Origin of the sequence: Micrococcus sp. CH7, from assembly GCF_001595485.1 — a bacterium.
Taxonomy (GTDB): domain Bacteria; phylum Actinomycetota; class Actinomycetes; order Actinomycetales; family Micrococcaceae; genus Micrococcus; species Micrococcus luteus.
Genome location: NZ_LOSQ01000046.1, coordinates 55,003 through 110,436, shown reverse-complemented (window position 1 = coordinate 110,436; position 55,434 = coordinate 55,003). Strand labels below are relative to the sequence as shown.

The 55,434-nt window shown below is 74.0% G+C and carries 51 protein-coding genes, 1 tRNA gene and 1 riboswitch (2 of these 53 cut by a window edge); of the genes, 32 read left to right on the top strand and 20 right to left on the bottom strand.

Features of this window, described 5'->3' with window-relative positions; genetic code table 11:
• From AUV08_RS11425 to AUV08_RS11405, 5 genes are all read left to right on the top strand, one after another.
• A protein-coding gene (locus AUV08_RS11425; protein ID WP_041102847.1) for a DNA-formamidopyrimidine glycosylase family protein crosses the window boundary here: on the top strand, positions 1 to 402 show its final stretch. The gene continues 540 nt to the left of window position 1, outside the view; 402 of the gene's 942 nt are visible here — the last part of the coding sequence; the start codon falls outside the window, past its left edge; the stop codon is at positions 400 to 402.
• Between the two features lie 76 nt (positions 403 to 478).
• On the top strand, positions 479 to 1,729 hold the full coding sequence (locus tag AUV08_RS11420) for a glucose-1-phosphate adenylyltransferase family protein (protein ID WP_061873253.1): 1,251 nt from the start codon (positions 479 to 481) through the stop codon (positions 1,727 to 1,729).
• Positions 1,730 to 1,775: 46 nt separating this feature from the next.
• Entirely contained in the window at positions 1,776 to 2,822 is a 1,047-nt protein-coding gene (locus tag AUV08_RS11415) for a pseudouridine synthase (protein WP_061867525.1), read from the top strand.
• The gene (locus AUV08_RS11410) at positions 2,819 to 3,424 is read left to right on the top strand and encodes a DedA family protein (RefSeq protein ID WP_060775810.1); all 606 of its coding nucleotides are present in this window, start codon (positions 2,819 to 2,821) and stop codon (positions 3,422 to 3,424) included. Before AUV08_RS11415 ends, AUV08_RS11410 begins: the two co-directional genes overlap by 4 nt.
• Before the next feature lie 2 nt (positions 3,425 to 3,426).
• Positions 3,427 to 5,622, top strand: coding sequence for a hypothetical protein (locus tag AUV08_RS11405; RefSeq protein ID WP_061873252.1), 2,196 nt, complete (start codon positions 3,427 to 3,429; stop codon positions 5,620 to 5,622).
• A 12-nt stretch (positions 5,623 to 5,634) separates the two neighbouring features.
• Here AUV08_RS11405 and AUV08_RS11400 read toward each other — a convergent pair whose 3' ends face one another.
• Positions 5,635 to 5,958 carry a hypothetical protein gene (locus AUV08_RS11400; RefSeq protein WP_036339857.1) on the bottom strand — a complete coding sequence of 108 codons (324 nt, stop codon included), beginning with the start codon at positions 5,956 to 5,958 and terminating at the stop codon, positions 5,635 to 5,637.
• A 125-nt stretch (positions 5,959 to 6,083) separates the two neighbouring features.
• On the opposite strand from AUV08_RS11400, the gene AUV08_RS11395 reads away from it, so the two are divergent.
• The 8 genes from AUV08_RS11395 (at position 6,084) to AUV08_RS11360 (ending at position 13,832) form a co-directional block, all read left to right on the top strand.
• Positions 6,084 to 7,211, top strand: a complete 1,128-nt coding sequence (locus AUV08_RS11395; RefSeq protein WP_036339859.1) for an NADH:flavin oxidoreductase/NADH oxidase — start codon at positions 6,084 to 6,086, stop codon at positions 7,209 to 7,211.
• A gap of 56 nt (positions 7,212 to 7,267) precedes the next feature.
• A complete protein-coding gene (locus AUV08_RS11390; RefSeq protein WP_036316089.1) occupies positions 7,268 to 7,807 on the top strand; it encodes an NUDIX hydrolase family protein in 540 nt (179 codons plus the stop codon).
• Positions 7,808 to 7,809: 2 nt separating this feature from the next.
• Positions 7,810 to 8,709 (top strand): DUF6707 family protein, encoded by a 900-nt coding sequence (locus tag AUV08_RS11385; RefSeq protein ID WP_231862097.1) that lies wholly within the window; start codon positions 7,810 to 7,812, stop codon positions 8,707 to 8,709.
• A 117-nt stretch (positions 8,710 to 8,826) separates the two neighbouring features.
• Positions 8,827 to 9,399, top strand: coding sequence for a GNAT family N-acetyltransferase (locus AUV08_RS11380; protein ID WP_061867528.1), 573 nt, complete (start codon positions 8,827 to 8,829; stop codon positions 9,397 to 9,399).
• A 74-nt stretch (positions 9,400 to 9,473) separates the two neighbouring features.
• Positions 9,474 to 10,265 carry a glutamine amidotransferase gene (locus AUV08_RS11375; protein WP_061867529.1) on the top strand — a complete coding sequence of 264 codons (792 nt, stop codon included), beginning with the start codon at positions 9,474 to 9,476 and terminating at the stop codon, positions 10,263 to 10,265.
• Positions 10,266 to 10,295: 30 nt separating this feature from the next.
• Entirely contained in the window at positions 10,296 to 11,255 is a 960-nt protein-coding gene (locus AUV08_RS11370; RefSeq protein WP_061867530.1) for an ornithine cyclodeaminase family protein, read from the top strand.
• A gap of 41 nt (positions 11,256 to 11,296) precedes the next feature.
• Positions 11,297 to 12,640 (top strand): tRNA guanosine(34) transglycosylase Tgt, encoded by a 1,344-nt coding sequence (tgt, locus tag AUV08_RS11365; RefSeq protein WP_061867531.1) that lies wholly within the window; start codon positions 11,297 to 11,299, stop codon positions 12,638 to 12,640.
• Between the two features lie 250 nt (positions 12,641 to 12,890).
• Positions 12,891 to 13,832, top strand: coding sequence for an endonuclease domain-containing protein (locus AUV08_RS11360; protein ID WP_061867532.1), 942 nt, complete (start codon positions 12,891 to 12,893; stop codon positions 13,830 to 13,832).
• Between the two features lie 100 nt (positions 13,833 to 13,932).
• Here AUV08_RS11360 and AUV08_RS11355 read toward each other — a convergent pair whose 3' ends face one another.
• On the bottom strand, positions 13,933 to 15,147 hold the full coding sequence (locus AUV08_RS11355) for an acyl-CoA dehydrogenase family protein (RefSeq protein ID WP_036316105.1): 1,215 nt from the start codon (positions 15,145 to 15,147) through the stop codon (positions 13,933 to 13,935).
• A gap of 126 nt (positions 15,148 to 15,273) precedes the next feature.
• On the opposite strand from AUV08_RS11355, the gene AUV08_RS11350 reads away from it, so the two are divergent.
• The gene (locus AUV08_RS11350; RefSeq protein ID WP_036341145.1) at positions 15,274 to 15,879 is read left to right on the top strand and encodes a TetR/AcrR family transcriptional regulator; all 606 of its coding nucleotides are present in this window, start codon (positions 15,274 to 15,276) and stop codon (positions 15,877 to 15,879) included.
• Between the two features lie 10 nt (positions 15,880 to 15,889).
• On the opposite strand, the gene AUV08_RS11345 is transcribed toward AUV08_RS11350, so the two are convergent.
• The 3 genes from AUV08_RS11345 to AUV08_RS11335 all read right to left on the bottom strand — a co-directional run bounded on the left by AUV08_RS11345 (position 15,890) and on the right by AUV08_RS11335 (position 17,409).
• Complete coding sequence (locus tag AUV08_RS11345) at positions 15,890 to 16,525, bottom strand: GNAT family N-acetyltransferase (RefSeq protein WP_061867533.1); 636 nt, start codon at positions 16,523 to 16,525, stop codon at positions 15,890 to 15,892.
• 99 nt (positions 16,526 to 16,624) lie between these two features.
• Positions 16,625 to 16,948 carry a putative quinol monooxygenase gene (locus AUV08_RS11340; protein ID WP_010079505.1) on the bottom strand — a complete coding sequence of 108 codons (324 nt, stop codon included), beginning with the start codon at positions 16,946 to 16,948 and terminating at the stop codon, positions 16,625 to 16,627.
• Positions 16,945 to 17,409 (bottom strand): DUF4126 domain-containing protein, encoded by a 465-nt coding sequence (locus AUV08_RS11335; protein ID WP_044659066.1) that lies wholly within the window; start codon positions 17,407 to 17,409, stop codon positions 16,945 to 16,947. The genes AUV08_RS11340 and AUV08_RS11335 overlap by 4 nt, the downstream gene beginning before the upstream one ends.
• Before the next feature lie 131 nt (positions 17,410 to 17,540).
• Between AUV08_RS11335 and AUV08_RS11330 the strand changes: the two genes are divergently transcribed.
• The 3 genes from AUV08_RS11330 (at position 17,541) to AUV08_RS11320 (ending at position 20,074) form a co-directional block, all read left to right on the top strand.
• Positions 17,541 to 18,386, top strand: coding sequence for a hydroxymethylpyrimidine/phosphomethylpyrimidine kinase (locus AUV08_RS11330; RefSeq protein ID WP_061867534.1), 846 nt, complete (start codon positions 17,541 to 17,543; stop codon positions 18,384 to 18,386).
• A gap of 56 nt (positions 18,387 to 18,442) precedes the next feature.
• Positions 18,443 to 19,498, top strand: a complete 1,056-nt coding sequence (locus AUV08_RS11325) for a hypothetical protein (RefSeq protein ID WP_036316111.1) — start codon at positions 18,443 to 18,445, stop codon at positions 19,496 to 19,498.
• Between the two features lie 90 nt (positions 19,499 to 19,588).
• Positions 19,589 to 20,074 (top strand): hypothetical protein, encoded by a 486-nt coding sequence (locus AUV08_RS11320; RefSeq protein WP_002856696.1) that lies wholly within the window; start codon positions 19,589 to 19,591, stop codon positions 20,072 to 20,074.
• A 250-nt stretch (positions 20,075 to 20,324) separates the two neighbouring features.
• Here the strand turns inward: AUV08_RS11320 and AUV08_RS11315 are convergent, their stop codons facing one another.
• Together AUV08_RS11315 and AUV08_RS12105 are read right to left on the bottom strand one after the other, a co-directional pair.
• Positions 20,325 to 21,584, bottom strand: coding sequence for a sensor histidine kinase (locus AUV08_RS11315; RefSeq protein WP_044659069.1), 1,260 nt, complete (start codon positions 21,582 to 21,584; stop codon positions 20,325 to 20,327).
• A gap of 21 nt (positions 21,585 to 21,605) precedes the next feature.
• Positions 21,606 to 21,779, bottom strand: coding sequence for a hypothetical protein (locus AUV08_RS12105; RefSeq protein WP_002856694.1), 174 nt, complete (start codon positions 21,777 to 21,779; stop codon positions 21,606 to 21,608).
• Between the two features lie 151 nt (positions 21,780 to 21,930).
• Between AUV08_RS12105 and AUV08_RS11310 the strand changes: the two genes are divergently transcribed.
• Positions 21,931 to 22,614 (top strand): response regulator transcription factor, encoded by a 684-nt coding sequence (locus AUV08_RS11310; protein ID WP_061867535.1) that lies wholly within the window; start codon positions 21,931 to 21,933, stop codon positions 22,612 to 22,614.
• 11 nt (positions 22,615 to 22,625) lie between these two features.
• Here AUV08_RS11310 and AUV08_RS11305 read toward each other — a convergent pair whose 3' ends face one another.
• The 3 genes from AUV08_RS11305 to gcvP all read right to left on the bottom strand — a co-directional run bounded on the left by AUV08_RS11305 (position 22,626) and on the right by gcvP (position 27,693).
• Entirely contained in the window at positions 22,626 to 23,459 is an 834-nt protein-coding gene (locus AUV08_RS11305) for a thermonuclease family protein (RefSeq protein WP_002856692.1), read from the bottom strand.
• Between the two features lie 117 nt (positions 23,460 to 23,576).
• Positions 23,577 to 24,743, bottom strand: a complete 1,167-nt coding sequence (gcvT, locus tag AUV08_RS11300; protein ID WP_044659070.1) for a glycine cleavage system aminomethyltransferase GcvT — start codon at positions 24,741 to 24,743, stop codon at positions 23,577 to 23,579.
• A 13-nt stretch (positions 24,744 to 24,756) separates the two neighbouring features.
• Positions 24,757 to 27,693: an aminomethyl-transferring glycine dehydrogenase gene (gene gcvP, locus AUV08_RS11295; RefSeq protein WP_061867536.1), complete on the bottom strand. Its 2,937-nt coding sequence runs from the start codon at positions 27,691 to 27,693 to the stop codon at positions 24,757 to 24,759.
• A gap of 162 nt (positions 27,694 to 27,855) precedes the next feature.
• Positions 27,856 to 27,972: riboswitch (glycine riboswitch) on the bottom strand.
• A 201-nt stretch (positions 27,973 to 28,173) separates the two neighbouring features.
• On the opposite strand from gcvP, the gene AUV08_RS11290 reads away from it, so the two are divergent.
• Both AUV08_RS11290 and AUV08_RS11285 read left to right on the top strand, forming a co-directional pair.
• Positions 28,174 to 28,545 carry an ectoine synthase gene (locus AUV08_RS11290; RefSeq protein WP_020624813.1) on the top strand — a complete coding sequence of 124 codons (372 nt, stop codon included), beginning with the start codon at positions 28,174 to 28,176 and terminating at the stop codon, positions 28,543 to 28,545.
• A gap of 83 nt (positions 28,546 to 28,628) precedes the next feature.
• A complete protein-coding gene (locus AUV08_RS11285) occupies positions 28,629 to 29,369 on the top strand; it encodes a YoaK family protein (RefSeq protein ID WP_061867537.1) in 741 nt (246 codons plus the stop codon).
• Here AUV08_RS11285 and AUV08_RS11280 read toward each other — a convergent pair.
• Positions 29,344 to 30,552 (bottom strand): acyl-CoA dehydrogenase family protein, encoded by a 1,209-nt coding sequence (locus AUV08_RS11280; protein WP_061867538.1) that lies wholly within the window; start codon positions 30,550 to 30,552, stop codon positions 29,344 to 29,346. The genes AUV08_RS11285 and AUV08_RS11280 overlap by 26 nt on opposite strands.
• A gap of 150 nt (positions 30,553 to 30,702) precedes the next feature.
• Between AUV08_RS11280 and AUV08_RS11275 the strand changes: the two genes are divergently transcribed.
• Both AUV08_RS11275 and AUV08_RS11270 read left to right on the top strand, forming a co-directional pair.
• Positions 30,703 to 32,484, top strand: a complete 1,782-nt coding sequence (locus tag AUV08_RS11275) for an AMP-binding protein (RefSeq protein ID WP_061867539.1) — start codon at positions 30,703 to 30,705, stop codon at positions 32,482 to 32,484.
• A gap of 78 nt (positions 32,485 to 32,562) precedes the next feature.
• Positions 32,563 to 33,120, top strand: a complete 558-nt coding sequence (locus AUV08_RS11270; protein ID WP_044658711.1) for a MarR family winged helix-turn-helix transcriptional regulator — start codon at positions 32,563 to 32,565, stop codon at positions 33,118 to 33,120.
• A 29-nt stretch (positions 33,121 to 33,149) separates the two neighbouring features.
• On the opposite strand, the gene AUV08_RS11265 is transcribed toward AUV08_RS11270, so the two are convergent.
• Complete coding sequence (locus tag AUV08_RS11265; protein ID WP_061867540.1) at positions 33,150 to 33,923, bottom strand: SDR family NAD(P)-dependent oxidoreductase; 774 nt, start codon at positions 33,921 to 33,923, stop codon at positions 33,150 to 33,152.
• Between the two features lie 180 nt (positions 33,924 to 34,103).
• Here AUV08_RS11265 and AUV08_RS11260 point away from each other — a divergent pair, with 180 nt between their 5' ends.
• Genes AUV08_RS11260 through AUV08_RS11245 form a run of 4 tightly spaced genes read left to right on the top strand, consistent with a single transcriptional unit; the run spans position 34,104 to position 38,560 of the window.
• Positions 34,104 to 35,630: a CoA-acylating methylmalonate-semialdehyde dehydrogenase gene (locus tag AUV08_RS11260; RefSeq protein WP_061867541.1), complete on the top strand. Its 1,527-nt coding sequence runs from the start codon at positions 34,104 to 34,106 to the stop codon at positions 35,628 to 35,630.
• Between the two features lie 34 nt (positions 35,631 to 35,664).
• Positions 35,665 to 36,582: a 3-hydroxyisobutyrate dehydrogenase gene (mmsB, locus tag AUV08_RS11255; protein ID WP_061867542.1), complete on the top strand. Its 918-nt coding sequence runs from the start codon at positions 35,665 to 35,667 to the stop codon at positions 36,580 to 36,582.
• On the top strand, positions 36,579 to 37,376 hold the full coding sequence (locus AUV08_RS11250; protein ID WP_061867543.1) for an enoyl-CoA hydratase: 798 nt from the start codon (positions 36,579 to 36,581) through the stop codon (positions 37,374 to 37,376). The genes mmsB and AUV08_RS11250 overlap by 4 nt, the downstream gene beginning before the upstream one ends.
• Positions 37,373 to 38,560 (top strand): enoyl-CoA hydratase/isomerase family protein, encoded by a 1,188-nt coding sequence (locus AUV08_RS11245; RefSeq protein WP_061867544.1) that lies wholly within the window; start codon positions 37,373 to 37,375, stop codon positions 38,558 to 38,560. The genes AUV08_RS11250 and AUV08_RS11245 overlap by 4 nt, the downstream gene beginning before the upstream one ends.
• A gap of 88 nt (positions 38,561 to 38,648) precedes the next feature.
• Here the strand turns inward: AUV08_RS11245 and AUV08_RS11240 are convergent, their stop codons facing one another.
• On the bottom strand, positions 38,649 to 39,782 hold the full coding sequence (locus AUV08_RS11240) for an acyl-CoA dehydrogenase family protein (RefSeq protein ID WP_061873251.1): 1,134 nt from the start codon (positions 39,780 to 39,782) through the stop codon (positions 38,649 to 38,651).
• Between the two features lie 165 nt (positions 39,783 to 39,947).
• Between AUV08_RS11240 and AUV08_RS11235 the strand changes: the two genes are divergently transcribed.
• Complete coding sequence (locus AUV08_RS11235; RefSeq protein ID WP_061873266.1) at positions 39,948 to 40,892, top strand: PaaI family thioesterase; 945 nt, start codon at positions 39,948 to 39,950, stop codon at positions 40,890 to 40,892.
• Between the two features lie 133 nt (positions 40,893 to 41,025).
• On the opposite strand, the gene AUV08_RS11230 is transcribed toward AUV08_RS11235, so the two are convergent.
• Genes AUV08_RS11230 through AUV08_RS11220 form a run of 3 tightly spaced genes read right to left on the bottom strand, consistent with a single transcriptional unit; the run spans position 41,026 to position 44,598 of the window.
• Complete coding sequence (locus tag AUV08_RS11230; RefSeq protein WP_231862098.1) at positions 41,026 to 42,729, bottom strand: cytochrome b/b6 domain-containing protein; 1,704 nt, start codon at positions 42,727 to 42,729, stop codon at positions 41,026 to 41,028.
• Between the two features lie 52 nt (positions 42,730 to 42,781).
• On the bottom strand, positions 42,782 to 43,819 hold the full coding sequence (locus AUV08_RS11225) for an electron transfer flavoprotein subunit alpha/FixB family protein (protein ID WP_061873250.1): 1,038 nt from the start codon (positions 43,817 to 43,819) through the stop codon (positions 42,782 to 42,784).
• On the bottom strand, positions 43,816 to 44,598 hold the full coding sequence (locus tag AUV08_RS11220) for an electron transfer flavoprotein subunit beta/FixA family protein (protein WP_061867548.1): 783 nt from the start codon (positions 44,596 to 44,598) through the stop codon (positions 43,816 to 43,818). The genes AUV08_RS11225 and AUV08_RS11220 overlap by 4 nt, the downstream gene beginning before the upstream one ends.
• Positions 44,599 to 44,777: 179 nt before the next feature.
• Here AUV08_RS11220 and AUV08_RS11215 point away from each other — a divergent pair, with 179 nt between their 5' ends.
• The 3 genes from AUV08_RS11215 (at position 44,778) to AUV08_RS11205 (ending at position 48,500) form a co-directional block, all read left to right on the top strand.
• On the top strand, positions 44,778 to 45,692 hold the full coding sequence (locus AUV08_RS11215) for an NUDIX hydrolase (protein ID WP_061867549.1): 915 nt from the start codon (positions 44,778 to 44,780) through the stop codon (positions 45,690 to 45,692).
• Between the two features lie 184 nt (positions 45,693 to 45,876).
• The gene (locus AUV08_RS11210) at positions 45,877 to 47,295 is read left to right on the top strand and encodes an L-serine ammonia-lyase (protein ID WP_061867550.1); all 1,419 of its coding nucleotides are present in this window, start codon (positions 45,877 to 45,879) and stop codon (positions 47,293 to 47,295) included.
• A 107-nt stretch (positions 47,296 to 47,402) separates the two neighbouring features.
• On the top strand, positions 47,403 to 48,500 hold the full coding sequence (locus tag AUV08_RS11205; protein WP_227717929.1) for a YihY/virulence factor BrkB family protein: 1,098 nt from the start codon (positions 47,403 to 47,405) through the stop codon (positions 48,498 to 48,500).
• A gap of 93 nt (positions 48,501 to 48,593) precedes the next feature.
• Here AUV08_RS11205 and AUV08_RS11200 read toward each other — a convergent pair whose 3' ends face one another.
• Together AUV08_RS11200 and AUV08_RS11195 are read right to left on the bottom strand one after the other, a co-directional pair.
• Positions 48,594 to 49,574: a thermonuclease family protein gene (locus AUV08_RS11200; protein WP_061867551.1), complete on the bottom strand. Its 981-nt coding sequence runs from the start codon at positions 49,572 to 49,574 to the stop codon at positions 48,594 to 48,596.
• 150 nt (positions 49,575 to 49,724) lie between these two features.
• Positions 49,725 to 50,657, bottom strand: coding sequence for a TspO/MBR family protein (locus tag AUV08_RS11195; protein ID WP_041102773.1), 933 nt, complete (start codon positions 50,655 to 50,657; stop codon positions 49,725 to 49,727).
• A gap of 114 nt (positions 50,658 to 50,771) precedes the next feature.
• Between AUV08_RS11195 and AUV08_RS11190 the strand changes: the two genes are divergently transcribed.
• Positions 50,772 to 51,668: a haloacid dehalogenase gene (locus AUV08_RS11190; RefSeq protein WP_049146689.1), complete on the top strand. Its 897-nt coding sequence runs from the start codon at positions 50,772 to 50,774 to the stop codon at positions 51,666 to 51,668.
• A gap of 130 nt (positions 51,669 to 51,798) precedes the next feature.
• Entirely contained in the window at positions 51,799 to 53,514 is a 1,716-nt protein-coding gene (gene poxB / locus AUV08_RS11185) for a ubiquinone-dependent pyruvate dehydrogenase (RefSeq protein WP_049146688.1), read from the top strand.
• 87 nt (positions 53,515 to 53,601) lie between these two features.
• Here the strand turns inward: poxB and AUV08_RS11180 are convergent, their stop codons facing one another.
• Together AUV08_RS11180 and AUV08_RS11175 are read right to left on the bottom strand one after the other, a co-directional pair.
• A complete protein-coding gene (locus AUV08_RS11180; RefSeq protein WP_061867552.1) occupies positions 53,602 to 55,164 on the bottom strand; it encodes a sodium:alanine symporter family protein in 1,563 nt (520 codons plus the stop codon).
• Between the two features lie 217 nt (positions 55,165 to 55,381).
• Positions 55,382 to 55,434, bottom strand: a tRNA-Ser gene (locus AUV08_RS11175); it runs 33 nt beyond the window's last position.

Here is a 55,434-nt window from a genome sequence, read left to right as displayed (position 1 = left end):
ATCTACCGCTGCGAGACCCTCCTGCTGGCCGGCATCGACCCGCACCGGCCGATCGGCGAGGTCGAGGACGTCGCCGGACTCGTGCTGCTCGCCCGGGACCTGCTGCGCGCCAACGTCCCGCCCGCCGCCCCCGCCGCGGGCGCCCGGCGCCGGACCACGGGCGTGCGTCCGAACCCGGCGCGACCCTTCGGGGTCGAGGTGCTGGTCCCGGCCGGTCCGTCACCCGACACGGCACCCGGCCGGACGCCCGGCGCGCGTGGCGGGGGGACGCCGTCGTACTGGGTCTACGGGCACGACCGCACCCCGTGCCTGCGCTGCCGCGGCCCCGTCCGCCAGGAGGACTACGGCTCCCCCGAGGACGACGCGCGGCGGCTGTGGTGGTGTCCGCACTGCCAGCGCTGACCCGGACGCGCCCGAACGGTGGCCGCGTGTCCTCCCCGCTCCCTACGCTGAACCCGCCCCGACCCGAGGAGGAGCCATGGCCGACCCGTTCCCCAAGGACCCGGAGGGCGCCGTCGTCGCGCTCGTGCTGGCCGGCGGCACCGGCGGCCGCCTCATGCCGCTCACCGCGGCCCGCGCCAAGCCGATGGTGCCGCTGGCGGGCCAGTACCGGCTGATCGACGTCGTCCTGTCCAACCTGGCCCACTCGCGCCTGCGGGACGTGTGGGTCGTGGAGCAGTACCGCCCCTTCACGCTCAACCAGCACCTGGCCGGCGGCCGGCCGTGGGATCTCGACGGCACCCGCCACGGCCTGCGGCTCCTGCCTCCCGCGCAGGGCCGCGCCGAGGAGGGCTTCGCCCGCGGCAACGGCCACGCGATCGCCCAGCAGCTGCCGCTGCTGGAGCAGTTCGGCGCCGAGACCGTCGTGGTGCTCTCCGCGGACCACCTGTACCAGCTGGACCTGCGCCCCGTGCTGGCCGAGCACGCCCGCTCCGGCGCCGAGCTCACCGTGGTCACCACCGAGACGGACGAGGACCCCGCGCGCTTCGGCGTCGTGCAGGTGGACGACGACGGCGCCGTGACCGACTACGCCTACAAGCCGGAGGACCCGGCGGGCACACTCGTGGCCACCGAGGTGTTCGTGTTCGACGTCGCCGCGCTCTCCGAGGTGGTCGGCGACCTCGTGGCGGGCGAGGACGAGGCGGCCACCAAGGACGAGGGCGAGACCAATGAGGACGGCGACCCCGTGGGCTCCTCCCTCGGCGACTACGGGGAGAGCATCATCCCGGCGTTCGTGGCGCGGGGACGCGTGCGGGAGCACCGCCTCGTCGGGTACTGGCGGGACATCGGCACCCTGGACGCGTACGTCCGCGCCCACCGGGAGATCCTCGACGGCACCGGCCTGGACCTCGCCGCCGAGGGCTGGCCGCTGATCACCAACCCCCACCAGGCGCCGCCGGCGTGGGTGGCCCCGGACGCCCGCGTCTCCGGCTCGCTGCTCAGCCCGGGGTGCCGGATCGAGGGCGAGGTCTCGGACAGCGTGGTCGGCCCCGGGGTGGTCGTGGCGGCCGGCGCCACGGTGCGCGGCAGCCTCCTGCTCGGCGACTGCGAGGTCCCCGCGGGCGCGGTGCTGGACACCGTGGTGGTCGACGTCGGCGGGGCGGTCCCGGCGCACGAGGTGACGGGGCGCGCCGCGCCGGCCGAGGAGGTCGTGGTGCTCACCCCGCAGGACCGCGGCCCGGCCGAGGACGAGACCACCGGCTCCGGCCGGCCCGGCCGGTCGGACTGAGCGGCGCCGGTCGGACGCAGCCGCGCCGGGCTGGGAGGATGGACCCGTGGCCGTCCCCTCTCCCCTCCCCCCGCGCAACGGCGTCAACGCCACGCGCCTGCGCCTGCCCGCCGCCGGCTGGCCCACCGCGCAGGACTACGTGCTCCACCGGTTCGGTCACGTGGACCCGGACGGCATCCGCGCGCGCTTCGCCCGCGGCGAGGTCGTGGCGGCGGACGGCACCGCACTGACGCCGGCGACGCCGCTCGGCGTGCACGACGACCTCTGGTACTACCGGGACGTCCCCGACGAGGCCCCGCTGCCCGTGACGCACACGCTCCTGCACCGCGACGAGCACCTCGTGGTCATCCACAAGCCGCACTTCCTGCCCACCACCCCGGGCGGCCGCTTCGTCCAGGAGACCGCGCTGGTGCGGCTGCGCAACGAGCTCGGCCTCGATGACCTCGTGCCCCTGCACCGGCTCGACCGGGCGACGGCCGGCGTCGTGATGTTCTCCGCGAACCCGGCCACCCGCGGCGCCTACCACCTGCTCTTCGAGCGGCGGGCCGTGGCCAAGACCTACGAGGCCGTGGTGCTCCTGCCGGAGGCCCCCGACGACGGCGCCCGTCGCCCCGGCGCCCCGGCGGACCCCGTCCTGGGGCGGTTCCCGCTGACCGTGCGCAGCCGGATCCGCAAGGACAAGGGGATCCTGCGCTCCGTGGTGGAGGAGATCCCGCCGGCCGCCTCGGGACGCCGGGCGGGCGCGCCGGTGCGGACCCGGCGGTCGAACCGGCCCCACGCCGGGGCGAACGCCGAGTCCCGGGTGGAGCTGCTGGGCGTCGGCGTCTCCGCCGGGACGCTGGCGGGGCGGCGCGTGGCGCACCTGCGGCTCACCCCGCGCACGGGGCGCACCCACCAGCTGCGCATCCACCTGGCCGCCCTGGGCCTGGGCATCGCGTTCGACCCGTTCTACCCGGACCTGCTCGACCTCGCCCCGGACGACGTCGCACGGCCCCTGCAGCTGCTCTCCCGGTCGCTGCGCTTCACGGACCCGGTGACGGGCGAGGAGCGGGAGTTCACCTCCCCCGCCCAGCTGCAGGAGCGACCGCGGTGACGGGCGGGGACCCGGCCGCCCTGATGGACGCGCTCGGAGCGTGGTTCCACCCGCTCACCGCGCTCCTCGTGGCCCTGGACGCCCCGATCCCGCCCGTCCCGTCGGAGGTGGTGGTCATCGGCTCGGGGGCGCTCGCGGCCGAGGGCCGGGTCTCTCCCGTGGCCGCGGTGCTGGCGGCGTGGCTGGGCTGCTGGGCCGGGGACGTCGGCCTCTACGCGCTGTTCCGCCACGGCCTCGCCGACCGCCTGGACCGCTGGGCGTGGTGGCGGCGGATCCACCGGGGGATCCGGAGCCTGCTGGTGCGGGTGGGCCCGGCGGGCAGCCTGGCGGGGCTGTCCGTGCTGCGGTTCGTCTCGGGCGGGCGGACGGCGTCGATGGCGGCGGCCGGGATCGGCGGGATCCGCTGGCCCGTGTTCCTGTGGCTGTCCGGGGCAGGCTCGCTCGCGTGGTCCGGGTCCATGGTGGGGCTCGGCTGGATCACCGGCCGGGCCACCGGCCTGCCGTGGTGGGCGTCCGCGGTGGTCGGCATGGTGTTCGGTACCCTTGCAGGGTTGATGATCGCGGGGATCATGGCCCACCGTCGCCGGGGCCGGAAGGGGTGAGCATGCAGGACGCGTCCTCCGAGTCCCGCGCCGCCCTCGAGCGCCTCCGGGGCGCCTCGGCGCCCCGTCCCGACGACGACGCGACGCGTGCCCCCGCCGCGCGCCCCCGCCGCGCCCTGGCCGCGCCCGGGGAGATCTCCCGCCGCGATCTGCGCCGTCACGAGCGCGCCCTGCGCTCGGGCCGACCCGAGACCGCCGCCGAGCGCCGCGTGCGCGAGGACCGCCGCGCGGACGTGCACCGCGCCATGGACCGCCTGCGCACTCCGGGCGCTCCCGCCGAACAGCGCCCACGCCGGGACCTCAGCGAGATCCTGGACCGCCTCGGCAGCCCGGACCTCGCCCGTTTCACCGACCCACTCGTCGGCACGGTCGAACGCATCCTCCCCGCCCCGGGCCGGGACCCGGAGAAGGCCGCGGAGGCCGCACGCCGCCGCACTGCGGCCGAGGAGCGCCGGCAGGCCCGCCTCGACGAGGAGGCCCGCCGGGCCCAGGCCGCGCGGGTGGCCCGCCGCCGCCGCGAGGAGGAGAAGCAGCGCCGTCGGCGTGAAGCCGAGCGGCGCCGTCGGGTGGCGGCCGAGGAGAAGGCACGTGCCGCCGCCGAGGCGGAGGCCCGCCGCCGGGAGCGGGAGGAACGGCGCCGCCGGGAGGCGGAGGTCGCCGCCGAGCGCGCCCGCGTGCAGGCGGAGCGGCGGGCCCGCGAGGAGGCCGCGCTCGCCGAGCGGGAGCGGCTGCGGCTCGAGGCGGAGGCGGAGGCGGAGCGCCGTCGGCAGGCGGCCGAGGCCGAACGCCGTCGCCTCGAGGCCGAACGCGTCGAGGCCGAGCGGCGCCGTCGGGCCGAGGAGGCCGAGCGGCGCCGTCGCGAGGCGGAGGAGGCCGCCCGCCGCGAGGCCGAGCGACGTCGTCGCCAGGCCGCACGCGTCCGCGCCCACACCGTGCTGCACGCCGAACGCGCCCTCGCCCAGGCCCGGCTCCTCGAGGACCGCGCCCGGGAGGCCGAGCGCCGCGCGGCGGAGGACGCCGCCCGCCGCCGCCGCGAGCACGAGGAGCGGGAGTCCCGCGCGCTCGCCCGGGCCGCGCGCGAGCTCGAGGGCCCCGAGGTCTTCCCGGCCGCCGCCGACCGGCCGCTGCTGTCCGACCCGGAGGAGCGGCTCACCGATGAGGAGCTGTTCGCCCGAGCCCGGGTGGCCCTGCCCGAGTGGCGGCGGCGGCAGCGACTCTCCACGAAGGCGCAGGCCGTCCGGGCCGAGGCCATCGCCCACTCCCCGGCGGGGCCGGTCACGGGCGCCCTGCCCCTGATCCCCGGCTACACCCCCGCTCCGCCCGAGGAGCCGGCCGGCTCACCGACCGCTGCGGACCGACGCGGCCAGGCGCTGCTGACCGTCGTGTGGGCGCTGTTCGTGCTCTCCGGCGCGTGGGGCCTCGGTCTGGCCGGCCGCGTCCCGGGGCTCGCCGCGCTCGACGCCGGCGCCTACCCGCTCACCGCCGACGGCCGACACGGCCCCGACGCGAGCGTGTTCGGGCTGTCCCCGCTGCACCCGGCGATCTGGCCGGTGCTGTGGCTGCTGACCGGGATGTACGTGCTCCGGCAGTGGGGGCCGGGCCAGGGCGCGTCGCCGCGGCACCGCCGCATCCGAGGCGCGGTCGCGGGGACCCTGCTGGCGCTGGCGCTGTGGTTCCCCCTGGCCGTCCTGGCCCCCGGGGGCTTCGACGTCGTCCCGTGGCTGCTCGCCCTGGTCCTCATGCTCCGTGTGGTCCGGCGGCTCGGCGCCCGCCCGGCGGCCCGCCGCGTCGCACGGGTGGCCGAGGACGGCGCGCTCGGCGTGCTGGTGGGCACCCTCCTCGCCGGCGCACCCACCGCGGTGGGCGCCGCCCTCCACGCCTGGGGTGTGCACGTCGACTGGTTCCCGACCGAGCTGCTCGCCCTGCTGGTGCTGGTGGCCCTGCTGCTGGCGGCCCTGCGCCTCGTGCTCGGGGGGCGCGGCCGCATGGGTGTGGCCCTGGGCATGGCCTGGACCCTGCTCTGCCTCGCCCTGCCCCGCCTGCTGCCCAGCCCGCTCGGGGCGCAGCAGAGCGTGTGGGTGGGTCTCGCGGCCGCCTTCGGGGCGCTGCTGCTGGTCACCGCCGCGGCCGTGCGCCGCTCCTGGGCCCGCCAGATCGAGCGCGACGCCGCCCGCCGGCCGCACCCGGCCGGCGCCTGAGCCCGGCCCCGTTCAGCGCCCGAGCCCAGCGGGCACCGGGACCCACCGGCCGCCGTCGCGCCGGAGCACGTCCAGCCGGCCCGTCACGGCGACGCCGGACACCGCCTCCGCCATCCGCCGCGCCACCTCGGCGGCCTCGGCGTCCTCGCCGGCCCGGTGCGAGCCGGGCACCGTGAAGCGCAGCACGATCCGCGGGACGCGCGCGACGACCTCGATGTCCTTGGCCGCGAGCACGTGCGTGGCCTGGACGGCGGCCTCGGCCAGGTCCATGACCTCTTCGGGTCGGTGGCCGGGCAGGAGGTCGCCGATCTGCAGGCGGGCGCGGTAGGAGGGCATGGGCCCAGGGTAGGGGTGGACGCAGCAGCGGTGACGACTTCTCTCGTCGCGCGGGCCGGCCCGCCCTTCCGCCCGCGGCGGACGCGAGCCCTCCCGTGTCCGGACCCGCTCGTAGGGTGGGGTGCATGACTCAGACCGCCACCCCGCAGACCGACGCCCCCGCCGTGCCCGCGATCTTCGAACCGATCGAGATCAACGGCGTGCGCGTGCGCAACCGCCTGATCCTGCCGCCGATGTGCCAGTACTCGTGCGAGGCGCGCGACGGCGTCCCCCACGGCTGGCACTTCCAGCACCTGGGCGCCCGCGCGGCCGGCGGCTTCGGGATCGTGGTGGCCGAGGCCACCGCCGTCACCCCCGAGGGACGCATCTCCGCGTGGGACACCGGCCTGTGGAACGACGAGCAGCGGGACGCGTGGGCGCCGATCGCCGAGTTCATCGCCTCCCAGGGCGCCCTGCCCGCCATCCAGCTCGGCCACGCCGGCGCCAAGGCCTCGACCGTCCCCATGCACCCGGGCGCGCCCGCCGGGCAGCCGATCCTCGAGGGCCCCGACTCCTGGGAGACCCTCTCCCCCTCCGGCGTGGCCACCAACTCCATGGAGATCCGCACCCACGCGATGCGGGTGGACGAGATCCGGGAGACCGTCCAGGCCTTCGCCGACGCCGCCGAGCGCGCCGACCGTGCCGGCTTCGGCGCCGTGCAGCTGCACGCCGCCCACGGCTACCTCATCCACCAGTTCCTCTCGCCGCTGACCAACACCCGGACCGACGAGTACGGCGGGGACTTCGAGGGCCGCACCCGCTTCCTCAAGGAGGTCGTGGCGGCCGTGCGCGAGGTGTGGCCCGCGGACAAGGTCCTCGGCATCCGCATCTCCGGCTCGGACTGGGTCGAGGGCGGCTGGAGCATCGAGGAGACCGTCCGCCTGGCGCAGGAGCTGCAGGGGCAGGTGCACTGGTTCGACCTGTCCTCCGCGGGCATCGGGGACACCTACGAGGGCCCTCAGGGCCCGGGCTATCAGGTGCCGCTGGCCACCGCCGTGAAGGAGGGCACCGAGGGGATCGTGGTGTCCGCCGTCGGCTCGCTGACCGGCGCCGAGGAGGTCGCGGCCGTGGTGGACGAGGACCGCGCCGACGCCGTCTGTGTGGGTCGCGCCGCCCTGGCGAACCCGAACTGGCCGACCGCGGCCGCCCTCGCCCTCGACGTCCCCTCGGAGCAGGTGCCGATGGCCCGGCAGTACTTCCGCGCCAAGTGGTGAGCGGAACACGCGGGACCCGGTGTGCCCCCGGCGCGGAACTCCGGTAGAACAGAACCATGAGCGTGCGCACCCCCGACCCGAATCCGGGCTGGCTGTCCGACGAGGACCTCTACGAGGCCCGGCGTCGGCTGCCCATGGTGTATGTGGAGGCCATCCCGGTGCGGCTGGACTCCCTCGGCTACGTCACCGAGATCGGCCTGCTCTACGTGGCGGACGAGACCGGCACGTTCCAGCGGACGTTCGTCTCCGGCCGCGTCCAGTACCGGGAGACCATCCGCGCCGCGCTGATGCGCCACCTGGAGAAGGACCTCGGCCCGCTCGCGTTCCCGCAGCTGCCGCCGTCGGTGGTCCCCTGCACCGTCGCCGAGTACTTCCCGGCGCCGTCCGAGACCGGGCTGACGGACGACCGCCAGCACGCCGTGGCCCTGGTGTATGTGGTGCCGGTGACGGGTGAGTGCCAGCCGCGCCAGAACGCGCTCGAGCTGACCTGGCTCACCCCCGAGGAGGCCCTCGGCGAGGACATCCAGGCCGAGTTCATCGGTGGCCGCGGGGACCTGGTGCGCCAGGCCCTCGCCCACGTGGGATGGGGGCGCTGAGCATGGCACCGGTCGTCGGCGGCTACCTCCGCCATCTGAAGTCCCAGGACGTGCAGCCCGGGGACAGCTTCCTGACCCGCCGCGGCGAGCCCGCCCCGCCCGTGGCCTCGACCCGGGTGATGCGGGACGACTTCGGCACCCCCGCGCTCGTGATCGCCACCCTCGAGGGCGGCCGGGAGGTCAAGATCGCCCACGGCTCCGTGATCCGGGTCCGCACGGACCGCCCGGAGGAGCGCAGGGCCGTCCCGGACACCACCTTCTCCCCCGTGGACGCGGGGTCCCCCGAGGAGCGGATCGTCGCCGTCGGCAAGCGCCACCTCGAGGACACCGAGCTGACCGCCACCGCGGCCCGGCTCTCGCACGGGTTGAACCTGCGCTCCGGCTCCCAGCTGGAGGACGTGTTCGGCATGGCCGAGCGGCTCTACCTGCTGCACGAGGACACCGAGGGCACGCTCGCCACCCTGGGCCTGCTGACGAACCTGCCGTGGGACGGGGCCGTGGGGCGGTGGAAGTCCATCCAGGCCGCGCTGTCCCTGGCGTCGCTGATCCTGCGCGAGGAGGGCGAGCACATCGCCGCCGCCAACCTCGGTCGGCGCCTGCTCGAGGCGGACGAGGTCCCCTCCGAGCCAGGCCGGGCGGCCCGGGTGCTCGAAGTGCGCCAGCGTCAGCTCAACGAGCCGCCGCTCTACGACCGGGAGATCTCCCGCGCCCTGCAGGCCCGCGACGCCGAGGCCGAGTATCAGTGGCGCCGGGCCCGGTTCGGCCAGCTGCTCTACCTGCGTGCCCGCGGCGGCTCGGAGACGCTCACGGACGCCGACCTGGATTCCCGGATCGCCCGGGAGCTCGGCACGCTGCGCACCCTCGCCGACGAGCTCGAGGCGAAGGCCGCCACGCGCCGGTGAGGCCCAGCCGCGGGACGGGCGTCGAGAGCCGGCCCCGTCCCCGGTGACACGCCCTCCGGGGTCCGGCTCGTGTGGCGCACCTCACTCTCCAGCCCCTGCCGGGGTTATGCTCCCGGCATGACCGGCTCCGCACCCGTCCAGCTCCGCCTCCTCCGCGCCACGGACGCGCCCGCCGTCCTGGCGGCCTTCCACGCGGGCACCGTCGGCATGGCCGATCCCGCAGAGGTCACCGACGAGGCCTCCGCCCGCGCCTACGTCGACGGACTGGTCCAGGCGGAGGGGACGGACGCCGTCGCCGTGGTGGAGCGCGGGACGGACACGCTGATCGGCCTGGTCGCCGTCGTGCGCGACGAGGCGCACGGCACCGGCGCGCTCACCGCCTGGCTGCATCAGGGCTGGCGCGGGGACGCGATCATGTCGCGTGCGGCGACCACCGTGACGGACGCCGAGCTGGCCGAGGGCGGCCTCGAGCGGATCGAACTGGCCCACCGGGCGGACAGCCCGACGGCGGGGGCCGTCGCCCGGGCCGCCGGGCTCCGTCACGAAGGCACGCAGCGCGGCCGCCTCCGCGCGGGCGGGCGGCGGCTCGACGTGCACCTCTACGGCCGGCTGGCCGCGGACCCGCTGCCCGAGGAACGCGTCCGTCCCCTGCCGTGGGCCTCCGACGCCCGCCCCTGGGCCGACCGCTGACCGCGGCCCGCCCCCGACGACGCCCCACGACGCCGTCACGCCCTCCCGGCCCGATGCCCCGCTAGTCTGCCGAGATGACCACCCCGACCGGCGCCGTCCCGAGCCCGCACCCTCGGCCGTTCCTCCTCGTCCAGACACGCCCCGAGGACGACGCCGCGGCCGCCGAGGTCGAGGCCGTCGAGCGGCTCGGCGGCTACTCGGAGGGCCGGCTGCGCGTGCTGCGCCTGGACCGCGCGGTGCAGCAGCCGGCCGCGGCCGACGGCCTGGACTGGGAGGCGGAGCTCGCGGACGTCGCCGCCGTGATCCTGCCCGGCAGCCCGTTCACGGGCACCGATCCCGAGGAGACCAAGTCCCCCGTGCAGCGCGCCGTGGAGGCGGAGCTGGGGCGGATGCTCGACGTCGTCCGGCGCCGAGACCTGCCGTTCCTCGGCTGCTGCTACGGCGTCGGCACACTGGGCCGGCACGCCGGCGGCGTCGTGGACAACGCCCATGGCGAGTCGGCCGCGCCCGTCGAGGTCACGCTCACCGACGAGGGCGTCGCCGATCCGCTGCTGGCCGGGGTGCCGCGCACGTTCGCGGCGTACGTGGGCCACAAGGAGGCGATGAGCGCGCTGCCGCCCGGCGCGGTGCTGCTCGCCGCGGGCGCCGACTGTCCCGTGCAGATGTTCCGGCTCGGCACCCGCCAGTACGCCACCCAGTTCCACCCGGAGCTGGACCAGGCCGGGATCCTCGAGCGCCTCGAGATCTACCGCGACCACGGGTACTTCGCCCCGGGCGAGTACGAGCCCACGGTGGCGGGGCTGGCCGCCGTCGACCCCGAGCACCCGCGCCGGATCCTGGCGAACTTCCGCACGCTGTTCGGCTGAGCCGCCCGGCCCACCCCGTAGCGTGGCCGCATGGACACGCACCGCGCCACCGCTTCCCTGCCCTGGATCGACGGCCCCGCCGTGCGCGCCGCCCTGAGCCCGCGCGCCGCCGTCGACGCGCTGGAGGCGGCCCTCGCCGCCGGCCTGGACCCGGAGGCCGACGCCCCCCGCACCCGCGTGTCCACCGCCGCCGGGCAGCTGCTGCAGATGCCCTCGACGCGCGGGACCGAGGTCGGCACCAAGCTGCTCACCCTCACGCCGGACAACCCCGAGCGCGGACTGCCCGTCATCCAGGGCGTCTACGTGCTGTTCGGCGCCCCGGGCACCCCCGGCCAGGCGCCGCGGGCCGTGCTGGACGGCGTCGAGCTGACGGGCCTGCGCACCTCCGCGGTGTCCGCGCTCGGGGTGCGGCTGCTCGCGGACGCCTCGCCCCGGCACCTGGTCGTGGTCGGCACGGGCGTGCAGGCGTGGGAGCACGCGCTCACCTTCCAGGACGTGTTCGGGCTGGAACGGGTGTCCGTGGTGGGCCGCGACGCCGACCGGGCCGCCGCCCTGGCCGCGCGCATCGAAGCGGAGCTGGGCGTGACCGCGAGCGCCGCGGGCCCGGAGGCCGTGGCGGAGGCGGACGTCGTGGTGACGTGCACGGCCGCGACGGCCCCGCTGTTCGACGGGACGCTCGTGCCGGAGCACGCGACGGTCGTGGCGATGGGCTCGCACACCACGGACGCCCGCGAGACCGACGACGCCCTGGCCCGCCGCGCGACCGTGGCGGTGGAGTCGCGGGACTCGGCCGCCCGCGAGGCCGGGGACGTGACCCTCGCGGTGGCCTCCGGGGCCCTGGCCGGGATCGAGGACACGGTGACGCTGGCCGAGCTCGTGGCCGGGACCGCGCGTCGGCGGGAGGGTGAGCCCGCCCTGTTCGTCACCACCGGCATGCCCTGGCAGGACCTGGTGGTGGCGAGCGCGGTGGCGCGGGTGGTGCTGGGCTGAGCCGGGGCGGCCTGCGGCGCCCGCGCACTACCCTGGGTCCCATGCCTGAGACCCCCGCCGCCCCGACGCCGCAGCCCGCCTCCGGTGCCCCCGCGCATCCCTCGCAGTTCGGCTTCGAGGTGACGCACCGGCTGGAGACCGGCGGTGCGGACGGCGCCCCGCTCGGGCGCACCGGCGTGATCACCACGCCGCACGGGCGGATCCAGACGCCGGCGTTCATCCCCGTCGCGACGCAGGCCTCGGTGAAGGCCGTGCTGCCCGAGTCCATGGCGGAGCTCGGCGCGCAGGCGCTGCTGGCCAACGCGTACCACCTGTACCTGCAGCCCGGTGACGACCTCCTGGACGAGGCCGGCGGCCTCGGCGCGTTCATGAACTGGCCCGGGCCGACCTTCACGGACTCGGGCGGCTTCCAGGTGATGAGCCTCGGCTCGGGCTTCAAGAAGGTCATCGACATGAAGGGCCCCGGCGCGCCTGAGGGGCAGGGCGCCGACGACGCCGTCGCCCCCGGCAAGGAGCGCCTGGCCAACGTCGACGACGACGGCGTCTGGTTCAAGTCCCACCTCACCGGGGAACGACACCGGTTCACCCCCGAGGTGTCCGTGGGCATCCAGCACAACCTCGGCGCGGACATCATGTTCGCCTTCGACGAGCTGACCACCCTGCACAACTCCCGCGGCTACCAGGAGGAGGCGCTCGAGCGCACCCGCCGCTGGGCCCAGCGCTGCCTCGACGAGCACGCCCGCCTCACCGGGGTCCGCGCGGCGCGGCCGTACCAGGCGCTGTTCGGCGTGATCCAGGGGGCCCAGTACGAGGACCTGCGCCGCAAGGCCTGCCGCGACCTCGCGGGGATGCGGGCCGAGTTCCCGGCCGCGGGGGAGCTCGACGGCGTGACCTCCGGCTTCGACGGCTATGGCGTCGGCGGGGCCCTGGAGAAGGAGAACCTCGGGACCATCGTGGGCTGGTGCGCGCAGGAGCTGCCCGAGGACAAGCCGCGCCACCTGCTGGGCATCTCCGAGCCCGACGACCTGTTCACCGCCGTCGAGAACGGCGCCGACACCTTCGACTGCGTCTCCCCCACCCGTGTGGCCCGCACCGGCGCGTTCTACACCCGCGACGGGCGCTACAACCTGCCCGGGGCGAAGTACCGCCGAGACTTCGGCCCGCTGGACCCCGAGTGCGACTGCTACACGTGCGCCCACTACTCCCGCGCGTACCTGCGGCACCTGTTCAAGGCGAAGGAGATGGTGGCGCACACGCTCCTCTCCATCCACAACGAGCGGTTCACGGTCTCGCTCGTGGACCGGATCCGTGCAGCCATGCAGGACGGCACGCTCGCGGAGCTCAAGGCCGAGACCCTCGGCCGGTACTACGCCCCGAAGGGCTGAGCGGTGCTGGGTGCGCCGGCACGCTGCGACGGGCGCGAGCCAGCCCGCTGCGGCGGGCGCGAGCCAGACGTTTCTGCTGTTCTGAGGGGGCTGTCACGACCGATTCGTCTGGCTCAGCGCCGCTCGGACGCGTGGGGGACGTGAGCCAGACGATTCAGCGGCTCCTGCACAGGGCCGCCGACCCGGCTCGCCCTCCACGGCCCTCGCCGTCGCGGCACCGGGTCCGCCCATGGAAGGAGAGGGTGGCAGCATGGTCGCCCCTCCTCCGCACGACGACGCCGCCCTCAGCCCCGTCTTCCCGGTCGCCGCGGGGCTGCAGGCCGGCCTGACGGCCTCGCAGCTGCGCGGCCCCCGGTTCGACGCCCCGCACCACGGGCTGCGGCACACCGCCGGGGGTCAGCCCTCACTGGCCGACGTCGTCCGCGCCCTCCAGCGGACGAACCCCGGCACCGCGGCCACCCACGCCACCGCCGCTCGCCTCTGGGAGATGTGGCTGCCGCGGCAGTGGGAGCGCGGCCCCATCCATCTGGCGCGCACGCGGGCCGAGGGCGGGGCGCCGCGCCGCAGCGGCGTCGTCGGGCATGAGCTGCACCCGCAGGACCCCGTGCTGGTGCGTGCCGGGGTGCGGATCACGACGCCGGCCGCCACCTGGGCGGCGCTGGCGCAGCTGGGTCTGCCGTTGGCCGACGTCGTCGCCGCCGGGGACAGCCTGCTGCAACGGGCGGACGGCCCGGCCGGCCGGCGTCGCCCCGGCGAGCATCCGCGGTGCACCGTGCGTGATCTGGAGGCGGAGGTGCTGCGGGTGCGCGGGAGGCGAGGGACGCGGACCCTGCGAGCGGCCCTGCCGCTGCTCAGGGACGGCGCGGATTCGAGGGCCGAGACGCTCCTCCGACTGGCGCTGGCCGACGCGGGTGTGCCGGAGCCGGAGGTGAATCCGCTGCTGATGCTGAGCGACGGGTCCACCGTCCGGCCAGACCTGGTGTGGCGGGAGGCCCGTGTCTGCGTGCAGTACGAGGGCGATCATCACCGGACGGACCCGCAGCAGTGGCGCCGTGACATCGAGCGCGACCGCCGGATGCAGGCCGAGGGGTGGATCGTGCTGCGCGCGACCGCCAGCGTCTTCACCCAGCGGGGCCTCGACGCCCTGCTGCGCGACCTCGCCGCCCACCTGCGGCTCCCTCTGCGTGCGTGAGCCAGATGAATCGGCCGCCGAGCCAGACGAATCGGCGGCAGGGGGGCGTGCGCACCAGCAGAAATCTCTGGCTCACGCCGCCGCCCCCGCTCGCGTCATCTCACACGAACGCACCGACCCCCGTGATCTCGCGACCGATGATCAGCCCCTGCACGGTCTCGGTGCCCTCGTAGGTGTGGATCGCCTCGATGTCCGCGAAGTGGCGGGCCACCTCGTTCTGGATGAGGATGCCGTTGCCACCGAGCAGGTCGCGCGCGTTCGCGGCGATGGACCGCGCGGCGCGCGTCGCCGAGTACTTGGCCATGGACGCCATCGGCCCGGTGAGCCGGCCCTCGTCCTCGAGCCGGGTCGCGCGCAGCACGAGCAGCTGCACCTGGGTGAGCTGGGAGAGCATCTCGGCCAGACGGGTCTGCACGCTCTGGGCGGCGGCCAGCGGCCGGCCGAACTGGACGCGCTGCCCCGCGTACTGCACCGCCGCCTCGTAGCAGCCCACGGCCTTCCCGAGGGCGGACCACGCCACGCCCACGCGCGTGGCGAAGAGGACGCGGGAGGTGTCCTTGAAGGAGCGGGCCTCGGGCAGGACGTCGGCGTCGGGCACGAACACGCCGTCGAGGGTGATGTGGGCCTGGTCGATGGCCCGCAGCGCGACCTTGCCCTTGATGACCTCGGCCGTGTAGCCCTCGGACTCCTGGCGCACGATGAACCCGCGGACCTTCTCGTCCTCGGCGCTGCGCGCCCACACCACGGTCACCCCGCCGGCGGCCCCGTTGCCGATCCACTTCTTGTGCCCGTGCAGCCGCCAGCCGCCGTCGACGCGCTCGGCGCGGGTCTCCAGCGAGACCGAGTCGGAGCCGTGGGTCGGCTCCGTGAGGGCGAAGGCGCCGTAGAGCTCGCCGCGCGCCATGGCCGGCAGGTGCTCGGCACGCTGCTCCTCGCTGCCGCACAGCTGGATCGAGCGCATGGCCAGACCGCCCTGCACGCCCGTCATCGTGGCGATCGAGCCGTCCAGGCGCGAGAGCTCCATCATGGCCAGGCCCGCGGCCACGCGGGAGATCTCGGGCAGCCCGTCCACGGGGACGCCGTCGCGCAGCAGGTCGGCCTGCCCCAGGCGGGCCACGAGGTCCAGCGGGTACTCGTGACGGTCCCACGCCTCCCGGATCCGGGGCAGCACGTCCGGCTCGAGGGCGAAGGCGCGGGCTCGACGCCACACGTCCTTCTCGGCGTCGGAGACGTCCGCGAGCGCCAAGTAGAAGTCGGTGTCCAGCGGCGTGGCGACGTCGTACTCGGGCTCGACGGTGGGCAGGGTCTCGGTCATGGTGGCCTCCCGGGCGGGGTCGGAGAGATGGGTGTGTCCGCCATCACCCTACACCAACTGACACGCCATCTCACAGAATCAGACGCAGTCTCACCTCCTCTCCGCGCCCGTGGCACCATGGCCCGCATGACGACGCCCGCCGAGGACACCCTCACCGCCCTGATCCACCTGCTGGACCGCGAGGGCTACGACGCCGTCACGGCCGACCAGCTCGCCCGCCAGGCCGGCATGAGCCGGGCCAGCTTCTTCCGCCACCTCGGCGGGAAGGAGGAGGTGGTCTTCGCCGACCACGCGGCGCTGCTCGCCCGCCTGGACGACTTCCTGCGCGGCACCTCCCTCGGCGTGCGGGAGGCCCTGGAGGAGGCGGTCCTCCAGGTCTTCCGGCATCACACCGCCGATCCGGACCGGGCCCGGGCGCGCTCCCGCCTGCTGCGCGGCTCCCAGGCGCTGCGCACGCGCGAGCTGCTCACCTCGCACCGCTACACGGAGCTGTTCTCCGGCTGGCTCGCCACGGCCCTGCCGGACACGCCCGCGCGCGGCGGGGTCGCCGTCGGGCTGGCGGCGGCCGTGGTGGCCGTCCACAACCGCGCCCTGCGGGCGTGGCTCCACGCCCCGGCCGACGACGCCGAGGCCGGCCTGCGCGCGGACCTCGCGGAGGTCATCGCGCGGCTCACGGCCGAGCCGGCCGAGGCCGAACGAACGCTCGCCGCCGTGCGCCGACTCGTGGGCTGACGCCCCGCCCTCAGCGGCCGGCGACCTGCGCGTTCTCCGCCCCGAACGCGGGCGGGTAGCGGAACTCGCCGGCCGGCACCTCCGCGCCGTCCTGGAGCGTGAGGATCTGCAGCGCCTCGGGTTGACGCGCGAAGGCCGCGTGCACGCCGTGCTCGGAGGCCTGGTGGAAGCCGAACTTCGCGTAGTACTCGGGCCAGCCGTAGACCACCACGACCTCCTCGCCGTCGGCCTGCGCCTTCTGCAGCAGGGCGTTGACGAGCGCGGTGCCGGCGCCCTCGCCCTGGTGCTCGGGCAGGACGCCGTGCGGGGCGAGGGCGAGCACCTCGGCGTCGTCGATGTGGGCCCGGACCAGGGTGCCGTAGCCCATCGGGTCCGACTGCAGGTCCGTGCCGGGGATCGCGGCGGTCATGGCCACGAGGGAGTACTGGGGCAGCCAGCCCTCCGCGCCGTCGGCGAGCGCCTCGACGAGGTCGGCCTCGGCCGTGGACGCGAAGGCGAGTTCGGCGATCTGGCGGACGGCGCGGCGGTCCGCCGGATCGTCGTGATCGGCCTCGCGGGTGGACCAGCGGTGACCGAGATCCTGGCCGGCGGGGACGTGGGCGGCGCGGTAGCCGGGGGTCTGGGTGCTGTTCTGCTCGGCGCTCATGCGCTCACCGTAGCCAGGGTGTGACCCCGGATACAGGGACGGCGCCCTGCGTCACGCTCGTGACGCGGGCGCCGTCGCCTCCTCCGGCCGGGGGCGGGCTCAGTCGATCTGCAGCTCGCCCATCGGGCCGAAGCCCTCCGCACCGACCTGCTCGGAGATGATCTGGGGCGTGCTCGCCAGCAGCGGGCGCATCGCGTCCAGGCCCTCCTGGAAGTGCGGGGACGCGACGTGGGCCTGCGCACCCTCGTCCGTGAACCCCTCGAGCAGGAAGTACTCGTTCGGGCCGCCTTCCACCGGGCGGTACCACTCGAAGAACAGGTTGCCGGGCTCGGAGCGCACGTCCGCGGTGTACTTCGCGACGGCGTCCATCCACTCGTCGGCACGCTCGGGCTGGACGGTGAACTTCAGGTTGATGAGGATCATGCCGTCCATTCTGGTCCACCCGGCACGGCCGCGGCACGGCCTCGCGTCCGCCGCGCGCGGAACCGCCGGGCCAGCAGCCACAGGCCCACGACGACGGCGACCACCAGCACGGCGACCAGCACCGGCAGGAACAGCGCGGCCGCGACGAGGCCGGCCGCCGAGACGTCCTCGGCCGCCGAGAGCACGGGCGCGGCGGCCCCCACCGTGACCGTGTCGGCTCCCACGACCGTCTGGACGACGTCGTTGACCGCGTCCACCCCGGGGATCTTGTCCGCGACGAGCTCGAGCGCGAGCAGGGCGCCGAGGATCCAGAGGGAGGCGTCGGCGGAGAGCCACGTCCACCCCGCGGGCAGGTCGACGAGCCCCGTGAACCGGTCCAGCAGACCCAGGGCGAGCAGGGGGATGTAGGCGTTGAGCCCGGCCGAGGTGGCCAGGCCCGTGCCGGTGAGGAACTCGAGCACGTCCGTCCCCGTCCTTCGCGGGTCGCTCGGGGCGCCCGGGCGGACGCTCCGGGTCCGAGGACCCTCGTTCCCCGGTGAACACCGCCGGCCGTCGGGCGCTTCCCGTCCGGGGTCGGTCCTACCATGGGCGCATGCCCCAGACCGCTCACTCCCCCCAGCACTCCGCCTCCGCCCCCGCGCTCGCCCTGACCATCGCCGGGTCCGAGGCCACCGGCGGCGCCGGCGCCCAGGCCGACCTCAAGACGTTCCAGGAACTCGGCGTCTTCGGCATCGTGGCGCTGACCTGCATCGTCTCCTTCGACCCGGAGGACGACTGGAACCACCGCTTCTTCCCCGTGCCCACCGAGATCCTCCAGCAGCAGCTCGACGCCATCCAGGGCGACTACCCGGAGCGGCTGCGCACCGTGAAGCTGGGCATGCAGGGCTCCCCGGAGGTCATCCGCACCTCGGCCGCGGCCCTGCGCCGCGCCGAGTGGGACCACGTGGTCCTGGACCCCGTGCTCATCTGCAAGGGCCAGGAGCCGGGCCACGCCCTGGACACGGACCAGGCGCTCAAGGCCGAGCTGCTGCCGCTGGCCACCTTCACCACCCCGAACCACTTCGAGACGGAGCAGCTCTCCGGCATGACCGTGCGCTCGGTCGAGGACCTGACGGCGGCCGCTCGGCGCATCCACGAGATCTCCGGCGCGGCCGTCCTGGCCAAGGGCGGGATGCACCTGCCCGGCCCGGACGCCGTGGACGTGTTCGTGGACGGGGACACCGTGGATGTGCTCTCCGCCCCGAAGATCGGCCAGTCCGGCGTCTCTGGTGCGGGCTGCTCGCTCGCCGCCGCCGTCACCGCCGAGTTGGCCAAGGGTGCCACCACGCTCGAGGCCGCGCGCCGCGCCAAGGAATTCGTGCGAGCCGGCATCGCGCAGGCGGTGGAGGGCCGCACGCCGTTCGCCGCCCTGTGGCAGGGCGGCCTGCGCTCCGCTTGAGCGCGCACGTGGGCCGCTGACTCGTCCTGAGCCGGGCGGTGCGCCACACTGGGGGCATGAAGCTCCCCTCCCCCGCCCCTTCCGCCCCCGGCGAGGTCCACCACTCGGCGTCGTCCGTTCCCGTCGACGGCGTCGAGGCCGTCTTCCCCGCGCTGCGCCAGCGCGCCCTCGCCCCGGGCGGCCGGCTCTACGGGCTGGCGGCGGCGGCCGCGGTCGGCGGGCTCACCCTGCTGGATCCGCACGCCCGCCGAGGGCGCGAGCGTCGGGCCCTCGCAGAGCTCGAGGCCGCCGTCAGCGGCACGGTCCTCGCGGCCGAGACCGCCAACGCCCTCCACACCGCCGCGATCGCCGACGGCGAGGTGGCCCCCTCCCCCGCCGCGCGTGCCCTGCGCGGGCTCGGCGGGCTGGCCGTCGGCGGCGCGGTCGCGGCGGTCGCGCTGCGCACCGCCGGCCTGAACGACCGGATCGACGGCGCCGTGGTGCGCGGGCTCCAGCGGGTCGGCGTCCCCGCCCCGCGCGTCGCGCTGGCCGCAGCGGCCTCCCTGGCGATGCTGCTGGCCAACGAGGACGCCCGCCGGACCCGCCGCGACGCCGTCGAACTCGCCGTCACCGGACCCGCCGGCCTGGACGAGGACCCGGTCGACGAGGTCGAGCCGGAGGCCACCGCCGAGCTGCCGGTCGAGGTGCGCGTGCTGCTCGAGACCCTGCTCGACCCGGCGCTGGCCGAGGGCCGGGACCTGCCCGGGGCTGAGGCGCTGCGCTCCCAGCTGCCGCACGCGCGCACCGTCGCCTCGGTGGCCGAGGCCATCCGTGAAGCCGGCGAGGTCCCGGACTGGGTGCCGCTCGTCGTCCAGACCGACGACGACGTCCGGCGCGCGGTGCCGAACGACTGCGTCTGGCCCGTCCGCGGCCGCTTCGCCTCCGGATCCGCCGGAGGACACGAGCTCGAGCTGCGCCTGCAGGTGATCGACGGGGAGATCGGCGCCCTGACGGTGACCCTGCCCGCGGACGCCGAGGCGGACAGCGACGCCTGGGACGCGTTCCAGGAGATCGAGTCCTTCCCCGGCGTCGAGGACCTGGCCTTCCACGTGGACGGCGACCGGCGCGCCTGACCGGGAACTCTCCCGGGGCCCGTCCAGCCCGGCCCACTACAGTGGGGACCCGCCCGACGTCGTCGATCCCCCTCCCGGAGAGTTCCCGCCATGACCACCCCCGCCCCGGTCGCGTCCGCCGCCCGTGCCCGTCGCCGCGCGGCCCGTTCCGGCCCCCGCCCGCAGCTGCGCATGGGACTGAACGGGTTCCTCGTGGCCTGGCTGCTGCCCAACCTCGTGATGGCCGCCGTGGTGGCGGTCCTGGCCGTGGTCCCGGGCCTGCAGGCCTTCGGCAGCCTGACACCGCTGCTGACGGTGGTCGGGGTCGCCGGGCTGGTGGTGGGGCTGCCGCTGTGCCTGCTCGTGAACTGGGCGTTCCGGCACGTGCTCAACCAGTGGGTCCACGTGCTGGCGTACGCGCTGATCGGCATGCTCTACGGCCTGGTGGTGCTCACGCAGGGCGCGGCGGGCATCCTGCCGATGCTCATCCCGGTGATCGGATTCCCGGCCGCCGTGCTCATGGCCCTGGGCCGGACGGCGGCCCGTCCCCTCGTCCGCACGGTCACCCCGGAGCCCTCGCCCGCCGAGCCGGCCTGAGCACGCCCGCAACGAGAAAGGACGATGGCCGGATGGCCATCGTCCTTCTCGGAACCGCGTCCGGGGCCCGCATCCCCTCAGGCATGTATCCCGGCTCGTGATTCGCACTGTGCACCGTCTCAATGGGGCATGACCCACTCTAGGAGGGACGACGGCGCCCCCGACAGTGGCGGATGGTGCAGACTTTCGGGCGATGATGTGAGGCAGCTCACATGGACGTGGTCCATGACGGTGCCGGCGCCGGCCTCAGTCAGACGGACCGGGGGAGCACCGCGCGCACCCGCCACCCCCAGCCCCCCGGCCCGGCCTCGATCGCGCCGCCGAAGGTGGCCACGCGATCCCGCATGGAGTTCAGGCCCACACCGGAGGAGTTCCACTGCGGCGGGCCGGACCGCTCGGCGACGGTGTTCTCCACCGCGAGCACCACGTCCGACCCCGCGTCGCGGAGTTCGATGCGCACGCGCGCGCCCTCGCCGGCGTGCTTGGCGACGTTCGTGGTGGCCTCCTGGAGCACCCGGTGCAGGGTGGACCGCACGGAGATCGGCATCGCGTTCTGGTCGCAGCGGACGTCCGTCTCCACCGTCATTCCGAGACTGCGCAGCTCCTCGGCCAGGCGGGCCACGGACAGGACCGGATCCGCGGACGTCGCGCCGTCCGCGTCCCCCGCGGCGCCCGGCTCACCGCTCGGGTCCACGATCCCGTCCTCCTGGAGGACGGAGAGCATGCGCCGCAGGTCCCGCAGCGCGTCCTTCGCGGAGTCCCCCACCACGTCCAGCACGCTCTGAGCCGCCTCCGGGGTGCCGAGGTAGCGTGCCGTCCGGGCCTGCATCGAGATGATCGTGAGGTTGTGCGCGACCACGTCGTGCAGGTCGCGGGCCAGGGAGCGACGCTCGGCCTCGGCAGCCAGCCGGGCCCGTTCCTCCGCCTCGAACACCCGGCGGCGATCCCGCTCCCGCCGGGTCAGGCTCTCGCGGATGAAGAGCCCGCCGCCGAGGCCCATGGACATGAGCAGCAGGATGAACCACGTCGCGTTCGCCTGACCCACCGCGAACGGCTGGGCGACGCCCCAGGTCAGCGCCAGGACGGCGGCCGTGACGACGAACCCCCAGGAACGGGCGGTCGCCGCGACGGCCCCGAGGACCACGGGCGCGACGACGGCGAAGAGCACCTCGGAACCGCCGACGACGGTCGCGACGGCCCCGGGCAGGAGCAGGGCGAAGCCCACCGTGCTGCGCCACCACTGGGCGAGGAAGGCGCTGGTCGCCGACGCGATGGCGATCCCGTCCAGGACCGGGATGACGCCGTGGCCCGGGCCGAACAGACCGATGTCGGACGCGGTCGAGGCGAGCAGGAACGCCGACCCGAAGGCGAGGTAGACGCGGCTCAGCGGCGCCGCGGCCCAGAACGCGCGCCACCGCAGGCTGCGCGCCTGACGCCACGCCGAAGAGCGGCGCGCCCGGGAGGGCGCGCCGCTCCGGACGGAGGGGGTCGATGGGCTCGAATCAGGCATCGGGGGCGGACCGCCCCGGGGTCAGTCGCACCAGATGCCGAAGTGGCGGCACGTCCACTCCGCAGTGCCTTTGCCGAGGCCCAGGGTCGTGACGACGTCGTCCTCGGCCGAGGCCGCCGAGGCGGCGGCGGCCGGAGCGCCGACGAGGGTGGAGGCGAGAAGGAGAGCGGAAGCGAGGAGAGCGCGAGTCTTCATGGCCCCAGTATGTATGACGCCCGTCACAAATGGTGCACGCCGCGCACAGGCCGCGCCGCGGCATGGCGCAGATGACGGCCGGCGGGCACCCCGGCCTCGCCCCGACGCCGACAAGGTGGCATGCGCCACAGCACCGGTTACGCTGACCTGCGTGTCCGAAGAGCTGCGCATCCTGATCGCCGACGACCAGCCGCTCATGAGCGGCGCGCTCCGCGTGCTCGTCGACTCTGCCCCCGGCATGACCTGCGTGGGTGTGGTCGCCAACGGCGTCGAAGCCGTGGAGGCGTGCGCCGCCATCGAGCCGGACGTGGTCCTGATGGACATGCAGATGCCCCTGATGGACGGGGTGGAGGCCACACGCCGGATCAAGGACACCCACCCCGCGATCCGGGTCCTGGCGATCACCACGTTCACGTCCGAGGACTACCTCGTGCCGGCCCTGCGCGCCGGAGCGGGCGGCTACCTCCTCAAGGACGCGGAGCCGCCGGCCATCCTGGGCGCCATTCAGGCCGTCCATCGCGGCGAGTCCGTGCTCTCCCCCGCCGTGGCGACCAAGCTGCTCGTCTCGATCGAGCGGGACCGGCCGACGGTGGGCCCCACCTCGGTGCAGCCCGGCAGCCCCGACGGCTCCGACCTCACCGAGCGGGAGCTGGGCGTGCTGCGGCTGCTGGCCAGGGGTCAGTCGAACCCGGAGATCGCCGCGAACCTCTTCGTCTCCGAGTCCACGGTCAAGGCCAACCTCACGCGGATCATGGCCAAGCTGGAGGTCCGCGACCGCGTCCAGCTGATCATCCGGGCGGCCCAGCTCGGGCTCGTCACCCTCGCCCTGGACTGAGCGCGGCGGGGTCAGCCACGGGCCGCGATCTCGTTGCGCCGCGTGTTGAGGTCCTTCAGGACTTGCATCCCGTGCTCCACCACCGGGTCCGCCTCGGCCAGGAGCGACTCCTTGGCCGGCCCGTAGGCGAGGTCGGCGAACGTGCCGTTCTCCGGGTCGAGGGCCCGGATCTCCTGCTGCACCAGGCGCACCTGGTCCAGGCCGGCCGCGTACTCCACCGCTCGCTCGTCGATCTTCGTCAGGGACGCCTCCGCGTCCTCCGGGATCTGCTCCAGGGCGAACTGGGCCTCGTAGAGCCGGTTCTGGTACGTGCAGGGCTCCTCGATGTCGTAGAGCCCCACGCCGCGACCCACGGCCTCCTGATTGGCCTGGGCGATCTCCTCCGCCAGGCGCTTGCCGACGGCGACCTCCGTGGGGGCGGCCATGCCGGCCTCCGCCATGGCCACGTTGACGGTGCCGCCGCCGATCGAGATGACCGCGCTCTCCATCCCCTCGGGCGCGCCCTCGTCCGAGGTGGTCATGCTCGCGGTCGCCCCCTGCGGGAGCCGATCACGCAGCCAGGCGTAGGACTCCTCCCCCATGCAGAGGTTGGGGCCGACCTTGAGGCCCTCGGGGTTGCGGCCCGCGCTCGTGACGCCGGCGAGGACCACGGTCCGCTCGGTGCCGCCTTGGTTCACCACCACGGTGTTGCCGTCCAGCACGGTGACGATGTCCACGCGGGCGGCGTCGGCGGCCACGCCGCGGAGGACGGTGACGATGCCCAGCAGGAGCAGGACGGCGGCGACGGCGAGGAAGACCAGCAGCCCCTTCAGGGGGACCCGGGCACGGGCGGCGACGTGAGTCATGCGGACTTCCTGCAGGTGGACGGCGGGACGGGGGGCCGCGACGACGGCCCGGAGCCCGAGTCTAGCGAAGGGCCCCGGGACCGCCGAGCGGCGGGCCGAGGGACGGCTGCGTCGGGCTCAGCGCTCCCGGCGGTAGAACGGCGTGGCCACCACGGTGAACGGCTCGCCGCGGCCGCGCAGGTCCACCTGCAGGGACGTGCCCTCGGCGGCCACGTCGCGGCGGACACGGGCCAGGGCGATGGGGTGTCCGAGGGTCGGGCTGGGGGCGCCCGAGGTCACCTCGCCCACCCGCTCGCCGGACTCGTCCAGCACGGCGTAGCCGTGCCGGGCGGCACGCCGACCCGCGCCCTGCAGCCCCACGAGGACCTCCTCGACGTCGTCCCTGCCGACCAGCGCGGATCGTCCGACGAAGTCGGCCTCCTTGCTCGCGGGCACCGCGAAGCCGACGCCGGAGGCGTGCGGCTGGTGCCCGGTGTCCAGCTCGTTGCCGTAGAGCGGCATGCCCGCCTCGAGGCGCAGCGAGTCCCGCGAGGCGAGCCCGCACAGCGTCAGCTCCACGCCCGCCTCGTCCGCGGCCGAGAGCATCGTGTTCCACACGGCGGAGCCGCGGTCGCCGGCCTCGGCGGTGGAGGCGGCGGGCAGGAACAGCTCGAAGCCGTCCTCACCGGTGTAGCCGGTGCGGGCGACGACGGCGATGACGTCACCGGCGTCCGTGGGCACGGTCAGGGTCAGGTGGCCGTAGTACTTCAGCTCGGCCAGCTGCGCCGCGGCCTCCGGCATGGCCCGGGCGAGGATCCTCTCGGCCTGCGGGCCCTGCACGGCCACGAGGGCGGTGGTCGAGGACTCGTCCTCGACGACGGCGTCCCAGCCCGACGCCCGCTGGTTCAGGGCGGTGTGGACCGCGGCGATGTTGCCAGCGTTGGGCACCACCAGGTAGTCGGGCTCGGAGCCGGCCTCGCCGTCGTCCATCCGGTAGACGATCGTGTCGTCGAGGATGGTGCCGGCGTCCGTCAGGCACAGGGCGTACTTGGCGCGGCCGGGCTTCAACGTGGAGAGCACGCTCGAGAGGGCGTGGTCCAGCATGGCCCCGGCCTCCGGGCCGGTGACCCGGATCTCGCCCATGTGGGAGAGGTCGAACAGGCCTGCGGAGGTGCGCACGGCCTTGTGCTCGGCCAGCTCGGAGCCGTACTTCAGGGGCATGTTCCAGCCGCCGAAGTCCGTGAACGTGGCGCCCGCGGCCTCGTGGACCGGGTGCAGCGGGGAGTTGCGCGTCGAATCGCTCATGGGGGTGATCCTCTCAGTCCTCGTCGGCGGTGTCGGCCACGGCGTCCTCGAACGCCTCGGGCGGCGGGCACGAGCACACGAGGTTGCGATCGCCGTAGGCGCCGTCGATGCGGCCCACCGGCGGCAGGTACTTGTCCAGACGCAGGCTCGGCACCGGCGTGCCCGCCTGGGCGCGCGAGTAGGGGCGATCCCACTCGTCGGCCATCAGGACGTTGAGGGTGTGCGGGGCGCGGCGCAGGACGGAGTCCGCCACGGTCTCCGGGGTGACGGCGGTGATCTCGGCGTGGATGGCCTCCATGGCCTCGATGAACCGCTCGATCTCCTCGAGGTCCTCGGACTCGGTGGGCTCCACCATGAGCGTGCCGGCCACGGGGAACGCCAGGGTGGGGGCGTGGAACCCGTAGTCGATGAGGCGCTTGCACACGTCCTCGGCGGTCACGCCCGTGCGGGCCGTGAGCTCGCGCAGGTCGAGGATGCACTCGTGCGCCACGAGGCCCTCGTTGCCCGTGTACAGCGTCGGGTAGAGGGGCGCGAGGCGGCGGGAGATGTAGTTGGCGCCCAGCAGCGCGTGCGCGGTGGCGGAGCGCAGGCCCTCGGCGCCCATCAGGTGGATGTAGGCCCAGGAGATGGGCAGCACGCCGGCCGAGCCGTGCGGGGCCGCGGTCATCAGGGCCTCGCGGGAGGGCAGGTACGGCACCAGGTGCTCGCCCACCGCCACGGGGCCCACGCCCGGGCCCCCGCCGCCGTGCGGGATGCAGAACGTCTTGTGCAGGTTCAGGTGGGAGACGTCTCCGCCGAACTCGCCCGGCTGGGCCAGGCCCACGAGCGCGTTGAGGTTGGCGCCGTCGATGTACACCTGGCCTCCCGCGGCGTGCACCGTGGCGCAGACCTCTTTGACGTCGGCGTCGTACACGCCGTGCGTGGAGGGGTAGGTGATCATGATGGCCGCGATGCGGCCCTCGTTGGCCGCGATCTTGGCGTCCAGGTCGGCGGCGTCGATCGTGCCGTCGTCGGCGGTGGCGACGACGACGACCTTCAGCCCCGCCAGCACGGCTGAGGCCGCGTTGGTGCCGTGGGCGGAGGCCGGGATCAGGCAGATGTCCCGCTCACCCTCACCGCGGGCCAGGTGGTACTGGCGGATGGCCCACAGGCCCGCGAACTCGCCCTGCGAGCCGGCGTTCGGGGCCACCGAGACGCCCGCGTAGCCGGTGATCTCGGCGAGCTTGGCCTCGAGGTCCTCGATCAGGAACCGCCAGCCCTCGGTCTGGTGGTCGGGCGCGAACGGGTGGATGGAGCAGAACTCGGGCCAGGAGATGGCCTCCATCTCCGCGGTGGCGTTGAGCTTCATGGTGCATGAGCCCAGCGGGATCATGGTGCGGTCCAGCGCCAGGTCGTAGCCGGAGAGGCGGCGCAGGTAGCGCAGCATCTTCGTCTCCGAGTGGTGGGTGTTGAACACCGGGTGCGTCATGAACGCGGAGGAGCGGCGCAGCGACTCCGGCACGGCCGGGGTGGCCACGGCGCCCTCGTGCGCGGAGGCCGGCAGGGAGCCCGCGTCCAGGCCGAACGCCGTCAGGACGGCCACGAGGTCGGCGTCGACGGTGGTCTCATCGGCCGCGATCCGCAGGGTGTCCGCGTCCACCAGGCGCAGGTTCACGCCGTTCTCCTCGGCGGCCTGCAGGACCTGCTCGGCCCGGCCGGGCACGCGGACGGTGATCGTGTCGAAGAAGTGCTCCTCGGCGACCTCGACGCCGCCGGCCCGCAGCGCCTCCGCCAGGCGGACGGCCTGGGCGTGGGCGTGGCGCGCGATGCGGGCGATGCCCTGGGGGCCGTGGTAGACGGCGTACATCGAGGCGACGATCGCCAGCAGCGCCTGGGCGGTGCAGATGTTGGAGGTGGCCTTCTCGCGCCGGATGTGCTGTTCGCGCGTCTGGAGGGCGAGGCGGTAGGCGGGCTTGCCGGCGTCGTCGTGGGAGACGCCCACGAGGCGGCCCGGCATGCTGCGCTGCAGGCCCTCCTTCACGGCCATGTAGGCGGCGTGGGGGCCGCCGAAGAACAGGGGCACGCCGAAGCGCTGCGTGGAGCCGACGGCGATGTCCGCGCCCTGCTCCCCGGGCGGGGTGATCAGGGCGAGGGAGAGGATGTCCGCCGCGACGGTCACGAGGGCGCCGGCCTCCTTGGCCTGCGCGATGACGGCGGCGTGGTCGTGGATGCGGCCGGAGTCGCCGGGCTGCTGCAGCACGACGCCGCACAGGCCCTTCTCCTCGACCTCGGCGCGGACGTCCTGGGGGATGCCTGCGGAGAGGTCGGCCACGCGCACGTCGATGCCCACGGCCTCGGCACGCAGGCGCACCACGGAGAGGGTCTGCGGGAAGAGGTCCGCGTCGAGGAGGGTGACGCCGTCGGTCCTGCGACGGTTGGCGCGGTGCATGAGGAGCACGGCCTCGGCGGCGGCGGAGGCCTCGTCCAGCAGAGAGGCGTTGGCGATGTCCAGGCCGGTGAGGTCCTGGACCATCGTCTGGTAGTTCAGGAGGGCTTCGAGGCGGCCCTGGGAGATCTCCGGCTGGTACGGCGTGTAGGCCGTGTACCAGGCCGGGTTCTCCAGCACCTTGCGGAGGATGACGCCCGGGGTGACGGTGTCCGAGAAGCCCTGCCCGATCATCTGGGTCTTCATGACGTTGCGGCCGGCGATCTCGCGCAGCTGCTCCAGGACCGCGGACTCGGTCAGCGGGGCGGGCAGCTCGAGGGGCTTCGGCTGGCGGATGCCGGCGGGGACGGCGGTGTCCACGAGGGCCTCGAGCGAGTCGTAGCCCAGGGTCTGCAGCATGTGCTCGACGTCCGCGGGGCGCGGGCCGATGTGGCGGGCCACGAAGGGGGCCGAGGCGGTGTCCTTGGGCTCGACGCGCTCGTGGGGCAGCGCGGTCGTGCTCTCGGTGGTCTGGGGGCTGGTCACGGGGTACCTCCGGGGGGATCCTGCCGTGGTCACGGCGTGGGTCTGCTCCTCCCCGCTCTGTCATGGACCTGAGAGTTTCCGACGCCCGGGTGGGCGGCTTGCACCGTCGGTGGTCTCGGTCCGGACGCGGGCGCGGCGGAGTGAGACGCTTTCCAGAGCGCCTGACCCCACGCGGTACGGATGCCTGAGAGATTCCCGGGGAGGGTTTGCTCCTTCGGCGGCCTGCTCACGCGGCCGGCCGGGGCAGGACGCGCGCCGACGCTCTCCCGCGCGGGGCATGCGGCGTGCCGCCAGTATCCCACACGTGTACGCCGCGTCACAGGGCGCCCGGGAGGGGCCGGACGGGGCGTGTCGAAGGCTTTCGTTGATGAAACGGGCGCCCGGGAGGGGTTGAGTCGCCCCACGCGCCCGTGCCTACCGTGGCGAGGACGGGCGGGCGTGTTCCTCCGCCCCGGAGCCGACCGAGGGAGCGATCCACCCATGTACACCCGCAGCCGGAACGACGTCGAGAAGGTCGAGTGGGGCGGAGGCACCTCCGAACGCCTCATCACCGCGAAGGACGAGATGGGCTTCGCCGTCGCCCACACGATCGTGCGCGCCGGATCGTCCTCGAAGCTCCAGTACCGCAACCACCAGGAGGCCTGTTACTGCATCGCGGGCAACGGCTCCGTGGTGGAGCCGGACGGCACCGTCCACGAGATCACGCCGGGTGTCATCTACGTCCTGCCGGACCACGAGCCGCACGACCTGCGCGGCGGCACCGAGGACATGCACCTGATCTCGGTGTTCAACCCCGCCATCACCGGCGACGAGAAGCACACCCTGTCGGAGGACGGCTACTCCAGCTACTGAGCCCGGGCACGGTGACGGGAGGCGTCGACGACGGCGCCTCCCGCGTCGGCGCCGACGGCGGCGTCCGGTCGTAGGGTGGCGGGGTGCTCAACCTGTGCGCCCCCGAGCGCACCGTGCGCCGCAACACCCACCTGGCGCTGGTGCTGACCGCGATCGCGGGGATCCTCAACTCCGTGGGCTTCGTCGCCGTGGCCACGTACACGTCCCACATGACGGGGATCGTGGCGTCCATGGCGGACGCGGCGGTCCTCCACGCCCCGGGTCTGGTCGGCACGGGCCTGCTCGCGCTGGCCATGTTCATCCTGGGCGCGGTCGTCTGCGCGCTGGTGTTCAACTGGGGCCGGGTCAACGGCCTCCGGTCGCGGTACGCCAACATCCTCCTGCTCGAGGGCGTCGGCATGCTGGTGTTCGGCCTGCTCGCCGAGCACGTCCGCGATGCGCACCGGCCGCTGGTCGTGGTGGCCGTGCTGTGCTTCACCATGGGCCTGCAGAACGCCTTGATCACCCGCATCGGGGCGTGGCCGATCCGCACCACGCACGTGACGGGCATGGTCACGGACATCGGCGTCGAGCTCGGCAAGATCCTGTACCGCAACGGCCCCGGGGCCGCGGCCCCCGTCGTCGGGGAACCGCGGCGCGTGGGACTGCTGGCGCTGCTCGTGGCCCTGTTCTTCCTGGGCGGGGTGGCGGGCGCGGCCGGCTACCTCTGGCTGGGCTTCGAGGTGGTCATCCCGGTGGCCGGCGTGCTGCTGCTCATCGCCCACCGCCCGCTGATCCAGGACCTGCAGGACGCGTGGCTCACACGAAGGCCGAGACGCCGGTGAGGGCCCGTCCCACGATCAGGGTGTTCATGCCGTAGGAGCCCTCGTAGGAGTAGATGGCCTCCACGTCCCCCATGATCTTGGCGATCTCGTGCTCCGTGAGCAGGCCGTTGCCGCCGAGGGCGTCGCGGGCGAGCGCCGCCGAGGACCGGGCCAGCCGGGTCGAGGTGGCCTTGGCCATCGCCGCGTGCATCATCTCCATCCGCCCCTCCTGCCGCAGGGCGTCCACCTGGAGCATCATCCCGGCGGAGGCGGCCAGGTTGCCGGCGACCTCGGCGATCTGGGCCTGGATCAGCTGGAACGCGGCCAGTGGGCGGCCGAACTGCTCCCGCCGCAGCGCGTAGGAGCGCAGCACGTCCAGCACGCCCATCTGCGCGCCGACGCCCTGCCAGCCGACCCACATGCGCGAGTCGCGCAGCAGGGCGCGGGTGGCGGCGAAGGTGGTGGCGCCGGGCAGGATCGCGTCCGCGGGCAGACGCACGTCCAGGGTGATGTCCGCGTTCTGCATGATCCGCAGGCCCATCTTCCCGCTGATCTTCGTGGCCTCGTAGCCGGGGGTGTCGGTGGGCACCACGAAGCCCTTGATCTCGCCGTCGGCGGTGTCGCGCGCCCAGACGAGCGCGACGTCGGCGATCGTGCCGGCCCCGATCCAGCGCTTGGCGCCGCGGATGACCCACTCGTCGCCGTCGCGGGTGGCGGTGGTGGCGAGGCCGCCGGCGATGTCCGAGCCGTGGTCCGGTTCGGTGAGGCAGAACGCGCCCAGGGCGTCGAAGGATTCGAGGCGCCCCTGCCACGTGGCCTTCTGACGCTCTGAGCCCAGGCCGGCGATCATGCCGAGGTTGAGCTCGTTGTGGATGCCCACGAGGGCGGACAGGGACAGGTCCACACGGGCGATCTCCGCGTGCACGAGCTGCTGGAACAGCGAGGACGAGCCGTCCAGGACGAGGCGCCCCAGACCCAGCTCGGCCAGGCCCGGCAGCAGGTCGAACGCGAACTCCTCGGCGTCCCAGTAGCGGGTCAGGTGTGGCCGCACGCGGGTCTGCAGGTGGTCCTCGATCGCGTCGAGCCGGGCACGCTCGACCGGTTCGAGGCGGTCCCGCAGGCGCAGCAGGTCCACGTGGGGCAGGCCGGGGGGGACGGCGGGCGCGCCGGTGGCGGGGAGGGGGCGGTCGGCGAGGGCGGTCATGGCTCTCCTTCGGGGGCGGTCCGACGACGGCGGGCGGTTTCACCGAGAATCCGACTGTAGGACTTCCAACTATCCAGGTCTGACAGTAGTGTTCCAGATCACAGACCCCCGGCCAAGGATCCGTTCAGCAGCCACCCCGAGGAGGGACCCATGACCGTCCAGGACCCCACCGCCGTCGCCGCCCCGTCGCCGACGGAGGTGTTCCGCGCGGCCCGCGACCTGCTGGTCGAGTGCCAGACCGACGACGAGCGCGCCCGCGCCGAGTTCGAGTGGCCCCGCTTCGAGCACTTCAACTTCGGCTTCGACTGGTTCGACCGCCTGGCCCAGGACCCGGCCCGCGCGGACGTGCCGGCGCTGATCATCGCCGAGGACGACGGTCGCAGCACCGAACGCACCTTCGCCGAGCTCTCCGCGGCCTCCAACCGGGTGGCGAACTGGCTCTCCGCGCAGGGCCTGCGCCGCGGCGACCGTCTCATCCTCATGCTGAACAACCAGGTGGAGCTGTGGGAGTTCATGCTCGCCTGCATCAAGCTGCGGGTGGTCATGGTGCCCACCACCACACAGATGACCTCCGGGGACCTCGAGGACCGGGTGACGCGCGCCGGCGCCGCGTGGGCCGTGGCCGGCGCCGAGGACCTGGCCAAGTTCGCCGGCGTCGGCGAGGACCTGCACCTGGTGCACGTGCCGGGCGTCTTCGCGGAGGGCCCGGCGCGCCGCGCCCCCGAGGTCGCCGGCCACACCGTGCTCTCCTACGACGACGCCGACGACGCCGCCACCGAGCTGACCCCGGCCGAGCCGACCCCCGCCGACGAGACGCTGCTCTTCTACTTCACCTCGGGCACCACCTCGAAGCCGAAGCTCGTGGAGCACACCCACACCTCGTACCCGGTCGGCCACCTCACGACGCTCTACTGGATCGGTCTGGAGCCGGGCGACGTGCACCTCAACGTGGCCTCCCCGGGCTGGGCCAAGCACGCGTGGTCCAACTTCTTCGCCCCGTGGATCGCGGAGGCCACGATCTTCGTGCACAACGCCCGCAAGTTCGACCCCGCGGCCCTGATGGCCAACATGGAGCGCTACGGCGTCACGAGCTTCTGCGCCCCGCCCACCGTGTGGCGCATGCTCATCAAGGCGGACCTGGCGCAGCTGACGACCCCGCCGACCAAGACCATCTCCGCGGGCGAGCCGCTCAACGCCGAGGTGATCGACCAGGTGCACAAGGCGTGGGGCACCACGATCCGCGACGGCTTCGGGATGACCGAGACCACCCTGCAGATCGCCAACACCCCGGGCCAGAAGGTCGTCATCGGCTCCATGGGCCGCCCGCTGCCCGGCATGGACGTCACCCTGCTCGACCCGCTCACGGGCCAGGAGGCCGAGGAGGGCGAGATCTGCCTGCGCCTGGACCCGCGTCCGGTGGGCCTGCTGAAGTCCTACTACGGCAACCAGGAGAAGACGGACGAGGTGTTCCGCGACGGCGTGTTCCACACCGGTGACATCGCCCGCCGCGACGAGAACGGCGTGCTGACCTATGTGGGCCGCGCGGACGACGTCTTCAAGTCCTCGGACTACAAGGTGTCCCCGTTCGAGCTGGAGTCGGTGCTGGTCAAGCACCCGGCCGTGATGGAGGGCGCGATCGTCCCCACCCCGGACGAGCTGCGACTGGCCGTGCCGAAGGCCTTCGTCACCCTCGCCCCGGGCCATGAGCCCACCGCGGAGACCGCCCGGGCGATCCTGCAGTTCACGCTCACCCAGCTGCCCCCGTACAAGCGCATCCGCCGCATCGAGTTCCTCGAGCTGCCGAAGACCATCTCGGGCAAGATCCGCCGCGTGGAGCTGCGCAAGGCCGAGGTCGAGCGCGCCCAGACGGGCGCCGCCCCGGACGGCTGCGGCACCGAGTTCCGGGAGGAGGACCTGGACCTGCAGCGCTGACCGGCCGTTCCCCGCCACCGCCCCGTCCGTGTCCGGCGGTGGCGGGGGACCCCCGGTGCGCCGCTAGTCTGGAGCGCCATGAAGAAGCCACCCCTCGCCCAGGACCCCATCCGGGAGGCCGCCCGGAACTGGGAGCGTCACGGATGGGGTGACGTCGCCCGCCCGATGGCCGCCATCACCTCGATCATGCGGGCCCAGCAGATCCTGCTGGGTCGGGCGCAGGCCGCGCTCAAGCCCTACGGGCTCACCTTCGCGCGGTACGAGCTGCTGGCGCTGCTGAACTTCTCGCGCGAGAAGCGGATGCGGATGTCCAAGGCGTCCGCGCTCCTGCAGGTCCACCCCACCTCGGTGACCAATGCGGTGGACCGGCTCGAGGCCGCCGGGCTGGTGGAGCGCACCCCCCACGAGTCGGACCGCCGCGCGCTCGTGCTCGCCCTCACGGACGAGGGCCGGCGCGTCGCCGTCGCCGCCACGGAGACGCTCAACGCCGAGGTCTTCGGCCGCTCCGGCTTCGATCCGGCGGACGTGGACACCCTCATCGACGTCCTCGGCCGGTTCCGCGCCGAGGCCGGTGACTTCGAGGCCGACGGCCCCGACGCCGGTGCACCCGCGACGGCGGAGCACACCTCCTCCTGACGCGCTCCCCGGCCTCCGGACCGTCCGGCTCAGCGGGGCTCGAGGCGCACGGCGCCGTCGAGCCGGATGACCTCGCCGTTCAGGAACGGGTTGGACACGATCTGCTCGACGAGCAGCGCGTAGTCCTCGGGTCGGCCGAGGCGGGCCGGATGCGGGGTCTTGGTGGACAGCGCCTCGCGGGCGGCCTCGGGCAGGCCGGCCATCATGGGCGTCTCCATCAGACCGGGGGCGATCGTGACCACGCGGATCTGCGAGGAGGCGAGCTCGCGGGCCGCGGGCAGGGTCAGCGCGACCACGGCGCCCTTGGAGGCGGAGTACGCGATCTGGCCGATCTGCCCGTCGTAGGCCGCCACGGAGGCGGTGTTCACGATGACGCCGCGGTCCTCGCCGAGCGGCTCCTGCGCCTTCATCGCGGCGGCGGCCTGGGCCATCATCGACACGGTGCCGACCGTGTTGATCGCCAGGACCCGACTGAGCACCTCGGCGGACAGCGGCCCGTCGCGACCCACGAGCTTGCCCGGCGTCGCCACGCCGGCGCAGTTGACCAGCACCCGCAGCGGCCCGGCCTCCAGCGCGGCGGCCACAGCCTCCCGGGCGGTGCCCTCGTCGGTGACGTCGCCCGTCACGAAGCGCGCGCGGGGGCCGAGGGCGGCCACGGCGTCCGCGCGGACGGTCTCGCGCTCGCGGTCCGGCAGGTCCACCACCACGACGGCGGCGCCCGCGTCGGCCAGGCGGCGGGCGGTGGCGTGGCCGAGGCCCGAGGCCCCGCCGGTGACGATCGCGCTCTGGTTCGACAGGTCCATGGACGGACCCTCCCTTCCTCCTCGGGATACCCCCCGAGTTCGATAGTTGCATGTCCTACGTTCTCATCCTAGATTAGCGGATGAGTAACCCAGATCACACGCACGGCCGGGCCTGCCACGCCCGCCGTGGGCGGCGCCGAACGATGTCCGCCCTTCCGCCTGGACCCGCGAGGAGCTACCATGTCCGAGAAGACCGCGCCCACCGAGACCGCCCCCGTGATCCCCCACTTCGTGCACGGCGAGCGGCGCGAGGGCGCCTCCGGCCGGCACAGCGACGTCCACCACCCGGCCACGGGCAGCGTGGCGGGCCGCGTGCCGCTGGCCTCCGCCGAGGAGATCGACGCCGCCCTGGCCTCCGCCGAGGAGGGCTTCGCCGCGTGGTCGGCGCTGAATCCGCAGCGCCGCGGCCGCATCCTGCTGCGCTGGGTCGACCTGATCAACGAGAACATGGACGAGCTGGCCACCGTGCTCGCCCAGGAGCACGGCAAGACCTTCCCGGACGCCAAGGGCGACATCCAGCGCGGCATCGAGGTCGTGGAGTTCGCCGCGGGCGCCCCGCACCTGCTCAAGGGTGAGTTCACCGCCGACGCGGGCACCGGCATCGACGTGCACTCCATCCGCCAGCCGCTCGGCGTGGCCGTGGGCATCACGCCCTTCAACTTCCCGGCGATGATCCCGCTGTGGAAGGCCGGCATCGCCCTGGCGGCGGGCAACGCGTTCGTCCTCAAGCCCTCCGAGCGCGACCCCTCCGTGCCGGTGCGCCTGGCCGAGCTGGCCCTCGAGGCCGGCATGCCCGCCGGCGCCCTCAACGTGGTGCACGGCGACAAGGCGGCCGTGGACGCGCTCATCGAGGACCCACGCGTCAAGGCCGTCGGCTTCGTCGGCTCCACCCCGATCGCGCAGTCCATCTACGCGCACGCCGGCCGCATGGGCAAGCGCGCTCAGTGCTTCGGCGGCGCCAAGAACCACGCCGTGGTCATGCCGGACGCGGACCTCGAGATGGCCGCCGACGCCCTGGTCGGCGCCGCCTTCGGCTCCGCCGGCGAGCGCTGCATGGCGATCTCCGTGGCCGTCCCGGTCGGCGAGGAGACCGCCGACCGCCTGATCGCGCTGCTCCGCGAGCGCGTGAAGGACCTCAGGGTCGGCCCGTCGCTCGAGGCGTCCTCGGACTTCGGCCCCGTCGTCTCGAAGGACGCGAAGGAGCGCATCGAGGGCTACATCGCGGCCGGCGTCGAGGCGGGCGCCGACCTGGTCGAGGACGGCCGGGGCGTCGTCGTCGAGGGCCACGAGGACGGCTTCTACGTGGGCGCCACCCTGTTCGACCGCGTCACCCCGGAGATGAGCATCTACCGCGCGGAGATCTTCGGCCCGGTGCTCTCCGTGGTCCGCGCGAAGGACTACGAGGAGGCGCTCACGCTCGTGAACGAGCACGAGTTCGGCAACGGCGTGGCCATCTTCACCCGCGACGGCGACGCCGCCCGCGACTTCTCCACCCGCGTGGACACCGGCATGGTCGGCGTGAACGTGCCGATCCCCGTGCCGATCGCCTACTACACCTTCGGCGGCTGGAAGGCCTCCGGCTTCGGCGACCTGAACCAGCACGGCACGGACGGGCTGAAGTTCTACACCAAGACGAAGACCGTCACCACGCGCTGGCCCTCCGGCGTGCGCGAGGGCGCCAGCTTCGTGATGCCGGCCGGCTCGTGACCGCCCCGCAGCCCGTCCCGACCAGGAGGACCCCATGACCACCGTTCTGTTCCTCGGCCTCGGCCACATGGGCGGCCCCATGGCCGCCAACCTCGCCGCCGCGGGCCACCGCGTGCTCGGCTTCGACCTCGTCCCCGAGGCCCTCGAGAAGGCCCGTGCGGCCGGCGTCGAGACCGTCACGGACACGGCCGCGGCGGCCGCGGAGGCCGACGTCGTGCTGACCATGCTCCCCCACGGACGCCTGGTGCTGGAGGTCTACCGGGGTGAGGACGGCGACGGCGGCCTGCTCGCCGCCGCCCGGCCCGGCACCGTGTTCCTGGACTGCTCGACCATCGATGTCGCCGAGGCCCGCGAGGCGGCCGCGGCGGCGGAGGCGGCGGGCATGCGGGCGGCCGACGCGCCGGTCTCGGGCGGCCAGGTGGGCGCCGAGGCCGGCACCCTCGCCTTCATGGTGGGCGCCTCGGACGAGGTGTACGCCGAGGTGCTGCCGCTGCTCGAGGTCATGGGCGCGCGGATCGTGCACTGCGGGGCCGCCGGCCTGGGCCAGGCCGCGAAGATCTGCAACAACATGGTGCTGGGGGTCACGCAGATCGCCGTCGCCGAGGCCTTCGTCCTGGGCGAGCGCCTGGGCCTGCAGCACCAGGCCCTGTATGACGTGATGAGCAAGGCCTCCGGGCAGTGCTGGTCCCTGACCACCAACTGCCCGGTGCCCGGCCCCGTCCCCGGCTCCCCCGCGAACCGGGACTTCCAGCCCGGCTTCGCCGGCGCCCTGATGGCCAAGGACCTCGGGCTCGCGCTCGCGGCCCTGGACGAGCAGGGCGTGGCGGCCGACCTGGGCCGCCTCGCGCAGGCCAAATACGCCGAGTACGCCGCCGGAGAAGGCGCCGCCCGCGACTTTTCCGGCATCATCGAGGACATCCGAGCATCACACACGGACAGGAGCGAGGCATGAGCGAGCAGACCACCCCGGACGGCGCCGAGTCGCCGATCATCGTCGAGCGGCAGGGCCGGGTCGGCCACATCCGCCTGAACCGGCCGAAGGCCCTGAACGCGCTGAACGAGGCGACGATGCGTGCCGTCGTCGCGGCGGTGCAGGAGCTGGACACCGACCTGGAGATCGGGGCGATCCTGCTCTCCGGCTCCCCCAAGGCGTTCGCCGCTGGCGCGGACATCAAGGAGATGGCCACCAAGGAGTTCTCCGAGATGTACGCGGCCGACTGGTTCGCCGGCTGGGACGGGCTCACCCGTGCCCGCACCCCCATCGTGGCGTGCGTGACCGGCTACGCCCTCGGGGGCGGCTGCGAGCTGGCCATGATGGCCGATGTGCTCGTGGCCGGCGAGGGCGCGAAGTTCGGCCAGCCCGAGATCAACCTCGGCGTCATCCCCGGCATGGGCGGCTCCCAGCGCCTGACCCGCGCCGTGGGCAAGGCGAAGGCCATGGACATGATCCTCACCGGCCGCATGATCGGGGCGGAGGAGGCCGAGCGCATCGGACTCGTCTCCCGCGTGGTGGCCGACGAGAATGCCCTCGAGGAGGCGCTGGAGGTGGCCGCGACCATCGCGTCCAAGTCCAAGCCGGCCTCCTGGATGGCCAAGGAGGCCGTCAACGCCGCGTTCGAGACCACGCTCGCCCAGGGCATCGCCTTCGAGCGCCGCGTGTTCCACGCCGCGTTCGCCACGGCGGACCAGAAGGAGGGCATGGACGCGTTCGCGGCGAAGCGCGAGGCGGGGTGGCAGCACCGATGAGCGACGCGCAGACCACCGCGACGACGGCCCCCGCGGCCGGGCAGGACGGCGCGGCGGACGAGGTGCTCCTCGAGGTCCGCGACGGCCTCGGCCGCATCACGCTGAACCGTCCGCGCGCCCTGAACGCGCTGACGCAGGACATGGTCCGGGCGATCGACGCGGCCCTGACCGACTGGGCCGCGGACCCCGCCGTGCGCGGCGTGCTGATCCGCGGCGCCGGGGAGAAGGGACTGTGCGCCGGCGGCGACGTCGTCTCCCTGCGCTCCTCGCTCCTGGCCGGGCGGTTCGCGGAGGCCGAGGAGTTCTTCCGCGACGAGTACGCGATGAACGAGCGCATCGCCACCTACCCCAAGCCGTACGTGGCCTTCATGGACGGCGTCGTCCTGGGCGGCGGCATGGGCGTGTCCGTGCACGGCTCGCACCGCGTGGCCACCGAGCGGACCCGCGCCGGCATGCCCGAGACGGCGATCGGGTTCACCCCCGACGTCGGCGGCTCCTTCCACCTCGCCCGCGCACCCTTCCAGGCGGGCCGGCACCTGGCCGCGACCTCGGCGCATGCCTCCGGGTCCGACGCGGTGGCCCTGGGCCTGGCGGACGTCTTCGTGGAGTCCGCCCGGCTGGACGAGCTCGAGCAGGCCCTCGCCGCGGCGTTCGGCGCCCTCGGCTCGGCCGCGGACGCGGGCGCGCGCGACGAGGCCGCCTTCGCCGCCGCCGACGAGGTGCTGGCCCGGTTCGCGGTGGCCGAGGACGCACAGCCCGCCTCCGCGCTGGTGGCCGGCCGGGAGTGGATCGAGGACGTCTACGACCGGGAGACGGCCGCCGAGGTCCTCGCCGCCCTGGACGAGCGCGCCGCCGCGGGCGGGGAGCACGCCGAGGCCGCGGGGCAGGCCGCCGAGGCCATCCGCACCAAGTCCCCGACCGCCGTCGCCGTGGCCCACGAGGCCCAGCGCCGGCTGGCCGCGCGCGGAGCGGACCTGACCGTGGCCGACGCACTGCGCCAGGAGTTCACGATCGCCACCCACCTGATGCGCGAGCCGGACATGGCCGAGGGCATCCGCGCGCTGCTCGTGGACAAGGACAAGGATCCGACGTGGAGCCCGGCCCGGCTCGAGGACGTCTCGACCGAGGACGTGGCCGGGCACTTCGAGCCCGTGTCCGGGGTGGACCCGCTGCAGCTCGGCTGAGCCCGCCCCGACGGACCGCGCCCCGTGGTCCCGTGTGGGGACCGCGGGGCGCCGTGCTGGGTGGGGCGACCGGGTGGGGCCCCGGACGTCAGGCGATCAGGCCGCGACCCACGATCATGCGCATGATCTCGTTGGAGCCCTCGAGGATCCGGTGCACGCGCAGGTCCCGGACGAGCTTCTCCACGCCGTACTCGTGCAGGTAGCCGTAGCCGCCGTGCAGCTGCAGGGCGGTGTCGGCGGCCTCGTAGCCGTGTTCGGTGGCCACGAGCTTGGCCATGGCGCACAGGCGCACGGTGTCCGGGTCGTTGCGGTCCAGGGCGTCCGCGGCGCGCATGAGCATCGTGTGGGCGGTCTCCAGCTTCACGGACATGTCCGCGAGCTCGAAGACGAGGGCCTGCTTGGTGGTGAGCGGCTCGCCGAACGCGCTGCGCTCCTTGAGGTAGCGGGTGGCCTTGTCCAGGGCGGCCAGGCCGCCGCCGATCGAGCAGGCGCCGATGTTCAGGCGGCCGCCGTTGAGGCCCTTCATGGCGATGCGGAAGCCGTCGCCCTCCTCGCCGAGGCGGTCGGCCACGGGCACGCGGACGTCCTCGAAGATCACCTGGCGCGTGGGCTGGGTGTGCCAGCCCATCTTCTTCTCGTTGGGGCCGAAGGACAGGCCGGGGGTGTCCTTGTGGACCACGACGGCGGAGATCCCCCGGGCGCCCGTGTCCGCGGTGCGGCACATCACCACGTAGCAGTCGGACGCGCCGGCGCCGGAGATGAACTGCTTGACGCCGTTGAGGACGTAGTGGTCGCCGTCGCGGACGGCGCGAGTCTTCAGCGCGGCCGCGTCCGAGCCGGCGCCGGGCTCGGTGAGGCAGTAGCTGGCCAGGTGCGCCATGCCCGCGAGGTCGGGGATCCAGCGGGCGCGCTGCTCGTCGCTGCCGAAGGAGTCGATCATCCAGGCGACCATGTTGTGGATGGAGATGTAGGCGGCGAAGGCCGGGTCCGCCTTGGCGAGCTCCTCGAAGATCAGGATCGCGTCCGTGCGCTCCAGGCCGGTGCCGCCGTGCTCCTCCCCCACGTAGATGCCGCCCAGGCCGAGCTCGCCCGCCTCGGCGAGGACGTCCACCGGGAAGTGCTTCTCGGCGTCCCAGTCGAGGGCGTGCGGGGCGACGCGCTGCTCGGCGAAGTCGCGGACGGCGTCGACCAGGGCCTTCTGGTCGTCGGTGATGGGGAACATGGGTTCGTCCTCCTGGGGCTCGGGCCGGCCGCGCGGGCGGTCCACGACGGGGTGGTGCGGGGGTGACACCGCGGGCGGCGACAGGGTGTGACTGTCGTCACCACGATAATAGGACATCCAATGATCAGCCGTGTCGCCGCCGGGCCGTGGGCTAGCGTGCTCCCCGTGCAGACCACCACCAGCCCCACCGCGGACTCGCCCACCGGCCCCCGCTCCCACCCCTCCGGCCGCACGGAACAGCTGTTCGGCATCCGCCGCCATGCGCTGATGACCGAGCGGAACGGCGCCCTCAACCCGGCCGCGTTCGAGGTCGGCCCGTGGTGCCTCGACCTGGACGGCCGGCCCACCGGCGCGGCGGCCACCGTGATCATGGACAACGCCACCGCGGTGGCCGTGCACCACGCGGCCCGAGACATCGAGACCGTGGTCACCACCGAGCTGCAGGTCAACGTGCTCGGCCCGCTGCCCGCCTTCGACGCGGCGGTCGCGGCCGGGGACGAGGACGGCCCGCTGCTGGAGTGCTGGACCCGCCCGCTGGCCTGGGATGCCGCCGGCGGCGTGGCCCGCGCGTGGCTCGAGGACGCGGACGGGCGTCGCGTGGTCGAGGCGACCGGCTGGTTCCAGTCGGTGCCGGCCGGAGCGCCGGAGCGGATGGCCGCGTTCGTCGCGGCCGGGCGGCTGCCCCGCAGGGCCGAGACCCGCGTGCCCATGCCGGGGCTGCTGGCCGCCCGCCCCGAGTCGCTGCCGACGGCCGATCCGGACGTGCGCCCCGCCGTCGCTGCCGCGGCGAGCGCGGGCGCCCGCTTCGCCCCGAAGCCGGAGCTGGCCAACCCGTCGGGCGCGGTCCACGGCGGGGCCATGACGCTGCGGGCGGTCACCGCCGCGCAGGCGGCCATGCCGGACCGCGAGCGCTACGACGTCCAGGCCGTGCGCGTGGTGTTCGTGCGCCCGGGCCACGGCGAGATGGTCGCCCTCACGCGGGTGCGGCACGCGGGCCGGTCCCTGCGCCTCGTGGACGTGGACCTCGTGCCGGTCGGCGCCGACGGCGTCCCCGTGGCCGACAAGCCGATGGTCCAGGTGCAGGTCACCTTCCGAGCTGCCCGGAGCTGACGCCCCGCACGCCCGAGCGCCCGAGCGCTTTCGAACGTGAGAGAGGCCCTATCCCACGTTCAAAAGCGCTCATTCCCCCGACATCACGTTCGAAAGTCCGGGGAGGAGGAGGCGTCGCCGTCGTGGGGCCGGCTCAGCGGCCCACGGTGCCGAAGCGGGAGGCCACGGGGGCCGTGAAGGCGGGCTTCAGGAAGAACCAGGCGGCGGCGGTGACCGCCACGCTCACGAGGAACACCACGAGGCCCCACGCGTCGGTGGCGCCGCCGCGCGAGGTGTACATGTGGTTCAGGTTCGTCAGCAGGCCCGTGAAGGCCACGAGGAACACGTGCACCACGATGAACGCCACGAAGAAGACCATCACCGGGAAGTGCACCTTGCGGGCCACCTCCATGGGGAACGCCTTGTTCAGTCCCTTGGCCTCCGTGGGGAACCACGAGGACATGCGCCAGCCCGTGAGGGCGGCGAGCGGGGCGGCCACGAACACCACCAGCGCGTAGGAGAGCATCTGCAGCGCGTTGTAGTGCACCCAGCCGTTCTCCGTGGGCCAGTCCAGGGACAGGTATTGGATGCCGGCGGACAGGGCGTGCTGGAACACGTGCGGGTCCGTGGGCACGATCCGCGCCCAGTGGCCGGTGACGATCAGCAGCACCACGAAGATCGCGCCGTTGAGCAACCACAGCGCGTCGAGGGCCTGGTGCATCCAGATGGTGAGCGAGAACTTCTTCGGGGTGTTGCCCCGCGCGGAGAACAGGCCGTCCTTCGTCGGCGTGAAGTTGGCCGGAGGCCGTGTCTCGTGGCGGATCTGCAGGCCCGTCCGGATGATCAGCACCATCAGGAACATGTTCAGGAAGTGCTGCCAGCCCATCCACCAGGGCATCCCCTCGGGGGTGCCCTCGGGCAGGACCGGGTGCCCGTCGTAGGTCGCGATGAAGTCCGCCACCGGGTCCAGGCTCCGCAGCCAGCGTCCGGCCAGCACCGCGAGCAGCGCCAGCACCACGACGCCGGCCACCGCCGGCAGCGCCTTGCGCAGACGGGACGGGGCGGCGGACTCGGCGGCGTCCGTCTCCGCGGCCCGAGCGGGCGTGCCGGGGGCGGCACCGGGGGCGGCCCGGGGCGGCTGCGCGGCGGAGGCCGGCGGGGCCGAACGGGTGTCCGGCGCGGTGGGGGCCGGCTCCGCGGTCGGCGCCGCGGCCACGGGGGCGGCGACGGCCGGTGCCGCATCGGCCGGCTCGGCGACGACCGGCCGGGCCGGCGCCGCGGCGGCGGGCTCGGCCGCGGACTCGGCGGTGGCCGGCTCCGGTGCGACGACCTCCTGCGCCACCGTCTCCGGCGCGGTGGGGGCGCCCACGGCGGCCAGCTCGGTGAACCACTCCCCCTCCCGGGCGAACGGCACGTACCCGGCCATGCGTCGCCGCTCCGCGAGCGGCACGAGGTCGGACTCCACGGGCGCGGCGGGCGCACCGGTCGCGGCGGCGGCGACGGCGGCCGCCACGTCCGGCACGACGGGCTCGGTCTCCGCGGGTGCGGGGGCCCGCGTCGGGGACGCCGAGGCGGCGATCGGCTCGGGGGCGGCGGCCGGGGTCGATCCCGCGGCCGGAGTGGGGGCACCGCCGAGCCACTCGGCCTCGCGGGCGAACGGGACGTACCCGGCCATGCGGCGTCGCGCGGACAGGGGCGTCAGGGCCGACGCCGACGCGGTCGGCGCCACCGGGGCGGCGGGCGCGACCACCGGGGCGGGGGCCGCCGTCGTGGTGTCCTGCGCCGGGGCGGGGGCGGGCTCGGTCTCGGCCGGGGCGCCCTTCAGGGGGACGTAGCCGGCCATTCGCTGCTTGGGCATGCTTCTCCTCGTCCGAGGGGCGCGGTCCGCAGCGGACCGCGCCCGCACCGGTTCAGCCGCGGCGGGTGCGCAGCTGCTCGATGACCTGCGGGACCACCTGGAAGATGTCCCCGACCACGCCGAAGTCGGCGTGCTCGAAGATCTCGGCGTCCTCGTTCTTGTCGATCGCCACGATGGTCTTGGCGGTCTTCATGCCGGCCAGGTGCTGGATGGCGCCGGAGATGCCGAGGGCGATGTACAGGTTCGGGGACACGATCACGCCGGTCTGGCCCACCTGGCGCTCGGCCGCGGTGTAGCCGGAGTCGACGGCGGCACGCGAGGCGCCCACGGCGGCGCCGAGCTCGTCGGCGAGCTGCTCGACGATCGCGAAGCCCTCCTCGGAGCCCACGCCGCGTCCGCCGGCGACGACGGTCTTGGCGCCGCGCAACGGCGGACGGGCGGAGTTCTGCGTGCGGGCGTTCACCTCGAGCACCCGGGCGCCGGCGGTCACCGGGCCCAGCTCGGCGGCGGCCAGCTCCACGACCTCGGGCGCCTCGACGGCCGGGGCCCGGTCCGCGACGGCGCCGGGGCGCATGGTGATGATCCGGGGGCCGCCCTCGCCGGTGGACTCGCTGAGGTAGTCGCCTCCGAACACGGAGTGGCGGGCGATGACCTCGTCGTCGGCCCAGCGCAGCCCCACGGCATCCGCGCAGACGGGGCCGCGGGCGCGGACGGACAGGCGGCCGGCCACCGCGCGGGACTCAGGACTGCCGGAGAGCAGCACGGCCACGGGCGCGGTGCGGGCGGCCGCGGCGGCGAGGGCCTGCACGGCGGCGTCGCCGAGGGTGGTGGCGGCGTCGTCGGCCACGAGGACGTGGACGCGCGTGGCGCCGTACTCCCCCAGCCGGGCGACGGCGGCGTCCCTGCCCTCCGCATCGGTCACGAGGACGGCCTCGGGCACGCCCACGGAGGCGGCCGCGCCGAGCAGCTCGGCCACGACCGGGCGGAGCGCGCCGTCCGCGCCGATCTCGGCGTGCACCAGCACGGTCTGGCCGCTGTTCGCGGCGTCGGTCTGCGTCGTCATCTCGGTCTCCTCCACGTTCGCGCTCACACGAGCCCCCGACCCGCGAGGAACTCCACCAGCCGCTCGGCGGCGGTGCCGTCGTCGGTGATCTTCTCGCCCGCGGCGCGCTCGGGACGCGTGTCCGCCGAGACCATCACGGAGCGGTAGGCGGCCTCGGCCGGGCCCGCGGCGATGCCGAGGTCGGCCAGGGACAGCACGGTGAGCGGCTTCTTCTTGGCCGCCATGATGTTCTTGAAGTTCGGGAACCGCGGCTCGGCGGTCTTCTCCGTCAGGCTCGCCACGGCGGGCAGGGCGACGGCGGCGCGCACGTCCGCGTCCGAGGTCGCCACGGTGCCGATCAGCTCGCCGTCGGCCAGCTCGGGGGCCTCGGCGTGCGGCAGGTAGGGCCGCTCCAGGAGCTCGGCGACCATGGCCGGCACCACGCCGGTGCCGCCGTCCGTGGACACCGTGCCGGCGAGCACGAGGTCGGCGCCCTCCTTCTCGACGGCCGCGGCGATCACGCGAGCCGTCTGCACGGCGTCCGAGCCGACGAGTGCGTCGTCGGTGATCTGCACGGCGGAGTCCGCGCCCATGGCCAGCATCTTGCGTAGGGTCTTCGAGGAGTCCTCGGGGCCCACCGTCAGGGCCACGACCTCGATGTCCGCGCCGGCGTCCCGCCAGCCCAGGGCGACTTCCATGACCCGCTCGCTGATCTCGTCCGGCACGGGCTCGGCCGCGCCGTCGCGCACCACCCAGCCGGTCTCCAGGCTCAGCTCACGCTCCTGCCACGTGTCCGGCACCTGCTTGGCCAGCACCAGGATCTTCACGGCCTCTCCTCCTCGGCTCACGGTCTCGCCCCGGGGCCTCCGCCCCGAGCACGGTGACTTACGCTACAGACTACGGGTCCGCGCACATCCGGGCCGCATGACCCCCGCGCGGGAGCGGCCGGGGCCGCCGTCGTCGGCCCGTGCGTCCGGACCATGATCGCCCGAACCGAGGAGGCACCGTGAGCCCCGCCGCCCCGCCCGCCGAGCCGCCGGCCGCCGAGGACCGGCCCCGGGTCCCGGCGGTGCCCGCCTCCTCCCTCGTGCTGGTCCGGCCCGGGGCCGGCGGCGAGATCTCGGTGTTCACCGTCCGCCGCGCCGGGACCATGGCCTTCAGCGCCCACGCCACGGCCTTCCCCGGCGGCCGCGTGGACCCCGCGGACGACCTGTCGGACCGATTGTGGGAGGGCACGGATCTGGCCGACTGGGGCCGGCGCCTGGGGCTGCCGCGCGAACCCGTGGACGCCCACGGCACCCTCACGGAGCTCGACCCCGCCGAGGGCGCCGGCCGCGTGCTGGCCGCCGCCGTCCGCGAGACGTTCGAGGAGACCGGAGTGCTCCTGGCCCGGGACGCCGTCACCGGCACCCCCGTGGACCCGGCCCGGGTGGCCGCGTTCCCCGACGAGCTGCGCGACGCCGTCGAGCGCCACGAGGTGGACTTCGGGGAGCTGCTCGACCGCGAGGGGCTGCGCCCCGACGCCGGCGCGCTCGTGCCGTGGTCCCGGTGGATCACCCCGCACGGGGGCCCGCGCCGCTACGACACGTTCTTCTTCGCCGTCCACCTGCCGCAGGGCCAGTCCCCCGAGCGGATGTCCTCCGAGGCGGCCAGCCACGGCTGGGCGTCCCCCGCCGAGCTGCTGCGCCGCTTCCGGGTCGGTAAGGTCAACCTGATGGCCCCCACGTGGTGGCAGCTGCGCACCCTGGTCGACGCCGGCGAGGACGTCCACGCGGGCCGCTCCCGGTTCGAGCCCCTCGAGGGGGTCATGCTCGTGGCCGGGCAGGGGCCCGTGTTCCCCCACGCGGACGAGTATCTGCGTGACCTGACGGCGTTCCGTGCGGCCGCGCAGGTGGAGGAGTCCAAGGACAACATCCTCTGAGCGCTCCCGTCTCCGGTCCGTGCGGTGGGCGACGGGCCGGAGAGCAGCGCGGACCACGAGCCGCGACCCCATGGCCTGCCGGGCCCCGTGCCCCTAGTCTGGTCTGCACCGGATCACCCGGCTCCGCGCGTCCGGCCCCCACCCCCGGCCACCGCGCGTCCCGCTCGCACCCTAGGAGCACTGCATGGCGCTCAGCGTCCTCGACCTGTTCTCGATCGGCATCGGCCCGTCCTCGTCCCACACCGTGGGACCCATGCGCGCCGCCCGCCGCTTCACGGACAGCATGGGCCAGCACGGCGTCCTCGAGCGCACGGCCCGCGTGCACGCCGAGCTGTTCGGCTCGCTGGCGGCCACCGGAGTGGGCCACGGCTCGGACACCGCGGTGCTGCTCGGCCTGGCCGGCCAGGACCCCGAGACCATCGACCCGGACGCCTGCACCGGGCTCGTGGCGGAGATCGTCACGGGCGGTCGGCTGCCCCTGGACGGGCGCCACGAGATCGCCTTCGACCGGCAGGCGGACCTGACGCTGCACATGCGCGAGTCCCTGCCCGGGCATCCGAACGGCATGCGCCTGACCGCCTACGACGACGCCGGCGAACAGCTCCACACCCGCGACTACTACTCGGTGGGCGGCGGCTTCGTGGTCACCTCGGACGAGCTCGAGGCCGAGCTGGACGCCACCAAGGACGTCAACCGCACCGACGACGGCGACACCGGCGAACCGTACCCCTTCTCCACGGGCGCCGAGCTCGCCGCCCGCTGCCGCGAGGCCGGCCTGAGCATCGCGGAGCTCATGCTCGCCAACGAGGCCACCCGCCACGACCTCGACGAGCTGCGCACCCAGCTGCTGGCCATCTGGGCCGTCATGGAGGAATGCGTCCACAACGGCGTGACCCGCACCGAGCCGATCCTGCCCGGCGGACTGCAGGTCCGCCGTCGGGCCCCCGCGCTGCGGGAGCACCTGCTCCAGACCACCGACCGCACCGACCCCATGTGGGCCATGGAGTGGGTCAACCTCTTCGCGCTCGCGGTGAACGAGGAGAACGCCTCGGGCGGGCGCATCGTCACCGCGCCCACGAACGGCGCCGCGGGCATCATCCCGGCCGTCATGCTCTACTACATGCGCTTCGTGCTCCCCGAGGGCGCCACGCAGCAGGAGCGGGACGACAAGGTGGTCGAGTTCCTGCTCACCGCGGCGGCGATCGGCATCCTGTACAAGCGCAACGCCTCCATCTCCGGCGCCGAGGTCGGCTGCCAGGGCGAGGTCGGCTCGGCCTGCTCCATGGCGGCGGGCGCCCTGTGCGCCGTGCTCGGCGGCACCGTGGACCAGGTGGAGAACGCGGCCGAGATCGGGATCGAGCACAACCTCGGGCTGACGTGCGACCCCGTGGGCGGCCTCGTCCAGGTGCCGTGCATCGAACGCAACGCGATCGCGTCGGTGAAGGCCATCAACGCGGCCCGGCTGGCGCTGCTGGGGGACGGCTCGCACCGGGTGACCCTGGACCAGGCCATCACGACCATGCGCGACACCGGCGCGGACATGAAGTCCAAGTACAAGGAGACCTCGCGCGGCGGCCTGGCCGTGAACGTCATCGAGTGCTGATCGCCCGGGTCCGCGGCCCAGCGCCGCTCCGGTCGGGACGGACGGGGCACCCGTCCGCTACCGTGGGGCCCGACCCGCACCCTGCCCCCGAGCGCGAGAGGACCGACGTGGCCATTCATCCTGTGGACGCGACCCTGGAGGCCGCGAAGATCGATCCCGACCAGCGTGCCGAGAGGCTCAAGGGCGTGAAGCTCGACGGCGCCGGCTGGAAGTACGCGCTCACACGCGCGCTCAAGGAGTTCGGCAACGACGGCGGCACCGACCTGGCCGCGAAGCTCACCTACTACCTGGTGCTCTCGCTGGCTCCTTCCCTGCTGGCCGTGTTCTCCATCCTGTCCCTCGTGCTCGCCTCCAACCGCGGGGCCATCGACGATCTGCTGGGGGAGCTGACCGGCCTGGTCCCGAGCGACTACCAGCCGCTCGTCACGAACCTGGTGACCACCATGAGCGACTCGGCCGGCTCAGGCGGCGGGATCATCGCCCTCATCATCGGCATCGCGACCGCCCTGTGGTCCGCCTCCGCGTACGTGAAGGCGTTCAACCGCTCGGCCAACACGGTGTACGGCTACGAGGAGGGCCGCGGCCTGGTGAAGCTGACGCTGACCAACCTGCTCACCACGCTCATCCTGATCGTGGGCATCGTGGTCGTGCTGCTCTCGCTGGCGCTGAACCGCTCGCTCGTGGACGGCTTCCTCCAGCCGATCGCCGGGCCGCTCGGCATGACCGGCGTGGTGAACTTCCTCTCGGACACGTTCCTGCCGGTGTGGGCGTGGGCGAAGTGGCCTGTCGTCGTCGTGATCCTGCTGGTGCTGATCGCGACCCTGTACTACACCACCCCGAACGTCCAGAAGCCGCGCTTCCACCTCTTCGGCCCCGGCAACATCGTGGCGCTGGTGGGCATGGTGCTGGCCGCGGTGGCCCTGTCCGTGTACTTCACGCAGTTCGCCGGCTACTCGGCGTACGGTGCGATCGGCACGGTCATGGCGCTGCTGTTCGCCCTGTGGATCTTCAACATCGTGCTGCTGCTCGGCCTGGAGGTCGACGCCGAGGTGGAGCGTGCCCGCCAGCTCGAGGCCGGCCTGCCCGCCGAGGCTCGGGTGCAGCTGCCCCCGAAGGACGTGGCCGGGGTGGAGAAGCGCGCCGAGAAGCAGACGGCCGTGGAGGAGCGCGGCTACGAACTGCGGGCGGTCCACGAGGGCCGCTGACCGCGCCCGGCGCGGCGCCGAGCGCACGTTCCGCACCGACAACGACGGCCGCTCACCTGGCGAGGTGGGCGGCCGTCGTCGTGCGCGGGGCCCTCAGCGCCGGGCCGCGCGGTAGCCGCCCGCCTGCGCCGCGGAGGCGGAGGCGTAGCAGTGGCGCGCGTTGGTCTTGCCGTAGTGCTGCTGACCGGGCATGTGGTAGATGCCCGAGTTGTCGTTGGCCTTGACCGGGTGGGAGTCCGGGCACACGGAGTCGGCTCCGCTCACCGGCCCCGCGTCGCCGGCCGCGGGGGCCGCCTCCGGGGCGGGGGCCGGGGCCGCCTCCGGGATGGGCTCGGCCGCGGTGCCGCACTCCCCGGAGAACCTGCCGACGCCGTTCGCCCGGGCCTCCTCCCACGCCGCCTCGACCTCGGGCAGGAAACGGTCGTTGCCGTCGAAGACCGCCGGCTCGCCGTAGCCCAGGCGGGCCATCTCGGCGTTGAGCAGGACGCCGTCGGCGTACACGCCGGCGAGGAGGCGGTCGTAGCGGTCGTAGAGCCGGCGATCGTACCGCAGCACCACCGTGTCGCCGGGGCTGATCATCGACTTCAGCGCCGCCGTCGCCTCCGGTCCCATGCACTCGACCGGCTTCGAGGGGTGGTGGGTCTCGGGGGTGTCGATGTTGAGCAGGCGCACCCGCGTGGACACCTCGCCGAGGGTCACGCGGAGCGTGTCGCCGTCCGAGATCGACTCGACCGTGACCACGTCTCCCTCGACGTCGGCCGGGGCGGCGGGCGCCGCCGGCTCGGCACTGCGGGAGCCCTCAGCGGCACGCGACTCGGCGGCCCCGCTCGAGGACGACGCTGCGGCGCGCGAGCTCTGCGCGGCGGAGGAGGCGGCCAGCGACGACGCAGCGGCACGGCTCGTCGCAGCCGCGTCGACGGAGGGGGTGGGCGTCGTCGGCATCGTGCTGACCGACGCGGAGGTGTCGGCATCGCTCGCCGGGGTGACGCCGTCGTCGGTGGCGGTGCAGCCGGTGAGCAGGAGCAGGGACAGTGCGGCCGCGGGGAGCGCCGCGCGCAGACGGGCAAGGGGCACGAGGATCCTGGAGGGGAAGGGACGGGGACATGACGAAGGCCCCGCCGTGAGGCGGGGCCTTCGGATCACCACATCATCGCATGTGGGAGGCACAGGTGTTGCCGCACGTCACGACAGCATCGGTCCCCGTTCCGTCAATGACGACGGGGGTCAGCGACGGCCGTCGATGGGGTCGCCGCCGCCGTCGAGTGCGTCGAGGACGAGGTCGCGGGCCTCGCCCGTCGCGGACCGGCGGGAGAGCAGCAGCGCGGCCAGCCAGCACAGCAGGACGATCGCCGCGCCGCCCCACGCCAGGAGGGCGAGGCTGCCCGAGAGCAGCCCCGTGCCGTCCGCGCGGCCGACGCCGATCCACACCAGACCCCACGCGAGCGCGAACGCCGGAGCCGGGCGGCCGCCGTTGTACACGGCCGTGAACGCGCCGATCAGCACGGCCACCACGAGCATCACCTTCGCCCAGAGGGACGACTGCCCCGGATCGCCGACGACGCCGGTCGAGGCCAGCCACGCGGCCAGGTTCGCCACGGCGGCGATCGAGACCCAGCCCAGATGCAGGCCCTGCACCCCGTCCAGGAGGATCCGCTCCCCCCAGCTGTGCGCGCGGACGGATTCGAGGAGCACCAGGATCCACGCCAGGCACGTCAGCAGCAGCGCGATCACCACGACGCTCAGCCCCAGCAGCCCGGCCTGCACCGTCCAGATCCACGCGGCGTTGAGCAGCACCGAGACCAGGATCCACGGTCGCAGGCGGTCGTGACGGGCGGACTGGGCCGAGGCGAGGAACTGCCACACGGCGTACGCCAGCAGCCCCGCGTAGATCACGGACCAGATGCCGAACGCGGGGGTCGCCGGGGAGACCCAGGTGGCGTCCGGGCCGAGCCAGCCGCCCGCGGCCTCGGCCACGGGGGTCAGGCCGCCGACGACGCCGGAGCCCAGGAACGCGGCCACGACCGCGAGGATCACGACCACGAGCATGGCCACCCGGCCGCCCGTCGAGGACAGCCCCGTCCCCGAGCTGGGGACGCGCGCCGCGGCGTCGGGGCCGAAGGGGCTGCGGGACGGGCCGAGGTCGGTGGCGGTGCTCATGGGTGCTCCCGTGGGGTGATCGTCGGGGGTGTGCCCCGGGCGGGGCGGGTCTCAGGGTCAGCGTAGCCGCCGGGCCCATCGCGGGCACGGGCCACCGCGGCCTAGGGTGGGGGCATGCGCACTTCCTCCCCGATAGGACTCCTGCTGGACGTGGACGCCCCCGTGGCCTCCACCGAGACCCGGACCGTGCCGGAGGGGATCATCGACGTGCTCGTCCGCCTCGCGAGGCGCGGGGTGCCGGTCGGCTTCAACACGGGCCGCTCCACGGACTTCCTCCTGCACAACCTGATCGCCCCGCTGCGCGACGCGGGCCTCCCGGACGACGCTCCCTTCCACGCGATCTGCGAGAAGGGCGCCGTGTGGTTCCCGTTCTCCGCGGTGCCCTCCGGGGACCTGCCCGACGTCACCGTGGACGGCACCGCCCCGGACTGGCTCCGCACCGACCCGGACATGGCCATCGACGCGGACACCCGTGACGCGATCTGGGCCCTCAACGATGAGCGCGCCGGGGACCTGCAGTTCACCGACCGCACCAAGCTGGCCATGGTCTCCCTCGAGAAGACGGTCGGCGCGGACCAGACGGAGTACGAGCGGGTGCGCGACGACGTCGCCGCGGGCGTCGAGGATCTGCTCGCCGAGCGCGGACTCGCCGAGGAGGTGCGCGTGGCCCCCTCGGTGATCTCGGTGGACGTCGAGCACCGCTCCTCCGGCAAGGACCTGGGCGTCGAGCGCTGCTTCGACCTGCTGGCGGAGGCGGGCACCCCGGTGCCCGAACGCTGGCTCACCGCGGGCGACTCGCGCAGCGACTACGCCATGGCCGACCGGCTGCACGAGCGCGGACTCGCCGTGGAGCACATGGACGTGCGGCCCGCCGACGGCGTCCCCGAGAAGCCCTACGGCGTGGTGACGGCGGCGATCCTCGCCGAACGCGGCATCGGCGACGCCGACGACGTCCACGAGCGGGCGGGCGAGTCCCTGCTGCGCTGGGTGGAGCGCGACCTGCTGCGCTGACCAGGCCGGACGCCCCCTCTGCGGACGGCCGACCCTCCCCGGGCCTGGACCTCGACCCCTAGCGTGGAAGGGAATGCCGCGCCCCTGCCGAACCGGCCCGGGCGCCTCCCGACCAGAGAGAGGTTCCACCGTGGCCACCGTCGCCCAGAACATCGTCGAGACCCTCCACGCCTCGGGCGTGCGCCGCATGTACGGCGTGCCCGGGGACTCCCTCAACGGGCTGACCGAGGCCCTGCGCTCCCACGGCGGCATCCAGTGGGTGCACACCCGGCACGAGGAGACCGCGGCCTTCGCCGCCTCCGCCGAGTCCCAGCTCACGGACGAGCTCGCGGTCTGCGTGGGCTCGTGCGGTCCGGGCAACCTCCACCTGATCAATGGCCTGTTCGACGCGCAGCGCTCCCGCACCCCGGTGCTCGCGATCGCCGCGCACATCCCGTCGGAGGAGATCGGCTCGGGCTACTTCCAGGAGACCCACCCGCAGGACCTGTTCCGCGAGTGCTCCGTCTACGTGGAGCACGTCTCCTCGGCGGACCAGATGCCCCGTATGCTGCGCACCGCGATGCGGGCCGCCGTCGAGCAGCGGGGCGTGGCCGTGCTCGTGATCCCGGGCGACGTGGCCCTCACCGAGCTCTCCGCGAAGCCCGAGGTGATCCGTCACACGCCGTCCCGCGTCATCCCGGCCGACTCCGTGCTGCGCGAGGCCGCCGAGGCCCTGGACTCGTCCAAGCGGATCACCATCCTGGCCGGCGCGGGTGCGGCCGGCGCCCACGACGAGGTCGTGGCCCTGGCGGAGCGCCTGCAGGCCCCGATCGTCCACGCGCTGCGCGGCAAGGACCGGATCGAGTACGACAACCCGTATGACGTCGGCTTGACCGGCCTGCTCGGCTTCGCCTCCGGCTACCACGCGCTCAAGGAGGCCGAGACGCTGCTGATCCTCGGCTCCTCCCTGCCGTACCGGCAGTTCTACCCCGAGGACGCCACGGTCATCCAGGTGGACGTGCGCGGCGAGCAGATCGGCCGACGGGTGGCCGTGGACGTGCCGCTCGTGGGCGGCGTGAAGGAGACGGCCCAGGCCCTGCTGCCGCTGCTGCGCGGGAACTCGTCGTCGGCGTTCCTGGACAAGGCGCTCAAGCACTACGCCAAGACCCGCAAGGACCTCGACCAGCTGGCCACCCCGGGCCGTGGACGCGTGCACCCGCAGTATGTGGCCCGCCTCCTCGACGAGCTGGCCGACGACGACGTGGTGTTCCTGCCCGACGTCGGCTCCCCGGTGGTCTGGGCCTCCCGGTACCTGACGATGAACGGGCGCCGCCGGATCATCGGCTCCCTGTCCCACGGCTCCATGGCCAACGCGGTTACCCAGGCGGTCGGCGCCCAGGCGGTCGACCCCACCCGCCAGGTGGTGGCGATGGCCGGCGACGGCGGGCTGGCCATGATGCTCGGCGAGCTGATGTCGTTCGTGCAGAACGGCCTGCCCGTGAAGACGCTCGTGTTCGACAACGACTCGCTGAACTTCGTGGAGCTCGAGATGATGGCCGCCGGGTTCGTCCCCTACGGGACGAGCCTGGAGAACCCGGACTTCGCGGCGATCGCGGAGGCGATCGGCATCAAGGGCTTCCGCGCGGACCACACGACGGACCTGCCCGCGGTGATGCGCGAGTTCCTCGCCCACGACGGGCCGGCGCTGCTGGTGGTCAAGACCGAGCGTCAGGAGCTGACGATCCCGCCGAGCATCGAGTTCGAGCAAGCCAAGGGCTTCGCGCTCTACGCCATGCGCACCGTCCTGGACGGCAAGGGCACCAAGCTGCTCGACCTCGCGAAGGCGAACCTGCGCCAGCTCTTCTGACCTGCCGCGCACGACGACGGCCCGGACGCTGGCGGCGTCCGGGCCGTCGTCGTGGTGGGGCGGGGAGAGCCCAGCCCCGCCGGTAGGTCAGGCGCGGTGGGCGCCGCCCTCGGCGACGATCGGGTGCTCGGCCGTGCCGGCGACGCCCTGGGTGATCAGGCCGTCGGCGCGGTGCTCCCAGAAGTCCGCGTTGCGGATGCCGAGCGGGCGCGGGTCGAACTGCGGGTCGAGACCCTGGCGCTTCTGTGCGCGGTAGTCCTTGAGGGCCTTGAGGGCCGGGCCCTGCAGCACCAGGATGCCGAGGATGTTCAGCCAGGCCATGGAGCCCACGCCGATGTCGCCGAGGCCCCAGGCCGCACCCGTGGTGGCGACGGCGCCGTAGGCCACCGACACGAGGATCAGGGCCTGCAGGAAGCGCAGCGCGACGCGGCGGACCATGCCGTTGCGCAGGTTGCGCGTGAGAAACACGATGTTGACCTCGGCCATGTAGTAGTACGCCACGATCGTGGTGAAGGCGAAGAACGCCAGCGCCACGGCCACGAACGTGGGGCCGAAGCCGGAGAACATGGCGTCGAAGCCGGTCTGGACGAAGGCCGGGCCCTCGGAGGCCGTCGGCGAGACGATGCCCTCGAACAGCAGGCCGGAGCCGGACCCGTCCGAGTACACCCGGTAGGCGCCCGTGGAGATGATGATGAACGCGGTGGCCGAGCAGACGAAGAGCGTGTCGATGTACACGGCGAACGCCTGCACGAAGCCCTGCTTGGCTGGGTGCGAGACCTCGGCGGCCGCGGCGGCGTGCGGGCCCGTGCCCTGGCCGGCCTCGTTGGAGTAGACGCCGCGCTTCACGCCCCACTGGATGGCGAGGCCGAGGATCGCGCCGAACACGGCGTGCACGCCGAACGCGCTGGCGAAGATGGAGCCGAAGACCTCGGGGATCTGGTCGAAGTTCAGGAACAGCACGATCAGCGCGAGGATGATGTACAGCACGGCCATCACGGGCACCACGTAGACGGCGAACGTCGCGATGCGCTTCACGCCGCCCAGGACGATGAAGGCCAGCAGGATGACCATGGCCAGGGCCACGACCCAGGCGGGCACGGCCCACGCCTCGCCCACGGCCGCGGCCACGCCGTTGGCCTGCACGCCCGGCAGGAAGTAGCTGGTGGCGAAGACGGTGACGACGGCGAACAGGATCGCGTACGCCTTGAAGGCGGGGGCGGCGGCCGTGTGCTTGTAGGCCTTCTCGAAGTAGTACGCCGGGCCGCCGCGGTACTCGCCGGTGTCCGGGTCGCGCTCCTTGTAGATCTGGCCGAGCGTGGACTCGATGAAGGATGTGGCGGCGCCGAGCAGGGCCATGACCCACATCCAGAACACGGCGCCGGGGCCGCCGAACGCGATGGCCGTGGCGACGCCGCCGATGTTGCCCATGCCGACGCGGCCGGCGAGCGACATCATGAGGGACTGGAGGGACGAGGTGCCGTCCGCGGAGTCCTGGCCCTCGCGGAGCTGCTTCACCATGTCCGGGATGTTCACGAACTGCAGGAACAGGGTCCGGATGGTGAAGTAGAGGCCGACGATCAGGCAGAGCCAGATCAGGGCCGGGGACCAGATGACGTCGTTCACGGCGGTGATGAGATCTGCGAAGGACATGGGGTCTCCAGATCGGGGTGGGGATGGCCGGTGCGGTGCGAGCTCCGAGCGGCGGCCGCCGGCGGTCCCGGACGACTGGGGAGAAGGATACGCGCAAATGTGACCCGCGTCTCGCATCCAGCGTGGCGGATCGGGAGTCCGGGCGCGCGGCCCGCGACGACAGCGGCCCCGGACATGCGAAAAGCCCCGGAACCACTGGGGTCCCGGGGCTTGCCCGCGGAGGATGGGGGATTTGAACCCCCGAGGGCTGTTAACCCAACACGCGTTCCA

Bases quoted from the DNA above. Each gene is read 5' to 3' on its own strand.
- AUV08_RS11420 (WP_061873253.1), top strand. From the start codon at position 479: ATGGCCGACCCGTTCCCCAAGGACCCGGAGGGCGCCGTCGTCGCGCTC.
- AUV08_RS11405 (WP_061873252.1), top strand. From the start codon at position 3,427: ATGCAGGACGCGTCCTCCGAGTCCCGCGCCGCCCTCGAGCGCCTCCGG.
- AUV08_RS11400 (WP_036339857.1), bottom strand. From the start codon at position 5,958: ATGCCCTCCTACCGCGCCCGCCTGCAGATCGGCGACCTCCTGCCCGGC.
- AUV08_RS11395 (WP_036339859.1), top strand. From the start codon at position 6,084: ATGACTCAGACCGCCACCCCGCAGACCGACGCCCCCGCCGTGCCCGCG.
- AUV08_RS11390 (WP_036316089.1), top strand. From the start codon at position 7,268: ATGAGCGTGCGCACCCCCGACCCGAATCCGGGCTGGCTGTCCGACGAG.
- AUV08_RS11385 (WP_231862097.1), top strand. From the start codon at position 7,810: ATGGCACCGGTCGTCGGCGGCTACCTCCGCCATCTGAAGTCCCAGGAC.
- AUV08_RS11380 (WP_061867528.1), top strand. From the start codon at position 8,827: ATGACCGGCTCCGCACCCGTCCAGCTCCGCCTCCTCCGCGCCACGGAC.
- AUV08_RS11375 (WP_061867529.1), top strand. From the start codon at position 9,474: ATGACCACCCCGACCGGCGCCGTCCCGAGCCCGCACCCTCGGCCGTTC.
- AUV08_RS11370 (WP_061867530.1), top strand. From the start codon at position 10,296: ATGGACACGCACCGCGCCACCGCTTCCCTGCCCTGGATCGACGGCCCC.
- tgt (WP_061867531.1), top strand. From the start codon at position 11,297: ATGCCTGAGACCCCCGCCGCCCCGACGCCGCAGCCCGCCTCCGGTGCC.
- AUV08_RS11360 (WP_061867532.1), top strand. From the start codon at position 12,891: ATGGTCGCCCCTCCTCCGCACGACGACGCCGCCCTCAGCCCCGTCTTC.
- AUV08_RS11355 (WP_036316105.1), bottom strand. From the start codon at position 15,147: ATGACCGAGACCCTGCCCACCGTCGAGCCCGAGTACGACGTCGCCACG.
- AUV08_RS11350 (WP_036341145.1), top strand. From the start codon at position 15,274: ATGACGACGCCCGCCGAGGACACCCTCACCGCCCTGATCCACCTGCTG.
- AUV08_RS11345 (WP_061867533.1), bottom strand. From the start codon at position 16,525: ATGAGCGCCGAGCAGAACAGCACCCAGACCCCCGGCTACCGCGCCGCC.
- AUV08_RS11340 (WP_010079505.1), bottom strand. From the start codon at position 16,948: ATGATCCTCATCAACCTGAAGTTCACCGTCCAGCCCGAGCGTGCCGAC.
- AUV08_RS11330 (WP_061867534.1), top strand. From the start codon at position 17,541: ATGCCCCAGACCGCTCACTCCCCCCAGCACTCCGCCTCCGCCCCCGCG.
- AUV08_RS11325 (WP_036316111.1), top strand. From the start codon at position 18,443: ATGAAGCTCCCCTCCCCCGCCCCTTCCGCCCCCGGCGAGGTCCACCAC.
- AUV08_RS11320 (WP_002856696.1), top strand. From the start codon at position 19,589: ATGACCACCCCCGCCCCGGTCGCGTCCGCCGCCCGTGCCCGTCGCCGC.
- AUV08_RS11315 (WP_044659069.1), bottom strand. From the start codon at position 21,584: ATGCCTGATTCGAGCCCATCGACCCCCTCCGTCCGGAGCGGCGCGCCC.
- AUV08_RS12105 (WP_002856694.1), bottom strand. From the start codon at position 21,779: ATGAAGACTCGCGCTCTCCTCGCTTCCGCTCTCCTTCTCGCCTCCACC.
- AUV08_RS11305 (WP_002856692.1), bottom strand. From the start codon at position 23,459: ATGACTCACGTCGCCGCCCGTGCCCGGGTCCCCCTGAAGGGGCTGCTG.
- gcvT (WP_044659070.1), bottom strand. From the start codon at position 24,743: ATGAGCGATTCGACGCGCAACTCCCCGCTGCACCCGGTCCACGAGGCC.
- AUV08_RS11290 (WP_020624813.1), top strand. From the start codon at position 28,174: ATGTACACCCGCAGCCGGAACGACGTCGAGAAGGTCGAGTGGGGCGGA.
- AUV08_RS11280 (WP_061867538.1), bottom strand. From the start codon at position 30,552: ATGACCGCCCTCGCCGACCGCCCCCTCCCCGCCACCGGCGCGCCCGCC.
- AUV08_RS11275 (WP_061867539.1), top strand. From the start codon at position 30,703: ATGACCGTCCAGGACCCCACCGCCGTCGCCGCCCCGTCGCCGACGGAG.
- AUV08_RS11270 (WP_044658711.1), top strand. From the start codon at position 32,563: ATGAAGAAGCCACCCCTCGCCCAGGACCCCATCCGGGAGGCCGCCCGG.
- AUV08_RS11265 (WP_061867540.1), bottom strand. From the start codon at position 33,923: ATGGACCTGTCGAACCAGAGCGCGATCGTCACCGGCGGGGCCTCGGGC.
- AUV08_RS11260 (WP_061867541.1), top strand. From the start codon at position 34,104: ATGTCCGAGAAGACCGCGCCCACCGAGACCGCCCCCGTGATCCCCCAC.
- mmsB (WP_061867542.1), top strand. From the start codon at position 35,665: ATGACCACCGTTCTGTTCCTCGGCCTCGGCCACATGGGCGGCCCCATG.
- AUV08_RS11250 (WP_061867543.1), top strand. From the start codon at position 36,579: ATGAGCGAGCAGACCACCCCGGACGGCGCCGAGTCGCCGATCATCGTC.
- AUV08_RS11245 (WP_061867544.1), top strand. From the start codon at position 37,373: ATGAGCGACGCGCAGACCACCGCGACGACGGCCCCCGCGGCCGGGCAG.
- AUV08_RS11240 (WP_061873251.1), bottom strand. From the start codon at position 39,782: ATGTTCCCCATCACCGACGACCAGAAGGCCCTGGTCGACGCCGTCCGC.
- AUV08_RS11230 (WP_231862098.1), bottom strand. From the start codon at position 42,729: ATGCCCAAGCAGCGAATGGCCGGCTACGTCCCCCTGAAGGGCGCCCCG.
- AUV08_RS11210 (WP_061867550.1), top strand. From the start codon at position 45,877: ATGGCGCTCAGCGTCCTCGACCTGTTCTCGATCGGCATCGGCCCGTCC.
- AUV08_RS11195 (WP_041102773.1), bottom strand. From the start codon at position 50,657: ATGAGCACCGCCACCGACCTCGGCCCGTCCCGCAGCCCCTTCGGCCCC.
- AUV08_RS11190 (WP_049146689.1), top strand. From the start codon at position 50,772: ATGCGCACTTCCTCCCCGATAGGACTCCTGCTGGACGTGGACGCCCCC.
- AUV08_RS11180 (WP_061867552.1), bottom strand. From the start codon at position 55,164: ATGTCCTTCGCAGATCTCATCACCGCCGTGAACGACGTCATCTGGTCC.